This is a genomic window from Bartonella sp. MR168JLCBS (assembly GCF_042194175.1).
In genome coordinates this window covers 1-57,671 of sequence record NZ_JBHIMP010000007.1, presented here as the reverse complement: position 1 = coordinate 57,671, position 57,671 = coordinate 1, and the positions used below count along the sequence as shown (strand labels likewise).

At 36.6% G+C, this 57,671-nt stretch carries 44 protein-coding genes, 3 tRNA genes and 5 pseudogenes (1 of these 52 running past the window's edge); 24 read left to right on the top strand and 28 right to left on the bottom strand.

Annotation, left to right across the window (positions count from 1 at the left end):
* The 3 genes from ACFIK8_RS05945 to gltX (ACFIK8_RS05935) form a co-directional block, all read right to left on the bottom strand.
* Positions 1-175, bottom strand: partial view of a transporter substrate-binding domain-containing protein gene (locus ACFIK8_RS05945; protein WP_012755057.1) — the start only. The gene continues 578 nt to the left of window position 1, outside the view; 175 of the gene's 753 nt are visible here — the first part of the coding sequence; its start codon is at positions 173-175; its stop codon lies off the left edge, out of view.
* A gap of 729 nt (positions 176-904) precedes the next feature.
* The gene (gene gltA, locus ACFIK8_RS05940) at positions 905-2,200 is read right to left on the bottom strand and encodes a citrate synthase (RefSeq protein WP_375636285.1); all 1,296 of its coding nucleotides are present in this window, start codon (positions 2,198-2,200) and stop codon (positions 905-907) included.
* A 263-nt stretch (positions 2,201-2,463) separates the two neighbouring features.
* Entirely contained in the window at positions 2,464-3,894 is a 1,431-nt protein-coding gene (gltX, locus tag ACFIK8_RS05935; RefSeq protein ID WP_375636287.1) for a glutamate--tRNA ligase, read from the bottom strand.
* 112 nt (positions 3,895-4,006) lie between these two features.
* Between gltX (ACFIK8_RS05935) and ACFIK8_RS05930 the strand changes: the two genes are divergently transcribed.
* The 7 genes from ACFIK8_RS05930 to gltX (ACFIK8_RS05900) all read left to right on the top strand — a co-directional run bounded on the left by ACFIK8_RS05930 (position 4,007) and on the right by gltX (ACFIK8_RS05900) (position 14,338).
* Positions 4,007-6,271, top strand: a complete 2,265-nt coding sequence (locus ACFIK8_RS05930; protein WP_375647401.1) for a ComEC/Rec2 family competence protein — start codon at positions 4,007-4,009, stop codon at positions 6,269-6,271.
* Positions 6,272-6,740: 469 nt separating this feature from the next.
* Positions 6,741-7,445, top strand: a complete 705-nt coding sequence (rpiA, locus tag ACFIK8_RS05925; protein ID WP_375636290.1) for a ribose-5-phosphate isomerase RpiA — start codon at positions 6,741-6,743, stop codon at positions 7,443-7,445.
* A gap of 111 nt (positions 7,446-7,556) precedes the next feature.
* Positions 7,557-8,126, top strand: coding sequence for a DUF2059 domain-containing protein (locus tag ACFIK8_RS05920; protein WP_375636292.1), 570 nt, complete (start codon positions 7,557-7,559; stop codon positions 8,124-8,126).
* Positions 8,127-8,330: 204 nt separating this feature from the next.
* The gene (gene gor / locus ACFIK8_RS05915; protein ID WP_375669029.1) at positions 8,331-9,722 is read left to right on the top strand and encodes a glutathione-disulfide reductase; all 1,392 of its coding nucleotides are present in this window, start codon (positions 8,331-8,333) and stop codon (positions 9,720-9,722) included.
* A 68-nt stretch (positions 9,723-9,790) separates the two neighbouring features.
* On the top strand, positions 9,791-11,170 hold the full coding sequence (locus tag ACFIK8_RS05910) for a class II 3-deoxy-7-phosphoheptulonate synthase (RefSeq protein WP_375636296.1): 1,380 nt from the start codon (positions 9,791-9,793) through the stop codon (positions 11,168-11,170).
* A 122-nt stretch (positions 11,171-11,292) separates the two neighbouring features.
* Complete coding sequence (locus tag ACFIK8_RS05905) at positions 11,293-12,954, top strand: NAD+ synthase (protein WP_375636298.1); 1,662 nt, start codon at positions 11,293-11,295, stop codon at positions 12,952-12,954.
* A gap of 10 nt (positions 12,955-12,964) precedes the next feature.
* A complete protein-coding gene (gene gltX / locus ACFIK8_RS05900) occupies positions 12,965-14,338 on the top strand; it encodes a glutamate--tRNA ligase (RefSeq protein WP_375636300.1) in 1,374 nt (457 codons plus the stop codon).
* A gap of 59 nt (positions 14,339-14,397) precedes the next feature.
* On the opposite strand, the gene ACFIK8_RS05895 is transcribed toward gltX (ACFIK8_RS05900), so the two are convergent.
* On the bottom strand, positions 14,398-15,801 hold the full coding sequence (locus tag ACFIK8_RS05895) for a DEAD/DEAH box helicase (protein ID WP_375636301.1): 1,404 nt from the start codon (positions 15,799-15,801) through the stop codon (positions 14,398-14,400).
* Between the two features lie 146 nt (positions 15,802-15,947).
* Positions 15,948-16,721 (bottom strand): NAD kinase, encoded by a 774-nt coding sequence (locus tag ACFIK8_RS05890; protein WP_012755068.1) that lies wholly within the window; start codon positions 16,719-16,721, stop codon positions 15,948-15,950.
* A 262-nt stretch (positions 16,722-16,983) separates the two neighbouring features.
* Between ACFIK8_RS05890 and ACFIK8_RS05885 the strand changes: the two genes are divergently transcribed.
* From ACFIK8_RS05885 to ACFIK8_RS05875, 3 genes are all read left to right on the top strand, one after another.
* Positions 16,984-17,060: transfer RNA gene (locus ACFIK8_RS05885), tRNA-Arg, on the top strand.
* Between the two features lie 483 nt (positions 17,061-17,543).
* A complete protein-coding gene (locus tag ACFIK8_RS05880; RefSeq protein WP_375669028.1) occupies positions 17,544-17,747 on the top strand; it encodes a YbfB/YjiJ family MFS transporter in 204 nt (67 codons plus the stop codon).
* Positions 17,748-19,274: 1,527 nt separating this feature from the next.
* Positions 19,275-19,754, top strand: a complete 480-nt coding sequence (locus ACFIK8_RS05875; protein WP_375636303.1) for a DUF6990 domain-containing protein — start codon at positions 19,275-19,277, stop codon at positions 19,752-19,754.
* A 512-nt stretch (positions 19,755-20,266) separates the two neighbouring features.
* On the opposite strand, the gene ACFIK8_RS05870 is transcribed toward ACFIK8_RS05875, so the two are convergent.
* Positions 20,267-21,835, bottom strand: a complete 1,569-nt coding sequence (locus ACFIK8_RS05870) for a TerC family protein (protein ID WP_034451627.1) — start codon at positions 21,833-21,835, stop codon at positions 20,267-20,269.
* 437 nt (positions 21,836-22,272) lie between these two features.
* Here ACFIK8_RS05870 and ACFIK8_RS05865 point away from each other — a divergent pair.
* Positions 22,273-22,348: transfer RNA gene (locus tag ACFIK8_RS05865), tRNA-Lys, on the top strand.
* A 1,570-nt stretch (positions 22,349-23,918) separates the two neighbouring features.
* Here ACFIK8_RS05865 and ACFIK8_RS05860 read toward each other — a convergent pair.
* The 4 genes from ACFIK8_RS05860 to ACFIK8_RS05845 all read right to left on the bottom strand — a co-directional run bounded on the left by ACFIK8_RS05860 (position 23,919) and on the right by ACFIK8_RS05845 (position 29,722).
* On the bottom strand, positions 23,919-24,872 hold the full coding sequence (locus tag ACFIK8_RS05860) for a YbhN family protein (RefSeq protein ID WP_375636305.1): 954 nt from the start codon (positions 24,870-24,872) through the stop codon (positions 23,919-23,921).
* 15 nt (positions 24,873-24,887) lie between these two features.
* The gene (gene ybaL, locus ACFIK8_RS05855) at positions 24,888-26,639 is read right to left on the bottom strand and encodes a YbaL family putative K(+) efflux transporter (protein WP_375669027.1); all 1,752 of its coding nucleotides are present in this window, start codon (positions 26,637-26,639) and stop codon (positions 24,888-24,890) included.
* A gap of 99 nt (positions 26,640-26,738) precedes the next feature.
* Positions 26,739-29,252, bottom strand: coding sequence for a protein translocase subunit SecD (gene secD, locus ACFIK8_RS05850; RefSeq protein ID WP_375636308.1), 2,514 nt, complete (start codon positions 29,250-29,252; stop codon positions 26,739-26,741).
* A gap of 92 nt (positions 29,253-29,344) precedes the next feature.
* Complete coding sequence (locus tag ACFIK8_RS05845) at positions 29,345-29,722, bottom strand: hypothetical protein (protein WP_375629096.1); 378 nt, start codon at positions 29,720-29,722, stop codon at positions 29,345-29,347.
* Between the two features lie 181 nt (positions 29,723-29,903).
* On the opposite strand from ACFIK8_RS05845, the gene ACFIK8_RS05840 reads away from it, so the two are divergent.
* The 4 genes and pseudogenes from ACFIK8_RS05840 to ACFIK8_RS05825 form a co-directional block, all read left to right on the top strand.
* Positions 29,904-32,279 carry a mechanosensitive ion channel domain-containing protein gene (locus ACFIK8_RS05840; protein ID WP_375636310.1) on the top strand — a complete coding sequence of 792 codons (2,376 nt, stop codon included), beginning with the start codon at positions 29,904-29,906 and terminating at the stop codon, positions 32,277-32,279.
* On the top strand, positions 32,273-32,545 hold the full coding sequence (locus tag ACFIK8_RS05835; protein ID WP_375647414.1) for a hypothetical protein: 273 nt from the start codon (positions 32,273-32,275) through the stop codon (positions 32,543-32,545). The genes ACFIK8_RS05840 and ACFIK8_RS05835 overlap by 7 nt, the downstream gene beginning before the upstream one ends.
* A 563-nt stretch (positions 32,546-33,108) precedes the next feature.
* Complete coding sequence (locus tag ACFIK8_RS05830; RefSeq protein WP_375669026.1) at positions 33,109-34,101, top strand: outer membrane protein; 993 nt, start codon at positions 33,109-33,111, stop codon at positions 34,099-34,101.
* Positions 34,102-34,768: 667 nt separating this feature from the next.
* Positions 34,769-34,858 (top strand): annotated as a pseudogene (locus tag ACFIK8_RS05825) (DUF4102 domain-containing protein); the annotation flags it as partial.
* A gap of 94 nt (positions 34,859-34,952) precedes the next feature.
* Here the strand turns inward: ACFIK8_RS05825 and ACFIK8_RS05820 are convergent.
* Positions 34,953-35,111 (bottom strand): annotated as a pseudogene (locus ACFIK8_RS05820) (glycoside hydrolase family protein); the annotation flags it as partial.
* A 104-nt stretch (positions 35,112-35,215) separates the two neighbouring features.
* Between ACFIK8_RS05820 and ACFIK8_RS05815 the strand changes: the two are divergent.
* Complete coding sequence (locus tag ACFIK8_RS05815) at positions 35,216-35,551, top strand: type II toxin-antitoxin system RelE/ParE family toxin (RefSeq protein WP_372440016.1); 336 nt, start codon at positions 35,216-35,218, stop codon at positions 35,549-35,551.
* The gene (locus ACFIK8_RS05810) at positions 35,532-35,852 is read left to right on the top strand and encodes an addiction module antidote protein (RefSeq protein ID WP_375636315.1); all 321 of its coding nucleotides are present in this window, start codon (positions 35,532-35,534) and stop codon (positions 35,850-35,852) included. The genes ACFIK8_RS05815 and ACFIK8_RS05810 overlap by 20 nt, the downstream gene beginning before the upstream one ends.
* A 169-nt stretch (positions 35,853-36,021) precedes the next feature.
* Here the strand turns inward: ACFIK8_RS05810 and ACFIK8_RS05805 are convergent.
* A pseudogene (locus ACFIK8_RS05805) lies at positions 36,022-36,366 on the bottom strand (phage tail sheath subtilisin-like domain-containing protein); the annotation flags it as partial.
* On the opposite strand from ACFIK8_RS05805, the pseudogene ACFIK8_RS05800 reads away from it, so the two are divergent.
* Together ACFIK8_RS05800 and ACFIK8_RS05795 are read left to right on the top strand one after the other, a co-directional pair.
* Positions 36,366-36,679, top strand: a pseudogene (locus ACFIK8_RS05800) (YqaJ viral recombinase family protein); the annotation flags it as partial. The pseudogenes ACFIK8_RS05805 and ACFIK8_RS05800 sit on opposite strands and share 1 nt — an antisense overlap.
* A gap of 68 nt (positions 36,680-36,747) precedes the next feature.
* Positions 36,748-36,952, top strand: a pseudogene (locus ACFIK8_RS05795) (helix-turn-helix transcriptional regulator).
* Positions 36,953-37,051: 99 nt separating this feature from the next.
* Here ACFIK8_RS05795 and ACFIK8_RS05790 read toward each other — a convergent pair.
* The 8 genes from ACFIK8_RS05790 to rpmH all read right to left on the bottom strand — a co-directional run bounded on the left by ACFIK8_RS05790 (position 37,052) and on the right by rpmH (position 43,897).
* Positions 37,052-37,136 (bottom strand) — tRNA-Leu (locus ACFIK8_RS05790).
* A 112-nt stretch (positions 37,137-37,248) separates the two neighbouring features.
* Positions 37,249-37,869: a 2,3-bisphosphoglycerate-dependent phosphoglycerate mutase gene (locus ACFIK8_RS05785; RefSeq protein ID WP_375636317.1), complete on the bottom strand. Its 621-nt coding sequence runs from the start codon at positions 37,867-37,869 to the stop codon at positions 37,249-37,251.
* A 28-nt stretch (positions 37,870-37,897) separates the two neighbouring features.
* Positions 37,898-38,710: a 4-hydroxy-tetrahydrodipicolinate reductase gene (dapB, locus tag ACFIK8_RS05780; protein ID WP_375636318.1), complete on the bottom strand. Its 813-nt coding sequence runs from the start codon at positions 38,708-38,710 to the stop codon at positions 37,898-37,900.
* Positions 38,711-39,952: 1,242 nt separating this feature from the next.
* Positions 39,953-40,645 (bottom strand): glutathione S-transferase family protein, encoded by a 693-nt coding sequence (locus ACFIK8_RS05775; protein ID WP_375669025.1) that lies wholly within the window; start codon positions 40,643-40,645, stop codon positions 39,953-39,955.
* Between the two features lie 138 nt (positions 40,646-40,783).
* Positions 40,784-41,428 (bottom strand): ribosome biogenesis GTP-binding protein YihA/YsxC, encoded by a 645-nt coding sequence (gene yihA / locus ACFIK8_RS05770; protein WP_375636319.1) that lies wholly within the window; start codon positions 41,426-41,428, stop codon positions 40,784-40,786.
* Positions 41,425-43,263, bottom strand: coding sequence for a membrane protein insertase YidC (yidC, locus tag ACFIK8_RS05765; RefSeq protein ID WP_375636320.1), 1,839 nt, complete (start codon positions 43,261-43,263; stop codon positions 41,425-41,427). Before yidC ends, yihA begins: the two co-directional genes overlap by 4 nt.
* Positions 43,253-43,645 carry a ribonuclease P protein component gene (rnpA, locus tag ACFIK8_RS05760; RefSeq protein WP_015856278.1) on the bottom strand — a complete coding sequence of 131 codons (393 nt, stop codon included), beginning with the start codon at positions 43,643-43,645 and terminating at the stop codon, positions 43,253-43,255. Before rnpA ends, yidC begins: the two co-directional genes overlap by 11 nt.
* Before the next feature lie 117 nt (positions 43,646-43,762).
* Positions 43,763-43,897 carry a 50S ribosomal protein L34 gene (gene rpmH, locus ACFIK8_RS05755; protein WP_005864709.1) on the bottom strand — a complete coding sequence of 45 codons (135 nt, stop codon included), beginning with the start codon at positions 43,895-43,897 and terminating at the stop codon, positions 43,763-43,765.
* Positions 43,898-44,500: 603 nt separating this feature from the next.
* On the opposite strand from rpmH, the gene ACFIK8_RS05750 reads away from it, so the two are divergent.
* On the top strand, positions 44,501-45,562 hold the full coding sequence (locus tag ACFIK8_RS05750) for an Mrp/NBP35 family ATP-binding protein (protein WP_375636322.1): 1,062 nt from the start codon (positions 44,501-44,503) through the stop codon (positions 45,560-45,562).
* 397 nt (positions 45,563-45,959) lie between these two features.
* On the opposite strand, the gene ACFIK8_RS05745 is transcribed toward ACFIK8_RS05750, so the two are convergent.
* From ACFIK8_RS05745 to ACFIK8_RS05715, 7 genes are all read right to left on the bottom strand, one after another.
* Positions 45,960-46,751, bottom strand: coding sequence for a pyrroline-5-carboxylate reductase (locus ACFIK8_RS05745; protein ID WP_375636324.1), 792 nt, complete (start codon positions 46,749-46,751; stop codon positions 45,960-45,962).
* 55 nt (positions 46,752-46,806) lie between these two features.
* Positions 46,807-47,052, bottom strand: a complete 246-nt coding sequence (locus ACFIK8_RS05740) for a hypothetical protein (protein ID WP_015856281.1) — start codon at positions 47,050-47,052, stop codon at positions 46,807-46,809.
* Between the two features lie 103 nt (positions 47,053-47,155).
* Positions 47,156-47,524 (bottom strand): YraN family protein, encoded by a 369-nt coding sequence (locus ACFIK8_RS05735; protein WP_375636343.1) that lies wholly within the window; start codon positions 47,522-47,524, stop codon positions 47,156-47,158.
* Between the two features lie 4 nt (positions 47,525-47,528).
* Positions 47,529-48,416: a 16S rRNA (cytidine(1402)-2'-O)-methyltransferase gene (gene rsmI / locus ACFIK8_RS05730; protein WP_375636326.1), complete on the bottom strand. Its 888-nt coding sequence runs from the start codon at positions 48,414-48,416 to the stop codon at positions 47,529-47,531.
* Positions 48,417-49,021: 605 nt separating this feature from the next.
* Positions 49,022-50,686 (bottom strand): 4Fe-4S dicluster domain-containing protein, encoded by a 1,665-nt coding sequence (locus tag ACFIK8_RS05725; protein WP_375636328.1) that lies wholly within the window; start codon positions 50,684-50,686, stop codon positions 49,022-49,024.
* A gap of 3 nt (positions 50,687-50,689) precedes the next feature.
* On the bottom strand, positions 50,690-51,610 hold the full coding sequence (locus ACFIK8_RS05720; RefSeq protein ID WP_375636330.1) for an electron transfer flavoprotein subunit alpha/FixB family protein: 921 nt from the start codon (positions 51,608-51,610) through the stop codon (positions 50,690-50,692).
* Between the two features lie 51 nt (positions 51,611-51,661).
* Entirely contained in the window at positions 51,662-52,408 is a 747-nt protein-coding gene (locus ACFIK8_RS05715) for an electron transfer flavoprotein subunit beta/FixA family protein (protein ID WP_375636331.1), read from the bottom strand.
* Between the two features lie 517 nt (positions 52,409-52,925).
* On the opposite strand from ACFIK8_RS05715, the gene ACFIK8_RS05710 reads away from it, so the two are divergent.
* From ACFIK8_RS05710 to ACFIK8_RS05700, 3 genes are all read left to right on the top strand, one after another.
* A complete protein-coding gene (locus tag ACFIK8_RS05710) occupies positions 52,926-53,744 on the top strand; it encodes a hypothetical protein (RefSeq protein WP_375636332.1) in 819 nt (272 codons plus the stop codon).
* A 179-nt stretch (positions 53,745-53,923) separates the two neighbouring features.
* Positions 53,924-54,844 carry a sulfite exporter TauE/SafE family protein gene (locus ACFIK8_RS05705; protein ID WP_015856288.1) on the top strand — a complete coding sequence of 307 codons (921 nt, stop codon included), beginning with the start codon at positions 53,924-53,926 and terminating at the stop codon, positions 54,842-54,844.
* Between the two features lie 2 nt (positions 54,845-54,846).
* Positions 54,847-55,656 carry a TIGR02186 family protein gene (locus ACFIK8_RS05700; RefSeq protein WP_375636335.1) on the top strand — a complete coding sequence of 270 codons (810 nt, stop codon included), beginning with the start codon at positions 54,847-54,849 and terminating at the stop codon, positions 55,654-55,656.
* Between the two features lie 22 nt (positions 55,657-55,678).
* On the opposite strand, the gene ACFIK8_RS05695 is transcribed toward ACFIK8_RS05700, so the two are convergent.
* Positions 55,679-55,960, bottom strand: coding sequence for a DUF6460 domain-containing protein (locus tag ACFIK8_RS05695; protein ID WP_375636337.1), 282 nt, complete (start codon positions 55,958-55,960; stop codon positions 55,679-55,681).
* A gap of 1,089 nt (positions 55,961-57,049) precedes the next feature.
* On the opposite strand from ACFIK8_RS05695, the gene ACFIK8_RS05690 reads away from it, so the two are divergent.
* The coding region (locus ACFIK8_RS05690) for an ABC transporter substrate-binding protein (RefSeq protein WP_375636338.1) at positions 57,050-57,671 on the top strand (622 nt) is incomplete at its 3' end.

The following is a 57,671-nucleotide window of genomic DNA, read 5'->3' as shown; positions in this document are numbered from 1 at the left end:
TTTTTTTACAAAGCGCATAAGATATATCAATATCAAACCCTTGAAGTTCGTTATTTGAGTCAATATAACTAAATGGCGGATAAGAGGCATCGCTTGCAATTTTCAGCGTTTGAGAATTGGCCGATAGGGTAAACAGTGTTGCGCTTATTATAAGAGCTCCTGCTAATAATTTCATTATGTTCTCCTATTAGATAAGCTGGCAAATATGAAACCATCATGCATTTTTATAATCTGTAAGCTCTTTTGGAGCAATGTAAAAAATTTATCTGGGTTCATTTTGCTATCATTATGCTGGATATCATTATCAAAAAAAATGATTTATTCTTATTAAGTATGGGGATAAAAAATATAGGAAAGAAGTACACCTCTTGTTGATTATATGATGATTTTTAATAATTTTATTTAAAAATCAATAAGTTATATTTAAAAGGAAAACTATTAACTTAAATACAAAGAAAATTTCAGCTCTGAACAGGATAAAATGTAAAGTATTTTTATTCTAATCTACTTGAAAAGGGATAAGAATTTTTTGGCATTTTAAAGAAGCACTTAATGTAAGCCTTTTGCAATTTTATCTGGAGAAGATAGAAAGTAAAATTCTGACATTGCTAGATTTTAATATGTAATAAGGTTTTTAAACATGAGGGAATGACAGGGAATACACTTCCATTAAAGATAATGGGAATTATAAGGTAAAATTTTCAATTTCTTTTTGCTAAATGTTTGGCTAATTTGCAGAAGAGTATTCTCAATTTAAAACTTAGAATTTTTTAGTAAATTTTTATGATGATGTTACCTCTGTAAAAAGAGTTTTAAAATCACGTTTTATAAAAATTCTTAAAGGATATTTTTGGATTATTCTCAATAAAGCTTCAGTAAACTGAAGCTTTATTGATTTCTTTTTTTAATTTGCACGTTCATCTATAGGAACATAGTCACGCATAGCATGGCCTGTGTAGAGTTGTCGAGGACGACCAATTTTTTGTGCAGGGTCCTCAATCATTTCTTTCCATTGTGCTACCCACCCGACACTGCGCGCCAATGCAAAAAGAACAGTAAACATTTCAGTTGGAAAACCTAGAGCTTTTAATGTAATGCCGGAATAGAAATCAACATTGGGATAAAGCTTTTTCTCAATAAAATATTCATCACTTAAGGCAATTTTTTCAAGTTCTATTGCAATATCAAGAAGCGGGTCATCTTGAATGTTGAGTTCTTTTAAAACTTCATGACAGGTTTTTTGCATGATTTTTGCACGTGGGTCATAATTTTTATAGACACGGTGCCCAAAGCCCATAAGGCGGAAAGGATCATTTTTATCTTTTGCACGTGCAATAAATTCAGGAATTCTTTCAATAGAACCTATTTCTTGTAGCATTTTTAAACATGCTTCATTGGCACCACCATGTGCTGGTCCCCAAAGGCATGCAACACCTGCTGCAATACAGGCAAACGGATTAGCACCCGAGGATCCAGCAAGACGTACCGTAGATGTAGAAGCATTTTGTTCATGATCTGCATGAAGGATAAAGATTTGATCCATCGCCCGAGCAAGCACAGGGTTTGTTTTATATTCTTCACAAGGAACAGCAAAGCACATACGGAGGAAATTTGCAGCATAACTAAGATCATTACGTGGATAAACAAATGCTTGTCCGATACTGTATTTATAGGCCATAGCAGCAAGCGTTGGAACTTTTGAGATAAGACGAACAGAAGCAATCATTCTCTGGTGAGGATCTGTAATATCAATAGAGTCGTGATAGAACGCAGACATAGCGCCAAGGCAGGCAACCATGACGGCCATAGGATGAGAATCACGGCGGAAGCCATGGAAGAAGCGTGCAAACTGTTCGTGTACCATGGTATGCTGCATAATACATCGATCAAATTCATTTTTTTCTTGCTGTGTTGGGAGTTCACCATAAAGTAAAAGATAACAACTTTCGAGAAAGTCTCCTTTTTCAGCTAATTGATCAATAGGATAACCACGATAAAGCAATATGCCTTTATCACCGTCGATATAAGTAATTTTTGATTCACAAGAAGCTGTTGAAGTAAAACCAGGATCATAAGTAAAAATATCGGCTTTTTTGTAGAGAGAAGCAATTTCAATGACTTCAGGTCCACTCGTGCCTTTACGCAAGGGAAGCTCTACTTTTTTATCATTCACAATAATATATGCGTTATTCTCAGACATTCGGTATTCCTTTCAGATCCTTCACTGCTAAAAATTAAGACTCTGCTTCATCAGAGTGGGGGATGTATAACTGAAGCTTTTCTTACTTATATTTAATGGTAGATTGCCTCTAAAAGTGAGTACATGCAATCTAAAAATATTTCCTTATTGATCATTATTACTCAATAAAAAATGTATTTCAATGATATAACATAAAAAACTCTTCTAGGGCGCGTTGAGATATCTGTATAGATCCCTATTTGAGGAAATATACTCAGTACACATTATGAGCATATTGTTGTGATAAGTTGGTCCTTGATGCGATGAAGGGATTCATCGCGTCCTAATAAAATAAGAACATCTAAAACACCTGGTGATGTTGCAGATCCTGTAAGAGCTGCGCGAAGTGGTTGGGCAATAGATCCAAATTTGAGATTCTGTGTTTGTACACAAGAGCGAAGTGTTTCATCTAGGTTTTTTGTATCCCAAGAGGGGCAAGCTTTCAGGGCAAGATAAAGATCATTTAAAATGGTTCGTCCATTTTTATCTAAGAGCATTTGTGCTTTTTCATCAAGTTGTAAAGGTCGTTGCGTAAAAATGAAGGAGGCATTGTCAATCAGTTCGCACAGTGTTTTTGAACGTTCTTTCAAATGTGGGATTGCTTTTAAAAATTGAACACGGCGTTTTTCATCAAGTCTTTCAATAATTTGTGCTCCCCTATCGGTTTCTGGTAGAATATTAAGAGCGGCATCAAAAAGTTCTTGATCATTACTCATGCGCATATAATGTCCGTTGATGGAATCGAGCTTTTTGAGATCAAAACGAGCAGCACCTTTGTTAATATCCTCAATGTCAAACCAAGAAATCATATCTTTAAGCGACATCAGTTCGTCATCACCATGACTCCAACCTAAACGGACAAGGTAATTGCGCAAAGCAGCAGGAAGATATCCCATTGTTCGGTAGGCATCAACACCGAGTGCACCATGCCGCTTTGATAATTTTGCACCGTTTTCACCATGGATAAGAGGAATGTGTGCCATAACAGGAATATCCCATCCCATTGCCTTAAAGATGATCATTTGTCGGGCAGCATTGGTAAGATGATCATCCCCACGTATAATATGTGTGATGCCCATATCATGATCATCAACGACAACAGCATGCATATAAGTAGGCGAACCATCAGAACGCAAAATAATAAAGTCATCGAGATCTTTATTAGGAAAACGAACATCACCTTGAACACGATCATGTACAATCGTTTCTCCTTCTTCAGGGGCTTTGATGCGAATAACAGGCTTAACACCTTTAGGAGCTTCAGAACGATCACGGTCCCGCCAACGTCCATCATAACGTGGTGGGCGCCCTTCTGCACGGGCTTTTTCACGCATTTCAGCTAACTCCTCAGGTGAAGCATAACAATAATATGCTTTGCCGTCTTTGACCAACTGTTCGGCGATTTGTCGGTGACGTTCAGCACGTTCAAATTGCGAAATAGGGGTGCCATCATAACTAAGCCCCATCCAGTGTAAGCCATCTATAATAGCTTTTACAGCTGCTTCTGTTGAGCGCTCTCGGTCTGTATCTTCAATTCGTAAAAGCATTTTTCCACCGGTATGTTTTGCATAAAGCCAATTAAAAAGAGCAGTACGAGCGCCACCAATATGAAGGAAGCCAGTGGGTGAAGGGGCAAAACGAGTAATAACAGACACGAAATATTTTCCTTTAAACTGAGATATTACTTATAGAACTTTATAGAAAAATCATGTTAGCATAGGTGATGGGGTGTGCAATAGCCATATTGCGAGTTAAAGTGGGGGGCGGATGTTTTATCAAAGTAAAGTTAAAGAGGGTTTATCCGAAAAATCTGTTACAGAAAGAAAAAAGCCATGTCAAATAGGGCAGAGTATTTTTTCTAGATATGATGATGCAAAGAACGGCAGTTATAACCAACAAAAACTTTTTTTATTGACACTCTCAAAAGAAGTAATCATTCGTTTTCGCAAATGGCTAGAAGATTGTATCAATAAAGAAGTTTCTTTTGGTATCCTTTTTTCGCTGATTTTAATCTTTTTTGCTCTAGGAATCATTTTTTATTTTCATTTAGAGTGGGAGCCAAGTTGGGGACAATTGGGGGCGTTGGTCAGTATTTTTCTGGGAATATTCTATGTTGCACGTTTTTATCGAAAAATATGGATTCCCGTGGGATTTTTGTTTTGTATTATATTGGGTGTTTTGGCGGCAAAAATAGAAACGTGGCGTATTGCAACACCCATGTTAAGCAGTGACATCGTCACCACATTGACGGGAAGAATTGTTTCTATTGAGTTAGGCACCAAAGGGGGATTTCGTTTAGTTTTGGATGTTTTGAGTACAGAAAAGCCCATATTATGCCATAGTCTTCATCGTATTCGTTTATCGGCAAGATATTTGCCATCTGGCTTAGCAATTGGTGATGGACTATATGGGAAAGTTAAGATTCGTGCATTTTCTGGGCCAGTGCGTCCAGGAGGCTACGACTTTAGTTTTCATAATTATTTTAAAAGAATTGGGGCACAAGGCGTTTATTTAGGAAAACCAAGAAAAATATCGGTTTCGCAGCCTGATGGAATATTCGCTATCATTCTACAGAAAATTGAAAATTTACGCACGAAGATGACACAAAGAATCCGTATAGCCCTTGAAGGAGAAAAGGGGAGTGTTGCTGCTGCTCTTATAACAGGGCAGCGTGCTGGCATTTCAAATGAGACAAATGAAGCATTACGTACGGCTGGATTAGCCCATATTTTATCAATATCCGGTTTACATATGGCGTTGTTAAGCGGCATAGTTCTTTTGAGTATCCGTAGTTTTTTAGCATTTTTTCCAGTTTTTTCTTCCTATTATTCCAGTAAAAAATTTGCTGCTATCGTTGCGTTTATGATAACAGCTTTTTATTTGTTATTGTCGGGCTTAGCAATATCAGCGCAAAGAAGTTTTGTGATGATTGCTGTTATGTTGGTTGCTATATTGTGTAATCGCTCTGCTATAACAATGCGTAATTTTTCTATTGCAGGGTTGATAACTCTGGCGATGACACCCCATGAAATATTAGGTCCTAGCTTTCAAATGTCCTTTTCTGCGACTGCTGCTTTGATCGCTTTTTTTGATTGGTGGAGTGGAAGATCATTTTTTCGTAAAAGAAAAACAACACCCTCTTATGTTGGAGGAGGAGTGATAAATTTTGCTTTCTTATCGATGCTTTCAACATGTGCTTCTTCCCTTGTTGCAGGGAGTGCAAGTGGAATTTATGCTGCGTATCATTTTTCTAATACGGCATCTTTGAGCATTATCAGTAATGCTTTTGCTTTGCCTGTCATTTCAATTTTCGTCATTCCTTTTGGATTAATTGCAGTCCTCGCAATGTTAGGAGGATTCGAATGGCTCCCCCTTCAAATTATGGGGTTTGGTGTTGATCTTGTGATAAAGATTGCGCATGTTATCAAGGCTATTTCTCCTGGTTTGAATCCTGGTTTTATGCCGTTATCTGCGTTGGTTTTATTGAGTATAGGCTTGGTTGGACTGACTTTTTGCAAAACACTCATCCGGCTCTTTTTTAGTTTGTTTATTTTGGCTGGTATTTCTATTTGCGTAATGCATTCACCTGTACAACTGATTATAGCAGATAATATGCGTCTCGTGGGCGTTATCCATGATAAAAAATTATATATTGATCGTTACCATATTTCTAAGTTCACGACATCCATATGGAAAAAGTCATTTCGTGTGAATGAAACGATTAAACCAACAAAATATGGTCCTTCGTTGCACGGACAATTTATTTGTGATTATCATGTATGTACGTCATTATTAGAGAATGGATTAAAAGTGGTTGTTTTACAGAGAGAAATAGATCAATGTGTAGAGGCAGATATTCTCATTCATACATTTGTAATGCGTAATCCAACATGTTATAAGAAGGCAAAAATAATATTTACGCCTCAACAATTGTTATCACGAGGAAGCGTTATGATGACCAAAGGTGGAGATATTATTTGGTCTTCGCTAGGGTTTCATAGACCATGGAATATGCACAGACAGCATTCATAAAAAATATAATCTATCATATTTTGCTTCACATTTGGATAATGACAAAACAAAAAATAATAGAAGACTCTTCTGATAAAATTTTGCGGTATTTAAATTAGTAAGTTTATCAAAGTTATTGAAACGAGATAATAATCTACAGTTTTCTAGAAATAGATGATTTTTATATCTGATCATTTTAAATTTTTCAAAAAATTGATATGTGCATCCTATTGATAGCACAAGATAAATCAAAAATTCTTATTGAATGAGAAAAATGCTAATAAATTTTCTCAAAGAAATAAAAAAGATAATTGTTGATTATTCTATTTTATTCTTATCATATATTTCTATAACGAGTAACATCTCTTCAAGCAAAAGATGATGGTAAATTTAAATAGATTGCGTCAAGAGGTTATCTTTTATTATCATTATTATCGGTGGTAATAGGGGTGATAAATGCTGCTTATACGGATAAAAGGCAAAGTCATTCATGGATGTTCAGCAGTTAAAAAAAATGGCAGCTATTAAAGCGCTTGAATTTATTGAAGATGATATGCGGCTTGGTATTGGATCTGGTTCGACAGTCAATGAATTTATTCGTCTTCTTGGTGGGCGTGTTGCGGATGGTTTGCGAGTGACTGGTGTTGCTACTTCACGATATTCTGAACAACTCTGTCGTAAGTTTGGAGTGCCTGTTAGCACTTTAGAACAAATACCTGAACTGGATCTTGATATTGACGGAGCAGATGAAATTGGTCCTGAGATGATGCTCATTAAAGGTGGAGGGGGAGCATTGTTGTATGAAAAAATTGTAGCATCGGCATCTCGTGCAATGCTTGTCATTGCTGATGAAACAAAGGTGGTAAAACGACTTGGTGCTTTTGCACTACCAATTGAAGTTAATCCATTTGGTATCCATACAACATGCAGAGCCATCGAAAAAGTCGCTGAGGATTTAGGGCTTTCTGGAGAAATTGCATTGCGAATGAATGGAAAAAATCCTTTTGAAACAGATGGTGGCCATTTTATTCTTGATGCATTTTGGGGCTGCATTTTGCAACCAAAACCATTATCGGATGCACTTCTTGCCATTCCTGGTGTTGTTGAGCATGGACTTTTTTTGGGATTGGCTTCACGTGCAATTGTAGCTATGGCTGATGGTCAAACAAAAATTTTAGAATCTTTTGATTTTTAGAGAAGACAGTTTCATGACGATATGTTAGCACAATACAATAAATCAAAGAGTATTGAAATTTTGAATAAATAACGCATTTGAATTATAATTAATTATCGGGGTAATCATTAAATGAAAACAATATTTTCTTTTCAGCGTTTTGTCGTATATTTAGGTGTAGTTGCCGTTTTCGTTGTGAATATTGGAATGGCTTATGCACAAGGTGTGAGCGATCAGCATTTAGCTTCAGCTAGAAAGGCTATAAGTGCCATTCACGCAACGGATCAGTTTGATAGTTTTTTACCAAATGCGGTAGATGATCTTAAAACTGCACTGATGAGGGCTGATCCAAATTTGGCAGAGACTATTTCTGATATTGTTGATAAGCAGGCGCTTGCTTTAATTAAAAGGCGCTCTGATCTAGAAAAAGAGATTGCTCATGTATATGCAAAATATTTTACTCAAAAAGAGCTTGATGCAATAACGGCATTCTACAATTCTGATACCGGTAAAAAGTTTTTGACAGAGGTCCCCAATATCGCACGTGATTCTTATTCAGCATTTGATGCATGGCGTTCTGCGCTTATGCGGGATCTTGTAGAAAATGTGAAAAAAGAAATGTCTGAAACAGTTAATTTGAATAATTCTACTATGCCTACAAATATGCCTATAAAATCAGAATCTTCAGAAAATAAAAAATAGCTTGATTGATATCATGACAACCAATGGGCAATTTCTGATTTTTTAAATAGCGGCGGTTTTCCCGCCGTTTTTAATATTTTAATGAGAGTAGGTCTTTTTAGAATACGGCTTTATAAAAAATGCTTCTTCAAAAGAAAAAAAGACTTTCATTTGATAATAAATGATCTTAGCCTATTTTTGCAGATACATAAGAAGGAATAATTCGTGGGCTCTTTTGACTTTGATTTATTTGTTATTGGAAGTGGTTCTGGTGGAGTGCGTGCAGCACGGCTTGCTGGAGGACTTGGTAAGCGTGTTGCTATAGCAGAGGAATATCGGATAGGGGGCACTTGTGTTATTCGTGGCTGTGTTCCGAAAAAACTTTATGTTTATGCATCACAATATGTAAAAGAATTTAAGAAAAGTATTGGTTTTGGGTGGAAATATGCGGATCCAATTTTTAGTTGGGAAAAGTTGGTTGCAGCTAAAAATAAAGAAATATCAAGGTTAGAAGGGCTGTATCGTAAGGGATTAGAGAATAACAATGTGCATATTTATGAAAGTCGTGCTACTTTTGTAGATGATCACACATTAGAGCTTTCTGCCACGGGTGAGCGGGTAAGTGCAGGAAAAATTTTGATTGCAACAGGGGCAAAAGTTGCACCAAATACTTCCATAGAAGGCGGTGGATTTTGCCTCACTTCTAATGAGATTTTTGACCTTGATCAACTCCCAAAATCAATAGTCATTGTTGGTGGAGGGTATATTGGTGTTGAATTTGCTAATATTTTTCATGAATTAGGTGTAAAAACAACGCTGCTCCATCGTGGTGATTTAATCCTTCGTGGTTTTGATCATGATTTGCGGCAATTGCTCAGCGATGAAATGACTGAAAAAGGGATTTCTATTCTCTATGGCGCAACAATTTCTAAAGTGCAGGCTGCAGAAAATTGTTATGAAGTTATTTTATCAAATGGGCAAACGATTAGTGCCGATCAGATTATGTTGGCTACGGGGCGTGTACCAAATACAACGGGTTTAAGACTTGAGCGGGCAGGTGTTCAAGTGGATGAATTTGGTGCAGTTGTTGTTGATGAAAGAATGACAACGAATATACCCCATATTTGGGCTGTTGGTGATGTAACAGGTCATATTCAATTAACACCTATTGCGATTCATGATGCAATGTGTTTCGTGAAGACTGCGTTTGAGAATATTCCCACGACACCTGATTATGATTTAATTACGACGGCAGTTTTTTCTCAGCCAGAGATTGGAACAGTTGGTCTTTCAGAAGAAGATGCGGTACGTCGTTATAAGCGTCTTGAAATTTATCGTACAGTTTTTCGTCCTATGCGTAATGTTTTTTCTGATAGTTCAGAGAAAATGCTTATGAAACTCATTGTTGATGGTGAAAGCCGTATTGTTGTGGGCGCTCATATTTTAGGGGAAAACGCTGGTGAGATGGCACAGCTTATTGGGATAGCTCTCAAAGGAAAGCTGACGAAGGATATCTTTGATGAAACGATGGCAGTGCATCCAACGATGGCAGAAGAATTGGTAACGATGTATAAACCAAGTTATATATATGAAAATGGGAAGAAAATAGAAAGTTAAACAGCATATATTGCGGTAAAAAGCTTTTGATATGCCAATCTGTAAGATTAATCTTTAGAGAGAGTGTAATGATAAAAGAATGGGCACCTGACTCTTGGAGAACAAGGCCAATTAAACAAGTTCCGACTTATCCGGATAAGTCTATGTTAGAAGATGTTGAACGAAAACTGAGAAGTTATCCTCCTTTAGTTTTTGCCGGTGAAGCACGTGATTTAAAAAATGAATTAGCAGCTGTTGCAAAAGGACAAGCTTTTTTATTGCAAGGTGGTGATTGTGCCGAAAGCTTTGCAGAACATGAAGCTGATAATATCCGTGATTTTTTTCGTGTATTTTTGCAAATGGCAATTGTTTTAACCTTTGGTAGTTCTAAACCGGTTGTTAAAATTGGTCGTATTGCTGGTCAATTTGCAAAGCCCCGCTCTTCTGATATCGAAAGCAAAGAGGGAGTTGAATTTCCTGCTTATCGGGGGGATATTATTAATGGCATTGAGTTTGAAGCCGATTCTCGTATTCCAGATCCGCAACGGATGTCTATGGCTTACCGCCAATCTGCGGCAACACTTAATCTATTGCGTGCTTTTTCACAAGGTGGCTATGCTAATTTAGAAAATGTACACACATGGATGTTGAGTTTTGTTTCTAACAGTCCGCAGGGGGAACGTTATGAATTATTGGCAGAGCGTATTTCTGAAGCAATTGATTTTATGCGTTCTATAGGGATTACATCCAAAACACATTCTTCATTGCGTGAAACATCTTTTTATACCAGTCATGAAGCACTTTTGCTTGGTTATGAAGAGGCTTTGACTCGGATTGATTCAACTTCAGGAAATTGGTATGCAACATCCGGTCATATGTTATGGATTGGTGACCGTACACGTCAGATTGACCATGCTCACGTTGAATATTGTCGCGGCGTTAAAAATCCTATAGGATTAAAATGTGGTCCTTCCATTGAGTCTGATGAGCTTTTAAAATTAATTGATATTTTAAATCCAGAAAACGAGCTGGGGCGGCTTACTCTCATTACGCGTTTTGGGTATGATAAAGTTGAAAGTTATCTGCCTAAACTCATCCGTGCCGTTGAACGTGAGAAGCGTGCGGTTATATGGTCATGTGATCCAATGCATGGCAATACGATTACTGCCAATGGTTATAAGACGCGTCCCTTTGATTATGTTTTAAAAGAAGTAGAGAATTTTTTTGCAGTACATCGTGGAGAGGGAACTTATCCAGGAGGTATCCATATTGAGATGACAGGTCGTGATGTTACTGAATGTACAGGAGGGGCGCATGCTATTTCTGTAGACGATTTATCTGATCGTTATCATACGCAATGTGATCCACGGTTAAATGCAGATCAAGCGTTAGAATTGGCTTTTCTTGTTGCTGAACTCCTTAAAAAAAATCGTGTGACTGATTCGTTAGGAGTTGCTGCTGGTGGGTAGGAAAATTTTTCCTAATATACTTTTAGGTCATTATGGCAGAAGAGAATTTTTAAAAAGTGATATTTCCTGATGATGAAGAGTAAAGTTGTGGTTGCTAAACTGATGAAATGATACAAAGGCTTATGAAAAATGATTTTCGGGTATCAATTGCCCAATTAAATCCTATTGTTGGTGATATTGAGGGGAATTTTTCTTTAGCTGTCATGGCACATCAAAAGGCCAAAGAAGAGGGGGCTGATCTTGTTTTATTCACGGAACTTTTTATAAGCGCTTATCCGCCGGAAGATCTTGTTCTAAAACCTGCTTTTACAAAAACATGTGAAGAGACTGTTAAGAAATTAGCAAAGATAACCGTAGGCGGACCAGGAATTGTCATTGGTCTTCCATTAAGACGCAATGGCAATATTTACAACGGTGTCATGCTTCTTGATGAAGGGCGAGTCATTGCCGAAAGTTTGAAGTTTGATTTACCTAATTATGCTGAATTTGATGAAAAGCGTTTATTTTCTTCAGGCCCACGACCTGAGCCTCTTATCTATCGTGGGGTAGGACTAGGAATAGTGATTTGTGAAGATATTTGGAATGATTCTTCACTTTGTGCGGAGCTTGGTAATAAAGGAGCGGAAATTATTCTTGTCCTTAACGGATCTCCCTACTATCGTAATAAAACCTTAAAACGTATAGATGTTGTTCATACGCAAGCTCTACGATCTAGGGTACCAATTATTTATGCTAATCAAGTTGGAGGTCAAGATGAGCTCGTTTTTGATGGTGGGTCTTTTGCCTTGAATGGAGAAGGAAAAAAGATATTTCAAATGAAGCACTTTGATAGCCATATTGCTTTAAGCCATTGGCAAAAAATAACGACGGGATGGCACTGTATTTCAGGTCCTAATGAAAGTCTTCTCAATGGATTAGCGGCCGATTATCAAGCTTGTGTTTTAGGTTTGAGAGATTACGTTAATAAAAATCGCTTTAAGGATGTTATTCTTGGTCTTTCAGGAGGAATTGATTCAGCCCTGTGTGCGGCAATGGCGGTGGATGCTCTTGGCTCTGAGAGAGTTCGCACCATTATGATGCCTTATCACTATACTTCACAAGAATCGTTAAAAGATGCTAAAGAATGTGCACAACTTCTAGGATGTCATTATGAAATAATACCGATTGAGCAACCTGTTGAAGCTTTTTTAAAGACAATGGCGCCAGTTTTTCTAGGGTTACCCCCTGATATAACAGAAGAAAATCTTCAAAGTCGTATACGCGGTACACTTTTAATGGCTCTTTCAAATAAATTCGGTTCATTGGTGGTAACGACAGGCAATAAGTCGGAAATGGCTGTGGGATATGCGACACTGTATGGTGATATGAATGGCGGGTTTAATCCTCTTAAAGATATTTATAAAATGCAGGTTTATGCATTAGCTGAGTGGCGCAATAAAAATCACTTGCACAATTTGAGAGGACCAGAAGGGATTGTCATTCCATCCAATATTATAGAAAAAGCGCCTTCTGCAGAGCTGCGGGAAAATCAAAAAGATGAAGATTCTCTACCGCCTTATCCTATTCTAGATGATATCTTGCAATCTCTTGTAGAAAATGACATGAGTATTTGTGATATTATTAAACGTGGGTATTCACGGGAAACTGTTGAGAAAGTTGAACAGCTTCTTTATGGTGCCGAATATAAAAGACGACAATCTGCACTCGGTGTAAAAATCAGTTACAAGAGTTTCGGACGCGATCGTCGCTATCCCATAGTTAATCATTTTCGCGATAAAAATTGAGTATTATTTTATGGTTAAAGTTCGTTTTGCTCCCTCTCCAACAGGTTATATTCATATTGGCAATATCCGTATTGCGCTTTTCAATTGGCTTTATGCGCAAGCGCATAATGGAGCATTTATCTTGCGCTATGATGATACAGATGTTGAACGTTCTAAACAAGAATATATCGATGCTATTGCTGTTGACCTTGAATGGCTTGGTATTCAACCAGATGCAATTTATTACCAATCTAAGCGATTTAATCGATATGATGAAGTTGCGGAAATTCTCAAACAACGCGGGCTTCTTTATCCCTGTTATGAGACTGCAGAAGAATTAGAACGGCGTCGTAAAATCCAGCTTTCACGCAAATTGCCTCCTATTTATGACCGTGCAGCATTAAAATTGACAGCAGAAGAGAAAAAAAACTTTGAATCACAAGGTCGTAAACCCCATTGGCGTTTTCTTCTCCCTAATTTTGAAAATGATCCTCTACAAACAAAGCGAACAGCAGTTTGTTGGAATGATGCAGTAAAGGGAAAGCAGACGATTGATTTGGCTTCTCTTTCAGATCCTGTTCTCATTCGTGAAGATGGAAGCTATCTTTATACATTGCCGTCTGTTGTTGATGATGTAGATATGGCTATTACGCATATTATTCGTGGGGATGATCATATTACAAATACAGGCGCTCAAATTGCTCTTTTTAAAGCTCTTAATGCAGAATTACCGGTTTTTGGTCATATCAATTTATTGGCGACAGTTTTAGGAAAAGGACTTTCAAAACGTAACAATGATCTTTCTATTCGTTCTCTACGGGAAGAAGGATTTGAATCTATAGCTGTTCAATGCCTTGCCGTTTTGATTGGGACATCGCAAAATGTGCATCCCTATCCCAATCAAGCAGCGCTTTTAGAGCATTTTAATCTCCAAGATACGTCAAGATCCGTTGCAAAATTTGATATTGCTGATCTTCTTGCTTTGAATAGTCATCTTGTCCATGAGTTAAACTATGAGGAAGTAAAAATGCGCCTTAAAAAACTTTCTATTGAGGGAGATAAGGCGGAATATTTCTGGAACGCGATAAGAAGTAATATTAATAAAGTCAATGATGCTGTTTTGTGGTGGAAAATCATTCATGATGAACAGAATTTTGATACAGTGGCACTAGAGGATCGTGCTTTTGTGCGCCAATCACTCGATTTCTTACCTGAAGGTGCTTTGAATGAGGAAAGTTGGAAAATTTGGACAACAGAATTAAAAGAAAAAACAGGACGTAGTGGGAAAGCTTTGTTTATGCCATTACGTCAGGCACTTACTGGGATGGATCATGGACCTGAAATGGGAAAAATTTTGCCGCTCTTGGGACGTGAAAAGGTAGCAGAAAGACTCTCTAGGAAATAAGAGCGGCTTTTTTAAAAGCATTTCGTTCATTTTACTCTTAAAGAGAGTAAAGAACGGGTTTATTTACACGTTTTTATAAGCATGAAAGCAGGAATATCATCACCAAATCCAAGGGGCGTGTAATTCTTATTTTTTCGTGGGCGTTGTTGCTCAGATGGCTTCTCTTTATTATTTGCATTTTTGATATATTCTGTTTTATTCTCTTCTACAGATTTTTTAGTGTGAGCAACAGGCTCTTTTTGAGCAGTTTTCTTTGATGATTTTGAAGATTTTTTCTTTACAACAATATCTTCTGTTTGATCATCGGCTATTAAAGTTGAGAGATCTCCATTGAGCCATTCAATTTTTTCATTACTCATTTCCTCAATGGCATTGATATATTTTTGATCAGCTTTTGTGACAATTGTAAAAGCTTTTCCGCTACGATTTGCACGCCCTGTACGACCAATTCGATGGATATAGTCTTCAGCATGTGTAGGAACATCATAGTTAAATACATGACTTACAGCTGGGATATCAAGTCCACGGGCGGCAACATCAGATGCAACAAGAAGTGTGAGTTTATTGTCTTTAAAATCGGCCAATGTGCTCATGCGCGAGTATTGGTCCATATCTCCATGAAGTGCACCTACACTAAAATTATGCCTGACGAGAGATCTAAAAAGTTCAGAGATATCTCTTTTTCGATTACAGAAAATAATAGCGTTTTGAAGCTCAGCACCTTCATTATGAATAAGTTCTCGCAAAACAGCTCTTTTATCCCATGACTTACTTCCAGATTTGACGAGCCGTTGTGTAATTGTGGTTGCGGTTGAGGATGCTTTTGTAACTTCAACAGATACAGGAGAATGTAAAAATTGTTTCGTTAGTTTTGTAATTTCTGGCGCCATTGTTGCAGAAAAGAACAAAGTTTGACGCGTAAAAGGAGTTAGCTTACAGATGCGTTCAATATCAGGAATAAAGCCCATATCCAACATGCGATCCGCTTCATCAATAACAAGGATTTCAACGCCCATCAGGAGCAGTTTACCGCGCTCGCAATGATCAAGAAGGCGCCCTGGTGTTGCGATAAGAACATCAGCTCCCCGTTCAAGTTTGCGATCTTGGAGTTCAAAAGAAACTCCACCAATCAAAAGAGCAACATTTAAACGATGATTTATTCCGTATTTATCGAAATTTTCTTCAACTTGAGCTGCAATTTCCCGTGTTGGTTCTAAGATGAGCGTACGGGGCATTCGTGCTCTTGCACGACCTTTTTCAAGGAGAGTGAGCATAGGCAATACGAAAGAAGCGGTTTTACCTGTTCCCGTTTGGGCGATTCCTAAAACGTCTTTTCTTTGAAGGACATGCGGAATTGTTTCACTTTGAATAGGTGTTGGAGTTGTATATCCCGCTGATTTCACCGCATTAATAACCTTTGCGGAAAGACCTAAATCATCAAAACTGTTTAAAGATGGTATCATTTTTTTATCAATTGCTCTGTGATTTTAACTGCGCTATCTAAATGATGATTATAACCAATATTCTACACTCTTAAAAAGTGTTAAGATGTTTTCACAAAAAAACTAACTATAACAATCATATACATATAAAACGCATAATACAATCATTAATAGCGAAATTGTTCTGATAAAATGCGCTCATCCCATGAATGATTTGAGTCAAAAAGGATTGAAGCTGTTACTTCTGTTGCCATTGAAATAGTAACTGAATGAACAGATTTAACTTCAATATTATCTGCAGCAGCGTTGACAGGGCGTTTGTCAGGTTCAAGCATATCAAAGCGCACTATTACTGTATTGGGAAGCAAAGCTCCATGCCAACGCCGAGGGCGAAAAGGACTAACGGGAGTGAGTGCCATAAGGGGGGCCATAAGAGGTAAGATAGGTCCTTGTGCTGATAAATTATAGGCGGTCGATCCAGCTGGTGTAGCGACGAGAACACCATCACAACTTAATTGTTCCATGCGTACGTTGTTATCAATGGTGATGCGAATTTTTGCGGCTTGATAAGATTGCCGAAAGAGGGATACTTCATTAATTGCAAGCGCCTCGATAGAATCTTGACATTCAGATTTTGCAATCATGCGCAGGGGATGAATTTCTTTTTTATGTGCGACAGCAATACGATTGGGCAATTTTTTTTCATGAAATTCATTCATAAGAAATCCTACAGAACCTTGATTCATACCATAAATAGGTTTGCCTGTGTTCATGACGTCTCGTACGGTTTGTAACATTGTCCCATCACCACCGATTGCAACAACAATATCAGTTTCTTCCAGAGAAGAATGACCATAAACGGAAATTAATTTATGGGTAGCTTTGATAGCGTCCTCAGTTTCTGCGGAAATAAAATGAAAGCGACTTGGTAATGTAGTCATTAAAAAATTATCCTGATATTTATAATGTATGTTGTAACTTATTTTTGAGAGTTTTGAAGTTGTAACAAAAGCTCTTTTTATAATAAAAAGAGCATTGAATAAAGAGAAGTTATTTCAAGGTAAAGTATCATTGAAAAGTAAGAGGAGTGCGTTGTTAGATAAGTTACAAACAAGTAATTTTTTATTAAAATGATAATTTAGCATTGAAGCTAAGAGTATGATTGGTTAAAAGACCATAACTGATTTTAATAATCAGTTTGAAGCACCCGTAGCTCAGCTGGATAGAGCGCTGCCCTCCGAAGGCAGAGGTCACAGATTCGAATTCTGTCGGGTGCACCAAATTCTTCAACTTCATATCATCCTAAATAACAATATTACCTAAAAAGAAGCCAATTTCCTCTTTTATGAAAATGGTCATTTGATTTGTTTATTAAGTTTTATAGCGAATAAGCAAATGATTTTAAGAGAAGTAAAATTTACGGCTGCGTATATAATTTTTCGATTAGTCATTTTGAATATCGAGATAAAAAAGCAAGATTATCTAAATATGCTTTCAATTTAACTATAAACATATATAACATAAAAATACATTTAATTCAATATGTTATTGTATAATTGATCTGGCGATATTGATAGTAGATAGCTAAATATATTGTTTTGAGCATTAAAATAGATAGCTAAATTTGCTTTTATTCTATTTGGGAGCTAAAGGCTGTTATGGTGAAATGGAACGCGGATGAGGAATATCACCAGTTAAAGGAATAATAATAGGGATAAAAATAATCGTCAAGATTTGAATTATTTCAAAACGCTGTATTCGGTATGGTTATTATGGTTTTGAGAATGGGTATCGGGAAATTTCTCTATACACCAATATTGCCAGTTATATTGGATAAGGGATTGTTTACCTTTAATCAACTTTCTTATATAGCTAGCGCTAATTATGGTGGGGGAGTATGTTCTTTACGTTTGGCAAAATTGGGAATATATCTCTTGCTCCTCACATGCTATCTTGTGCAGCTATAGTAATGATTGCACTATTCATAGCAATGCCGAAGTTTATGATCATGCTGTTGTTAGTATGCCAAGGTTTATGGCAATGCCAAGATCTCTGGTTATTTCGTGATTAGAGGTAATGTATATGGCAATGCAAGAATAAAAAGACATAGCGATTTATATTCGGTTCCCATAAATTGTGAGGTTTATGAAAGCGATAACGTTATCAAGATTGATAAAAAGAATAAATGACATGCGTGGAGAGCGCCTTTTTGATGGTTATAAACGCATCATAAAAGAGAGAATTTAAAAAGGAAAGCCGTGCCAAGTGATATGACGCGGCTTTTAAATAGAGGTGCTACAGATCATACAAAAGAAATCAATAATGGATGCATATATACAAAACGTATCATATTGCAAGCGCTCTATTTTATTGATTAAAACTTATCAAAAGGAACATAAATGACAGGTATGATTTTTAATCACTCATTTGAATTACAGAACCTATAAACACTTTGTTTATGGTTATAAAACGTATTAAGAATAACGCCTTCATTTTTGAGGGGGCATTTGAAACAAAGCACATTATCAAAATGCCTCTTTTAAAACGTTTTTTGCTTGTTTGCTTGCGTTATATCATTAAAAGACTTTTGATTTCATAAGACATAACATTATCAATTTTATTATCTGTTGTGATGATACTATCTATATAATGCCAGCTTGTCATTTACTAACTTTTTTAGTAAGCCCCGCTTTAAAATCGACTTGTCTTTAAATCCTTTTATGTGTTCTTAATGAATTAAAATCTATCTTATGATAGCTTCAAATGATTATTTCTTTTAAGGTTTCGCTCAAAAAAAAGTAAAACCCATACTATTCTTTAAGCGTATGCAATTTATGTTATCGATAATTCCAAACGATTACGTTTTTAACAATGCGATTTGTGTGTGATAAAAACGTATCATAAAATTTATGAACTGTTATGAATGATAGCTGCTTTTTACTTCATTTGAATGTTTACATGCCTTATAACACTTGCATCATAATTTGCTTTTTATAGTCTATTCATACATGGCAATTGTTTATAAAAAATGGTCAATTGAATCACGTATAAAGTGTGAATTCTAAATGGAATTCATATAAAATAATTTCACACAAACTATTGACTTAGTTGTTTGTTTTTTATGATAAGATTCCATCTCGTTTAGACGTTGCAAAAGAAATCACCAAAGACCTTATTGATAAGATTCTTCTCTTATACGGCGTTATCAATTTTATTTGCAGAAAGCTGATTCGCTTTTGACTTTTGATATGGATACAACCTCTTTTGAGGTAGAGTAAAGAATTTTTTAACCATAGAGAGTGCAACAGCGCTCTTCAAAAATCTTGATTGGTCTGTTGAGGAAATTAAAGAGGTATATAATTACTCAGCACGTTATCAACTACCAGATCGTGAAGTACAAGTTCTTTATAATGACGCAATTATCAAAAGTTATCCGCAATTTGATGTTGGATTTTCGATTAGTACTGGTATTTTAGCTGCTGCCTGCATGGTAATTGATTCCTATCAATTCTCAGCACTTACAAGATCTAAAACTTGATTTTGATAAAAAGTGGTTGAGAGTTTGTGAAGAAGAAATATGTGCGGATTGGTTGGAATTAGAGCTTGATTATGTCTTGAAATGGGCGATGGAAAAAATTGATCTTCATAAATGCTTTTATTCCAGATATGGAGCACTACCTTGGCAAAAGAGTGAAGTTGAGGCACATAAGGTTATCAAGATAGATGATGCAGGTTATAGCTTACTTCATATTGGTGCACTGGCTTTATTGGGTGATGTTGCAACCTTACAATCTTATTATCAAAGTTTTAGTGCAGGGAATCATTTAGGCTTTGATGAAAATACCCAAAAGACTCATCTTGAACGTGCATTGGCTTTAGCCAAAGAAGTAGTGAAATCTAAGCAACTCAGCTACACTTTAATTGCAAAAGTAGCAAAAAATATGAGCCATCTGGAAGAAAAACAAAGTTCTTAATAAGAGCTTTCCAGAGAGGTGGAGCTTTATTCTTGGAAGGAAAAAATAGCTAATTTTATCGAAACAAAAGATAAGAAATATCAAAAAGATCTCAAAAGATTATAGGAGGCAGAGTCTAGTTTAACGCTGCCATCATCAATTGAGTGAACCCAACAATGGCGGAATTCTATCTATTGGCGGAAATCTGATGTTTGAAAGAGGGGTTCTTGATGTGAAGGTAATATTGTAATAAATAATTATTATAAATCAATATGTTGTATATATTCATTATTTTTGAGATTAATGACCATTGACAAATAATTTTGCATCATTTTCTCTCTTACAGCTTTTCGTAAATCATCAATGGAAATTTTTATAATGGAAAGTTTATTGATAACATAACCTTTGTATGTTCATTACTTTACGCTTAAAAAATATAGAAATAGTGAAATGCAATTAAGTCATCAACTTCTTATTCTTTTCAATTTTTAATCATAAAAAAATCTTTTTATTCATCTTGCTTATAAAAAGAATTAGCTTTTTTCTGGTAAGACAATTGGAGAAATAAGGATTTTAGATATGTTTCGGCGTTCCATTTCAATCACTTTAAAGTGTAAACCATCAGTTTCAAAACTTTCTCCCTCATTTGGTAAATGACCAAACTGCCAAAGCATAAAGCCTGCCAGAGTCGTATAACGATCTGCTTCATCCACAAGGTTACGTCCAAGATAACCACTTAAACGGCGGATATCAGCATATCCCTCAACAAGAAGACTGCCATTTTCAAGTCGTTCTGCGATCATGAGAGCTTCATCGTCATCAGGAAAGTCTCCTGCAATAGCTTCAAGAATATCAGTTGGTGTTGCAATTCCTTCAAAAGATCCATGCTCATCAACAATAATTGCAAGCTGAATCGAAGAATGACGTAATTGCTCCATCAATCGTAAAACACTTGTATTTTCATGAACAACGAGGGGTTCTCGCATAGCTTTTTTCCAATTAATCTTTTTCCCCTCAGCCAAATTCAAAAGAAGATCTTTTGTCAATGCAACGCCAACAAATTCATCTACTTTTTCACGCGCAAGAATTAAGCGGCTATGTTTAACCTTTTGTAATTCTTCACGCATTTCATTTTCATCAGCATTTAAATCTAACCACTCAATCTCATTACGCGGCGACATGATAGAGCGAACAGGGCGATCAGCTAAATCGAGAACACCACGAATCATCTCCTTTTCTTCTGGTCTAAACAACTCAGAAGCTGCGGCCTGTTCCGCAATAACATCTACAGTCTCAGCAAGGTGACTATCTTTACTTCCTCCTCCTAAGAGCCTCAAAACAGCATCAGCTGTTCTACTGCGTAGATCATTCGTTTTAATCATTTTTTCACGGTTACGACGTCCAATTTGATTAAAAGCTTCGATGAGAACAGAAAAACCAATAGCAGCATACAAATACCCTTTTGGAATATGAAAACCAAATCCTTCAACAATGAGAGTAAAACCAATCATCATCAAAAAACCAAGACAGAGGATTACAATAGTGGGATGACGATTAATAAAACGCATAAGAACACCAGATCCGCACATCATTACTCCCATAGCAGCTATGACTGCGATATACATAACTGTTGCCTGCTCTTTTGCAATCATACCTGTTGCGGTAATAATACTGTCTAGTGAAAAAACGGCATCCAGCACCACGATTTGAACAATTACTTGCCAAAAAACAGCATAAGCAACGCCTGTTTTTCTTTCATGTGATACCCCTTCTAACCTTTCATGTAATTCTAACGTTCCCTTTGCTAGCAAAAAGGCTCCACCACCGATTAAAATAAAGCTATGCCAACTAAATACAAAAGATGAAAGTGAAAGAATTACCCTATCGAGTCTCATAACCCATCCAATAACTGTAAGAAGGAAAAGCCGCATAATTAATGCTAAAGTAAGACCTAGAAAGCGTGCACGGTCACGCAAATGCAGTGGCAATTTTTCAGCTAAAATTGCAATAAAGATAAGGTTATCTATTCCTAAAACAATTTCGAGAAAAACCAGCGTGATCAAACCAAACCACGCATGGGGATCAGTGATCCATTCCATCATTCCTTACCTTTTAGAAGCTTAAAAGCGCGCGATTGACAAAAAAAATTCATAGGCTTTTATTCGTATATTGGATCATGAACATTGAATGTAAAAAAACTTATATTCAACGAAAAAAACAGCAAAATATTGCTTGAATGCATGTGATTATTGATAAAACAAAATGATGCCCCATCCCGCTTACAACCACAAGAAGGTTCCTCTAAATTTTGCTCGGGCATTATACTCGATAATCCTCCAACTATAGGTTCTGTATAACAATCAGAACATTTATTTAGAAAGTTCCTTATAATGGGTTTATTTTTATATAAGATCAAGTGGTGAATATCATATTTTTAATCTTACAGACAATGAGTCTATATAACAAACAACAAAATATCTGGACATCCATCCTTAGGAGCGTTATAGAAACGCTCATTCTCATCTTTTGAGAAGCTTATGGGTGATTAGCTCAGTCGGTAGAGCAGCTGACTCTTAATCAGCGGGTCGTGGGTTCGATCCCCTCATCACCCACCATTCGATTTTATACCGTAAACAACTTATTGATTGCGTAAATTTTTTTAAGGTACGAGTTGCTAAATAAAATTGGGGAGTAGGATTTCCCTATATGCATTTGTTTAAAAGTGAAGATTGTCGATATAGCTTAGTCATCGGGTGTTGTACTTTTAGGGGCTTAAAGAATTTCAAAGGACATTTAAAGATCTTTTAATGCGTATTGTTTTTTTAAATCGCAATTGGTAAGGAGAAGTTTCTTACCGACAATTGTGCTATTTAAAGGGGTATAAAAATCAACAGTTTTCACTTCTTTTAATATAAATTGACTAAATTTTTTTGGATTTTTAGCATATTGTTTAAAGATAGAAGAAACTTTACACTTTAGTTGTGTCAGCAGCGTGGATATTTTTTGATAACTCTCCCACTTAAACAAAAGATCTCTGTAATAATCATCAGTATTCCAAGAGGGTGAATCAAGATAAAACAAAGTAGTTAGCTGGACATAACAGGAATAAAATTAGATCAGTTTAATGGTTTAAAACTAATACCTGCTAAACGACAGAAAATAAGCTTTAATAGGGCTTTAAGTTTTAGAATATTAAACCGTGCGGTTACGTTATACTGTCTTTCCGTTAGCTTAACCGTTAAAAATATAAACATTAAGAAAGCTGCTCAGAATCATTATAATATATTGATTTATAATAATTAATTATTCTTTGTTTGAGAAAACTTTACTGCCATAAACTTCTTTTGTTTTAATCTCTCTTATAATGAATTAATTAAACTCATTTATTTGTGCATTATAAATGGGATTAACGTGTGGATAAAGACTATTAAAGAAAAGCATAAAAATGATTCTTATTAAAGTTCTTAAGCGTTAAAAGTTATCACAACATTGGAAAAATAGTATAATGGTGCAGGCTTGCTCTTTTATTAAGTATAAAGATGATGGTGCAACAATGGCTTTACTATTATCCATTTACGGGTGTTATTGTGTAATGGGGAAGAGCACTGAGAGAGGTTTCTTAAAAAAGGTATGTAAATTGGCAACACGATGGTGTTTTTTCTTTGAGAGGCTTGATTCTATTAAAGAACGTGACAAACAAAAGCGTGACACAATATGTATACACATTATTCCTATATTTTTGAGAGATGAAAATTTTGTAAAGTTTTTCCTTGTATTTTTATATGATCGTTTAGGAAAAATTCTTTTATTAAAAGGGTTCTTTAAGTATTCTTGATTTATATAATTTTTCTTTTTTAAATAATAAAATGAAGTTATTTTCAGATAGAGGTTTTTAAATTTGAGTATTTGTTTTTTGCAATGATGTGCTTTATCCAACATAAAAATCGATTACATAATAAAATAGTACTTTTAATATTCAAGTTTATGGGAGTTTTTTTGAAGGAAAATAGATAAATATTTCTATATTTTTCGTAAAGTAAGATTCTTATAAAAGGGGACCTTCAAGTTTCAATGTAAAAAAGATAAATAAAAATAATGATTGTATTAATTTACATATACAATCGATTAGCATGGATGATAATCCTTTATAGGCACACAAAAAAGAAGTAGTTGATAGCCTTTTATTTATTCAGGAGGTGTTTTGGGGGCTCTTTTCCAGTATTGATGCGCTTCAAAAATGGCGACCACAAATAATGAAATGATAAGCGGTATAATCAAATAAAACATTCTAAAGACAATAAGTGCTGCAATAACATCGGTTGGATTTATATTGGGCATGCCTGTTATGAAGAGAGCTTCAAGAACTCCTACTCCTCCTGCTGGAGCATTGGAGAGAAGAGTTATCGTAAAAGATGCTAGGAAAACACCAAGAACAGAGATAAAATGAATATCTGCGTTGTGTGGGAGAACAGCATATATAATTCCTGCTGCTCCTAAAAGCTCTAAAGGGCTAATGAGAAGCTGTTGAATAACAATTTTTAGCCGTGGATAGGAAAGTTGAATTTTCTTACCCAAGCGTAAGGGTTTTAACTGAAGCCAGCTGCCAAACGTATAAAGTGCTATACAGCTGAGTAAAATTGCTCCAACCGTTGTTCCTAGCCATTCAGGAAGTTCTTTATGAATGAGGGTGATAATTTCGGGTTGTAGCACCAAAACGATTCCCAAAAGTAAGACTGTGCCGATTACAAAAGTAAAAGAGCAGAAACCTACTAATATTGCGATTTCTGTTCCGTTTAATCCTTTCATTTTATAGGCACGATAGCGCACAACGGCACCAGAAAAAACTGAAGCACCGATATTGTGTGAAAGAGCGTAGGTTGTAAATGAACATATAGCGATAAAAACCCAAGAAATTTTATGGCCTAGATGTTGCAAGGCAATTCGATCATATCCAGCAAGAGCAGCATAAGCTAGGAGAGAACATAAGCAGGCTAATAACCAGTGCTGTGCATTTAAATCGCTCAAGCGCTCCAATACATCCCCAAATGAAATGGCAGAGAGTTTCATATAAAGAATCCGAATAGATATCAGCATTGCTAAGATACCAATCAATGGCCATATAAACTGCTTTATTTTCACGATTCTTTATCCATTTTATGTTTTCTGTAAATTTTCATGATTGAGCATATTCTGTACAGATCTTCGTTCCATTATATACTCTATGATGCCATTGGCAATTTCTTCATTATCCGTTACTACAACATCAGCACCTAAATCAATGAGATATGTTGTTTCTATGTCGGATAATGCATGTGTGATTATCTGGATATCTTTCTTCATATTCCTTATATTAACGATACATTCTCCTACTTCAATGGTGCTTAGCATTGTAATAACAACTTTATCTGCATTACTTATATTTGCTGCGTTCATTATTTCTTGTTGAATGATATTGCCGCAAATAGCCTCAAAGCCATCTGCAATCGCTTTATCAGAGAGGCGTTTTGATTCTTCTACGATCACTATAGGTTTACCTCTATTTATTAAAGATAATGCAACACACTTACCAATACGACCATAGCCAATAATTACGATATGGTTATTTTTTAAGGTCATCGGCAAAAAATCTTGGTCAGGATCTTGTGGATCAATATCAATAATTGTTTGGGTATTTTGTGAAGATGCAGAATTTTTTTCTAGACGTTTTTTAATTTTATTACAGGCAATGAAAACAAGAGGATTGAGCAAAATAGAAAAAATTGCTCCTCCAAGAATTAAATCATGAGCGTCATTGTTTAAAAGTCCTAAGCTTAAACTTAAACCAGCAAGGATAAAGGAAAATTCTCCGATTTGGGCAAGGCTTGCAGAAATAGTCAAAGCTGTTGCATTAGAATAGCGAAAAGCCTTAACGATGAAAAAGGCAACAGCAGATTTTCCGATTACGATAATGAATAAGGTTGCTAAGAGAGGAAAAAAATGAGTTAAGAGTTTCTCTGGGTCAAATAACATGCCTACAGAAACAAAAAAGAGAACAGAAAAAGCATCGCGCAGTGGTAAAGATTCTTCCGCGGCACGGTGGCTTAATTCTGATTCGCTCATGACCATACCAGCAAAAAAAGCACCAAGAGAAAGAGAAACACCAAATAAATGAGCGGCTCCGAAAGCCACTCCTAATGCAATAGCAAAGACGCTAAGACGAAATAATTCACGTGATCCCGATTGTGCGCTCATTTTTAAAAGCCATGGGATAACGCGTCGCCCAATGACGAGCATAAGTGCAATAAATACAATCACTTTCAGGATGGTGAGACCAAAAATACCCCAAATACTTAAATCCAACCATTGAACAAGAGGATCCAACGTTTCTTTTTTGGTGTTGCTGAGGGCACTTGCCAAGGAAGGGATGAGGACAAGTATAAGGACCATTGCTAAATCCTCAATAATCAACCATCCAACGGCAATGCGTCCTTTTTCTGTTTCAATAAGATGACGCTCTTGCAAAGCACGTAGAAGGATAACAGTACTTGCTATGGATAAAGCAAGGCCGAAGATCAAACTACCACCGAAGCCCCAGCCCATAATCAAACCAAGGCACAAACCTAGAAAAGTAGAAAATGCCATTTGTGCAATAGCAGCGGGGACAGCAATAGCTTTGACAGATAAAAGATCTTTTAATGAAAAGTGGAGCCCAACACCAAACATCAGCAAAATAATACCAATTTCAGCAAGTTGATTAATGATGACGGAATCTATTTTAAATCCGCCTGTATTGGGTCCCACAATAACACCGGCTAACAAATAGCCTACAAGTGGTGAAATACGCAAACGGCTAGCAATCATTCCCAAGAGAAATGCTAAACATAAACCTGCAACAATAGTTGTGATAAGTGGTGTGTCGTGGAGCATGGATTATTTACTATTCTTGATCAAAAAGCGAATGAATGAAAATGACTATATTTCTATGAGAAGAGAAGCGAAATGTATCATACGTATTAAAGGGCATTTTTATTTCACTTTGGTATTTGCACGATTATTTCGCTCACGCCACCAATTTCCTAGCAGGAGTAAAATAGGAGCAGCAATAAAGATAGAGGATGATGTTGCAATAATAATCCCAAAGACCATGGGCAATGCAAAATTATGAACAGCACTTCCACCCCATATCGCCATGGGGAGCATAGCAAGAATTGTTGTGGCTGATGTAAAAAAACAACGTACAAGAACCTGATTAATTGACAGATCAATCAGCTCGCGCAACGGCATTTTTTTATAAAGACGCATATTTTCGCGCATCCTATCATAGACGACAACTTTATCATTTATAGAATATCCAACAATTGTTAAGAGTGCAGCGATAGCCGTTAAATTAAAATCAAATTGAAATAAAGCAAAAAAGCCAATCATTTTTGTGGTGTCTAGAATGAGAGTGATAATTGCTCCAATAGCAAAGAACCATTCGAAGCGTAACCATATATAGAGAGACATGGCAATAGCCGCAAGGATAACAGCAGTAAAAGCAGCTGTGGCAAGCTCGCCTGAAATTTTGGGACCAACAACTTCTATTTGATCGAATGTGGTATCGGGATAGATATTTTGTACAGCTGTTTTGACCTTATCAATGGCGATGGTTTGTTGTGCTTCGCTACCGCTTTGTTTCTGCATGCGAATTAATACGGTGTTTTCGTTATCAATATTTTGCAAGGTAACTTCACCAATATTAAGAGTAGAAAGCTTGGAACGCAGAGTTGCTAGATCTGCTGGTGCTTTCGTGGTAATACTCATTTGGCTTCCGCCAATGAAATCAATTCCGAAGTTCAATCCAGGCTTAAAAAAGAGAAAGACTGAAGCCATTGATAAAACAATTGAGACGCCAATACCAATGAAACGTGCTTTCATAAAGTGGAAAGTTGTGTTTTCTGGCATGATGTTGAAAGCAGAGTGAATATGCAATTTTTTAATTTTCCATTTACGAACGATCCAAATCATGATGATGCGTACAATGGTGATATTTGTAAACATGGAGATGATAATACCAAGCAACATTGTTACGGCAAAACCACGAACGGGACCGGTACCAAACCAAAATAGTAAGACAGTCGCTATAATTGCCGTAACATTTGCATCAACAATGGTTGCAAAAGCGTGTTTAAATCCACGATCTAGGGCTGCAAAAGCACTCACACCTTTTCGACTTTCTTCACGGATACGTTCATTGATGAGAATATTAGCATCAACGGCAATACCGATGCCTAAAATAATACCAGCAATACCAGGTAGCGTAAGCGTAGCTCCCAAAAGACTCAGTGCAGCAAATGTTAAAATCGTGTGCAGAGCTAGTGCTATATTGGCAATTAATCCCCAAATGCGGTAGAGAAGAAAAATAAAAATTGCAACAAGAATAAAGCCAATTATGCCGGTGTAAAGTCCCATTTGGATGGCATCAGCACCAAGATTTGGACCTACGGTTCTCTCTTCAATGACCGTGAGTGGTGCGGGGAGGGAACCAGCACGAAGCAGAGCAGCCAGAGTTGAGGCTTCTTTGGGGTCAAAGTTTCCTGTAATTTGACCTTGTCCATTGGGAATGACACTATTGATGGTAGGAGCGGTTAAAACCTTATTATCCAGAACAATGGCAAAAGGACGGTTAATATTTTGTCGTGTTATATCGGCAAATATTTTTGCACCAGCGGAATCTAGAGTAAATGAAATAATGGAACGCCCTGGTATTTGGGGGTCAAAACCTGCACGGGCATCTTTCAGGACATTTCCATCTAAAGCGATTTGATCATAAATTGCATAGTGTTGTGTTGCATCAGTATATCCAGGAAGAATAGAAACACCTATAGGGGGATTATTGGGGTCCACATTAGAAGGAACAAGATGAAAACTCATCTTAGCGGTTGTTCCTAAAAGATCACGTAGTTGTTTTGGATCTTGTAGTCCGGGCAATTGGACCATAATACGATCATTTCCGACCTTTTGGATGGCTGGTTCTGAAACACCAACTTGATCTATACGGCGACGGATGATTTCTAAGCTTTGTTCAATAGCATTGCTTACACGGTCTTTTATACCAGCTTCCGTTAATGTGACGCGGAGAGTTTCATTTTGAGCACTGATCTTGATGTTATGTTCTGTTGTACCAAAGCTACTGTGTATGGGGGTTATTAATGTTTTCAAAGCAGAGAGTGCTTTTTCAGTTTGCGATGGATCAGAAATAAGGGCAATAATGCTATCTTCAACGATACGCACACTTGAGGTGCGGATTTGTTTTTCACGCAATACATTGCGTACACTGCCTAAAACTATGTGTAACTGATCGCGTTTTAACGTTTTGCTATCAACCTCGAGCAGGAGAGAAGAGCCTCCTTGAAGGTCAAGACCAAGTGCTACACGGGTGTCGGGTAAGAATTTCGAGTTTTTAACTTGTTCGTATGAAAATAAATTGGGCAAGGCAACATAAATGCTGCTTAAAAGAATAAAACAATAAAGGGTAGTTAACCAACCAGGTGTACGCATGATATATTCCGCTAATAGGCAATCTAACAGTTATTCAAAGTTAAAAGCACAAGTAAAATAAGATGATCGTTTTATAATTCAAGGAAGAGAATTTAAGTGTGTTCATTAGGAGGAGCGCGTTTATTTGAGAAATATTGCGTTTTAACGCTACGAAATCGTGTATCAATAGCTGGAATCTTTATTAAAAAGAAATCCAATGTTAGGATTTTTTGAAAGGTTCTCGTAAAAATAGATTCTGTATGGAGTGTTACAAGTTTTTTGTTTTCAGTTGTGGTAACATTCAACTGATTACATTTATTGTGTAAATCAAATCTATTCGTTTTAATGATATTATTGGTGTGTGATTGTTTGATTAAATAAGCACGCGTTCCTAGGTTGCTCGTCAAGAATACACCTAAACTGGATAGAAAAATCCAAGTTGTCAAAGGAAGAAAATCTTCTTTTTTGCAATAGAGGTGCAAAAAACACATGCTAGAGTGCCTTCTTTAATCTTATTGAGTTCAGCTTATTTATTATCCTTTTCTCTTATTATCAGTATTATAGGATAAGGGAAAGCTTTTATAAGATTATTCTACAAAAGTTGAAAATATCTGCTTTATACCATATTAAGGAGGGGGGGGATAAAATCCTTTTTGTGCGCATAAGGTCGATATGTATTCATTTTGTAGAGAAAACATCCACATACTTTTCCTTCTTTTGGGGATTATCTTTGTATTTAATTCTGGTGCATGGGGGAATAGGGGGGCACAAAATACAATTGTCGAACAAACAATAGATTCTTATTCAGTTGATGAAATTATTCAACAACAACAGTTGATTATTGAGACTCTTGAAGAAAATAGTGAAACTTTAAAAAGAGATTTTGACAGAAAGTCAGAAGATGAGCGTTCTTTAGAAGAATTGCGGTTACGTGCACAAGATATCAGTGAACGTGCTATTGAGGCAGCATTTGTTTTGCGTCTTCCTCTTAATGAGATTAATACACTTCTTGATCAATTAACGGAGATCCATCGTGACGTAAAAAAACTGAAAAGCTCAGTGAAAGAGTATTCTTACTTGATAGAGCAAAAAGCTAAAATTAACAGTATCATGCTTCGTTTTGAAGAAATTTTCTTAGCGGCAAATAGAATAGCTGAACTTTCTATTTCTCAATCTCGGGAGCTTTTTAAACGCACGCTTACGTATAGGCTTGAGTTTTCGATTCCGATGGTTAAACAGCTCGCCCAAAAAACAAAAGAGGCTTCATCAGATTTTCTTTTGTTGTTAAATTATTGGTGGAATTTTGTATTTTATTTCAAGTTGTTACAACTATTTCTTTCCTTTTTAATTCCACTTTTTATCACTTTGGGTCTTTCGTATTTTTCTCGAAAAGTTCTTGTTCATGTGTATTGCCACTTTAGGAAGTCTAATGAGGAAATATCTTATTTACAACGCTTATTGATCGCCTTTATTTCAGTTCTCTTACCTTCGCTTATATGTACTCTTTGCGTTTATCTTGTGTTGTTTTTGTTTCGTAGTTTTAACTTAGATCTAGGTAAGCTTACAACAGTTTTTGATATGATAGGTTGTCAGATTATTTTAGTATTTTTAATCAATCGCTTAGCAATTGTTCTTTTATCTTCGAATATGCCCCATGCGCGTCTTCTCAGTATTGCACCATCGTCTGCTTATCAATTAGTGATTTTACTCACTTCTTTAGCGGGTGTGTTGGCATTTGATGCTGTTCTTGATAGTATTTATCAAATCATTTCAGCGCCTCTATCTTTGACAATTGCTAAAAGTTTTATTGCTGTTTTTCTTGTAGCGATATTGCTGTTTATAATATCATTTGTACCTTTGCGATTTAGACGTAAGCGTTTTCAAGGAGAAAAAAAAGAACCATACTTTTGGCCATTTTATATACGCATTCCTCTTATTGGCTTGGGGTTACTGCTCTTTGTGTTGAATCTTTTAGGTTATGTTGGTCTTGCACGTTTTATTATGCAGCAAATTATGATTGGTGGAGCATTTTTAGTTCTCATGTATTTAGGAATACAAAGCGCTCAAGCACTTGGAACTAAAGGCCAATTTATGAAAACAACGGTTGGTCATCTTTTGATGCAGAGGTTTCATTTAGAAGAAAAAACGATGAATCAATTGGGAGTTTTTGTGAGCGTTTTTCTCAATTTATTTGTTGTTGTATTTTGTGCAATGCCAATTGCTGTACAGTTTGGATTTTCCTATTCTGATTTGAAAGCAGTATTGTGGCAATTGGTTACTGGTTTTCAGATTGGAAATATTACTCTTTCTTTGATTTCTATTATAACAGGAATTATTTCTTTTTGTGTTTGCTGGTTTCTTATTCGCCGATTTATTGGTTGGTTAGATAGTGTGGTGTTGGTTCATGGAGAATTCGATTCTGGTATACGTAATTCTATCAAAACAGTGATAAGTTATGGAGGCGTTGTTGTGTCTGCTTTGACGGGATTGTCAATGGCAGGTTTGGATCTTAGAAATTTCGCTCTTATTGCTGGAGGACTTTCACTTGGTATAGGTTTTGGTTTACAGAATATTGTCCAAAACTTTGTCTCTGGACTTATTATTTTAGTTGGAAGACCATTTAAAATAGGAGACTATATAGAATCTGGATCAGTAGGTGGTGTTGTTAAGCGTATTAGTGTGCGTGCAACGGAACTTGAGACCATTCAGCGTAAGACGATTATCATTCCCAATTCAAGCCTTATTAATAACAACGTTAGTAATTGGACTAGACGTAATAAAGTAGGACGAATTGATATACCAGTTACTGTATCATCTAAAGTTGCTCCAGAGCATGTTGCTGAAATTTTGTTGGAGATTGCTTTTGCGACAGAAGGCGTTTTAAAAAATCCTACCCCGCAGGTGAGTTTTACAGCATTTGATCATAAGAGTTTTTCCTTTAATTTAGCTATTTATGTGCCTAATATTACCTCACCTTCTCATGTAACCAATGCTCTTCGATTTGTCTTATATAAGCGTTTTGCTGAGGAAGGAATCTTAGAATGCTGAAATATATTTATGCTTTGATTACAGTTATTCTGTTGAATATTTTTACCATAACAGCTTTTGCCGCAACAGTGAAGAATACAGATTTAAAGGTACAATCTCTCGTTGTTATCGAGGGAAGTATACCTTCAAAAGTTTCTTTAAATACTCATCAAACAATTACAATTTGTATGAAGGGATGTTTTATAACTTTTCCTAATAAAGACCGTTTTGCAATAAAGGCAGATGATAATATAGAAATCAGTCGGGGAAGAGCAGTTTTTAAATAAAATGATTGAGAATTTTTATTTGGAGACAAGATTTAGAAGGATAATGATATTGTCGTATTAATAATCTCATCCTTTAGAAAATGGTAGAAAAAAGGTATGATTTTAGTATAAAATGGGTGTATTTTTTAATACTATGTAGAATCTACAGTATGCGTTTTGGATATAAGAATATTGAGGTATTTATAATATTTTTAATGAATATCGATTTTTTAAAAAATAGTTACATCACTTTTAGAATTTTTCTCACGAAAAAAGGTGTAAAATATACTATTTTGTGATTTTTTTGCGTTTGTTTTGATACACAATGTTTTATATTTCATCATTTAAAAAATATAATAAGTATTTTTATTAAATATTTATTATTTGGAGTATTCATTATTCTAATATTTTAAAATTTATTTGATAATATTAAATTTTGATGTAAAGATATATTAATCTAGTGATAGATTTAAATGTAACTATAAAGGAGTACATGCGATTTTGCAGCATAAGAATTTATAAAACTTTGTTTTTCTAAATGTGATTTTTGATTATATTTAAATTTAGCAATGGGGTATAATTTTATGAATACAAAATTTATAACAGCATCTGTTTTTTCTTTAATTTCACCTTCTATAGTACAGGCTGCAGATGTGGTGGCTCATGAAGAGCCAGTACATGTTGCCTCAGAAGTTGTTGCTTCTTCACCTTTTTCTTGGGCAGGTATTTATTTCGGGGGGCAAGTGGGTGGCTTTTCAAGTAAGACTTCTGCGATAACGCGTGATGTTAATATTCCTCTCTATCCTGATGAAGAGAGTAAAAGTAAACCATGGATACCCGTCGAGAAACAGTATATGCCTGAGCTTTCTGGATTTATGGGTGGTTTTTATGCGGGTGTTAATTTTGATCTCGGTAATAATTTTATTGTGGGGATTGATACGGATATTCTTTTAACGGAAAAAAAGGATACAAAAACAAGATTTCAGGCTGATGAATCGAGTGTTGGTGGCCCTGGCACTGGTGGATCGGGTACTGAAGGATCGGGTACTGAAGGATCGGGTACTGAAGGAGCGGGTACTGAAGGAGCGGGTACTGAAGGATCGGGTACTGAAGGAGCGGGTACTGAAGGAGCGGGTACTGAAGGAAAAAGTCGAAAAAGGGCAAAACTTGTCAGTAGACAGGGTAGAGGATTGTCTCGCTCTGTTGCAGAGGATAAAGACAGTTTAACTTTTAATCATACGTTAAAACAAAAATGGACAGGTGCTACACGGGTGCGTGTTGGGTTTTCTGCGGGGCGTGTGATGCCTTATATTGCTGGTGGTATTGCTTATGGACAGTTTCAAGATATTTTGTCGACAGTAATTACGGGAGGTGAGCCCTTTAATAGGACATCGGATGCAACAAAAACGATGATTGGTTATACTCTCGGTGGTGGTGTTGATTTTGCAATGACAGATCATCTTGTTGTGCGTGCGGAATATCGTTACTCAGATTTTGGTAAAAAGAAATTTAAAGACGAGATTGAAGTTAAGTATAAGACGAATGATTTTCGCGCAGGAATAGCTTACAAATTCTAGTTGTGTAGGATAAAGGAGCTTAAATTTAAGAGGTCCTATCTCTTTGATAGGGCCTTTATTTTTTAATGTTATGCATTGTAAATGCTATTTTATGGTGAAGAAAGGGTCTTTGATTTTGAGTGATGATGAGGAGATAAGAAAGAATTATTTAAATTCTTAATTGTTAAGAATGAAAATTCTTTGGTTCACAAGGTATAGTTGAAATATTTATTTGCAAAGAAGGAATGATTCGTTTTTTGCATTATTACGTTATCGCATGATAATATCATTATAGCGTTAAAAAAGTAAACTTAAAGATCATTTTTCTATCTAAACAATTAGAAGATAAAGAAAATTCACATAGAGTGATGCGGATGGTGTGCACATTTATGCACCAATTTTTTCCCTTAGAATTCTCTACAATATCACCTGATAGTGCGGTTTATCTTTTTTCTATTTAATAACTAATTGTTTTTATTTTATTTATTAAATTTTCTTTTTATATAATCTTGGTATCAGATGAAAGTGCTCCAAGCGCGATTCAAAAGGTGGCTTTTAAAAGGTGGTTCGAAAAATAAGAACATGTGATAGACTATTAGTCTTATCTGTAAAAAATCTATCTAAAGGCAAATATGCTGACAGAGCTGGTTTATGGCTTATAAAAATTGCATCAGATCAAGGATGATGGATTTTTAGGTTTGACCTCAATAAAAGACGACGAGAAACGGGGTTAGGCTTTTGTAGCAATGTATCTTTAAAAGAAGCACGGTTCAAGGCTTCAGCTTGTTATGACTTTTGGGATCAAGGAATTGACCCAATTCACCAAAAACAAAAGAAAATTTGCGTCGGGCAAGGGGGGTATTTCTTTACGAGAAATTGCCTCCGGCACTGTTTGTATGTCTATAACCTATTGTCCACACCCCAATGGCATCTTTATAGGCGTTCAAACGCAAATCTTCCCATTGTTTAATGAGTGCAAGTCCTTCTGATGATATTTTCGCATATGCTTCTTCATAAAAAAAGCTTCGCAAAAAGCAGAGCTGGGTTAAAAAATTGACATCTTTCTCATTCGAAAGGATGGCTTGTTAAAACCTATGTAGCTTTTTCACTGGAACAAAATAATGTATTTGACAGTATTTATTCTGTATCTGATAAGACACAACTATTTACAGTGTACAAAACAAAATACTTTATGAAATTGCTAGATTATTTAAAAGATGAGATTGCGCAAGCACATGTTGTTACATGGATTGCAAGAATAGAAACAGGATTTCTTGGTAACGCAAAATTCTTTCGTGGAATTGGAGAATTAAAAATAAATCGCGGACTAGGCTATCGTGTTTATTTTTTCAAACAAGGAAAAGAGATTATTTTGTTACTTAATGGCGGCGATAAATCTACTCAGCAAAAAGATATTGAAAAAGCTCTTCAATTAGTAAAGGAAATAAAAAATGGAAATCACCAAGTTTGATACAAGGGAATATTTCAAAACGCCTGAGACTCAGAAAATTCTTTTACAAGATGCTCTTGAAAGCAAGGATAGCAAGTATCTTGCGCATGCTCTTGGCATAATAGTGAAAAATCAAGGAATGAGTAAAATCGCTCAAAATACAGGGTTATCAAGAGAGTTTCTTTATCGTTCTTTAAGCGACAAGGGTGACCCACGACTTTCTACTTTTCGCAGTGTTTTGAGTGCTTTAAATTTGCAGATTAGCTTAACGTCTATCCAAAATAATTGTAAGGAACAAGCGGCTTTAGAAGAAGCAGCTTGATCTGCTTCCCACTTTTAAAGATGGGGGAAGGGAGGTACTTAAGCAACCTTTTTAATGAGGGGCTCTACATCTGGTTTATAACCTATCATGTATCCTCTTTATCCATATGGATGACGCTTTCACTCACGTCACTCATGTAGTTTTTTTTGATATTGCGGTCGACAGCCTATAGATGCTCACGCAAAATGGCGTCATTGATCATATCGTCGGTTCTCACCACCGATAAGAAAGCAAATTTTGTATCACTTGAAAGAGTGCAATTGCCCCAAAGACGATAACCGTTTTCGCGGATAATTGTTGTGATGGTTTGTTCATTGAGAAGGTTGGCGCGGCTTGATCTATCATCAATGGAAAAATCAATTGGACGCGCAGTTCCAACAATGCCATTGATTACTTTGTTTTAAGGAGAATGCCAAAAGCCATGTGTAAAATCAGTTTTAGCAATGATATTTGTAACAGCTGCGCTTGCTGGCTATTCTACGATTTCTCCATCACGATTCACCTTTACAAAAGGGGCTTATTGGAGAAGACGGTTTAATTGAAGTCAAATGTCCACAATCAACGACCCATCTTCGTTTTTTGTGTATGACGAAATCAAGCCTGAATATCACGCGCAGATGCAATTCCAAATGGCATGCATAGGATGCAAATGGTGTGATTTCATTAGCTATAATCCAAACTTTGTAAGTAAATCTACTGGTTTGAGAATGAAAATCAAACGCATTCTCCGTGATGAGAAACACATTGAAGAGATTAATAAAACTGTTGAAACCTTCTTAGCGGAAATAGAACAAGAGATGCAAAAGATTTTGACAAAAGCTGCTTAAACCTATGGGGGGTCTTCCCCCAACACCCTCGCCCATTTGTATAACATAAAAAAGAGAAAGGTAATGAGATGATATTTGATGATGGAGATAGATATGTAACAACCCGTGAATGTGCAAAGCTTTTTAGTGTATCCACAACCACGATTTGTAATTGGGTATTTCAAAGGGGTATTTCCAGAACTATATAAGCTAGGTAGAGCAGTGAGGTGGAGAAAGAAAGAGATCTTAACCGTCACTCCAAAGAAAAATAAGGAGAAAATAGGAGTAAATTAGGTAAAGTTGTATAAACCGTAGAAGGCGGTTCAAAAGGTGGTCTTAAAATGGTTATTTAAAGAAAAAAATCTATGTATTTCAATACATTAAAGATTAAAATGGTGCCCAAAAGAGGACTCGAACCTCCACGCCTTGCGGCACAGGTACCTGAAACCTGCGCGTCTACCAATTCCGCCATCTGGGCTCATAAAATTGATCTAAGCGTATGAAGCAATTCTGTCAATGAAATTATAGAATTTATTTTTTTGCTTAAAACGATTGAATTAAATTTTTTGGGAGATCATGATTTTAGAAGTTTAAGGTGTGAGGACTGTCTTTGATAAAATTGTTGAATCCGGATTAAATGTATAAATAATAGGAATGCCGGTCGCTAATTCTTGAGATATAATTTCCTCACCGGAGAGACCTTCAAGCGCCATAATAAGAGCACGAAGAGAGTTTCCATGCGCTGCGATCAAAACAGTTTGGGAGCGCAAAATATGAGGCTGGATATGGTAAAGATAATAAGGCCAGATGCGCGCACCGGTGTCGCGTAGGCTTTCTCCATTCGGAGGCGCAATCGTATAAGAGCGGCGCCACATTTGCACTTGCTCTTGCCCCCATTGTTGGCGTACTTCATCTTTATTTAAACCAGAAAGATCACCATAATTACGTTCATTTAATGCGGGATTTTTTATCACTTCTAAATCTGATTGTCCCATTTGCTCTAAAATGTACTGAGCCGTTTTTTGAGCACGCTGTAAGGCAGATGTATAAGCGATATCAAACTTCAAACCATATTCTTTCAGTTTTTTTCCTGCTGCTATCGCTTCTGCATGACCTTTTTCTGTTAAATCGGGATCTTTCCAACCGGTAAAAAGGTTTTTGAGATTCCATTCACTTTGTCCATGACGAATTAGTACAAGTATGCGTTCCATTATGAATTGCCTCTATTCTATTGATTGTTTAAAATTCATCGTTCAATCCCAAAACATCGAGCATGGAATAAAGACCGTTTTCATGATTTTTTGCCCACAAAGCTGCTTTTAATGCGCCATTGGCAAAGATAGAGCGTTCTTGCGCTGTATGTGAAAGAATAATGCGCTCATGGGAACCGGCAAAAATGACACTGTGTTCTCCAACAACTGTTCCACCACGTGAACAAGAAAAGCCAATGGAGCCTTTTTCGCGTTTACCTATATGACCATTGCGTTCGTTGACACGCACATTTTTAAGCATAACATTGCGCCCTTCAGCTGCTGCTTGGCCAAGAAGAAGGGCTGTTCCAGAAGGGGCGTCAACTTTGTTCGCGTGATGCATTTCATAAACTTCGATATCAAAATCATCGGCGCCTAATGCTTTAGCGGCTTTCTTTACAAGGTTGGCCAAAAGATTTATTCCAAGGCTCATATTTCCGGATTTGACAATTGTTGTATATTTCGCAAAATCTGCAATTTTTTCTTCTTCTGTTTTGCTAAATCCTGTGGTGCCAATAATATGGACAAGACTTTTTTGAGCAGCGTAGTTAGCATAAAGAATACTGGCTTCTGGTTGAGAAAAATCTAAAATACCTTCTGTGTTAGAAAAGGCATTTTCAGGATCGTCAGTAATGCCAATTCCAAGAAAATCTGAACCAATTAAGGCACTGGCATCTTTTCCTACAAACGGTGAGCCTTTGCGTACAAGAACAGCACAAAGCTCTACATCTCTCCTTTGTTGGATTGCTGTAATGAGTTCACGTCCCATTCTTCCATTTGCACCAACAACTGTAAGGCGCATTCTTATCTCCTTATGACATTTCACTGTGCAGTATAGGCAAATTCTTGCCTTCTTTCCAATAGTTCTTTTTCTTTATAGGAAAAAATTTTTCCTGTTTTAATTTATCTTCTTGTGCTGTAAAACACTGTTGTTTAGAGAAAGTAATATAAGATCTACAAATTTAAATAGAGATGTTTTTCGTTAGAGTGTGTGATGAATATTCCTAAATAAGGTTTGCTTATGAAACCTAATGAAGATTGTGTATTACTTCACGTTTTTGTTTCTTTCGTTCTTTAAGGGGAGGGGCGTTCTTCATGCAAAACAAGATCTCCCAAACAAATACACTTATGTTGTCAATTCATGCGCTTGTCTTAAAGAAATATTTCTCAATACTTCTAAACTTATTTTATGATAGTGCTCGTGAGTGGTATCACGAGAGAGTATCCATGAATAATATAAAATCTATTCTGCGCCACTATCTTTATGCTTCATAAAAGAGAAAATTAGCACTACCGTACGTTTTGTTAGCCTTTAATGTTTTAACAATCCTTGGCACTTAGGCATTTCCATTCTTTTCTTTAATATTTTTTCACGAACCAATTCCATGTGTGACGCATAAGCAAGCGATTTTGATTGTTTCAAATTTGATGAAGGTAATGAGAAAAAGGTATTTGGAATTGATGATTCAAGTTAAAAAAAAGATTATTTAATCATTTTATATCAATATGTTATCTGCTAATAAAATCACGTAAAAGAGGTGTAGAAATAAGGGGACAACAAGAAGTTGGATTGTTTATACACGAGAGTTGGTCGGATTCTTTATCTTTTAGGAAAGTCAGTTGAAAAAATTGTTATGTTGTAAAAACGCATGATGAGGCTTTGTTTATTATAGAGCAAAGAGTATATGTTATGCAATGCGTTTTTTCATATATTGGGGAGAATGGAGGATAACATGCGTTAAGTATTGTTATTTCATTTTCCTAGCTTCCAGTGATGCTACAGCTCTTATATTTAAAGAGAGTCTTTAAAATCCTTTCTTATTATTCCTATGCTAATCTTTTTTGTGACACGTCAAGAAAGTGATTTTTTCATGCATTATAAGGGGGGATAAAATAAGAAAATATTATGGGGGGCTTATTCTCTGTTTAATATGATTCTAAATCAATGTATTATCGTATTGTTTATACGCATGCATAAAAATTCATAAGCCTATAAATATCCTTTAGATAAAATATCGTTTTTACTTTTGTTTGTGGGAGAAGGCTAGAAATCAAGATCTGCATAGTGAGCACTTGCAACAATTCCGCGGACGCGATCTGTTAAAAGAGAACGAAAAGAAGGGCGTGATTTAATTCTCATATACCAGTCTTTGGCAGCAGGAGATTGTTCCCAGTCAATTTCCCCTAGAAAGTCAAGTACAGAAATAGAGGCTGCTGCTGCTAGGTCTGCATAGGACAAGGCAGAACCGACTAAGCTATCGCGAGAGGCACAGAGCCAGTTGAGATAGTTCATATGTGGTAAAATATTGGCACGTGCATTGCGTAAAATTTGTGAATTAGGAGCACCACCACCAATGGCAAGTGGCATTTCACGTTTATGGATTCGTTCTCGTACGATATGGCGCGTTGCTTCATTTTCGAATTTATTTAAGAACCAGTCATTGAGACGGCGTACTTCCGCACGATCTAAAGGATTTTCCGGAAAGAGCTTATTGTCTTGTCGTAAACTTCCATGTGTTTCGTCTAAATATTCGCAGATAACAACAGGACCTGATAATGGAACCTCGTGTTCATCGAGAAAAACAGGAACATGACCAGCGGGATTGAGGGCTAGAAATTCGTGTCTTCTTGCCCATTCATATTCTTCAATCAGTTGAGTGGTTACACCATATTCCCCAAGAATGAGGCGTATGAAGCGCGAGGCAGCGGATAGGGGAGAGTGAAAAAGTGTCAGCATAATTTACACTATCAAATAGAGTTGATGAGAATTCTTTCAAGTAATCATTTTTATAAAGATGCTTGACTAGAAGTACAAGATCATTAGCAGCTGCTAGCAATTATAATTAATAAATTGTTAATAATGGCAATTGTTCTTTTATGCGATGGTTTGCAAAATGGCAGCACGTAATTCTTCTAAACCGAGAGCTTTTTCTGAAGAGGTTACAAGAAGCTCAGGATAAGCTGCCGGACGTTTGAGAAGCTTTGTTTGTGTGCTCATAATTAATTTTTCCAAGGCATTTGATTTGATTTTATCGCTTTTTGTCAAAATAATTTGATAAGAAACGGCTGCTTTATCAAGGAGAGCAAGAACATCTTCATCATTATTTTTGATTCCGTGCCGTGAATCAATTAAAATATATACACGTTTTAATGTTGTGCGCCCCCGTAAATAGCTAAAAATCAAATTTGTCCACGCATCAACCAGATTTTTAGGAGCAGCAGCGAAACCATAACCAGGCATATCTACTAATGCTAGAGGGGGAAGATCCCCTAGCTGCCCACTGAAGCCATCGGGGACAAAATAATTAAGCTCTTGAGTCCGTCCTGGTGTATTTGAGGTGCGTGCTAAGCTTTTTTGTTGGACGAGTGCGTTTATTAAAGATGATTTTCCAACATTGGAACGTCCTGCAAATGCAATTTCTGGTGGTCCTTCAGGGGGAAGAAAGCGTATCGCTGGTACACCACGAATAAAAATCCAATTGCGAGAAAAAATTCCAGAAAGGGAAGAATTTCTTGTCATTCATGCACTTCTTTTTTGGGTGATCTTCTCCACATGGCTTTCAGATTATCAAAAAGCTCAATTTTCACTCCTTGGCGCTTCATCATGATACCTTGCTGAATGATTGATAATATATTGTTCCATGCCCAATAGATGACGAGACCAACAGGGAAAGAGGCGAGCATAAAAGTAAAGACAACAGGCATCCATGTGAATATCATCGCTTGGGTTTGGTCTTGAGGAGCGGGATTCATACGCATTTGTAAAAACATCGTTATTCCCATAATCAAAGGCCATGCACCAATCATAAGAAATGTTGGCGTTGTATACGGTAAGAGACCAAACAAGTTAAAAAGAGAAGTTGGATCAGGTGCCGCTAAATCTTTAATCCAGCCAAAGAAAGGGGCATGGCGCATTTCAATGGTTATATAGAGAACTTTATAAAGAGCAAAGAATATTGGGAATTGAACCAACATTGGCCAACAACCTGCAAGGGGATTAATTTTTTCGGTTTTATATAGTTCTATTATTGCTTGTTGTTGCTTGGTTCGATCATCGGGATATTTTTCTTTTATTTCTAGCAACCGCGGTTGTAGAAGCTTCATGCGTGCCATAGATTTGTAAGATTTATTGGCTAGAGGAAAAAGAAGAGTTTTTAAGAGCACTGTGACAAGAAGGATGGCTATACCAAAATTTCCTGTTTGTTTATAAAGAATATCAATGAGAGAAAACATTGGTTTGGTAATGAAATCAAACCAGCCCCAATCAATTAAAAGAGCAAATTTTTTGATTTTTAGGTCATTTTGATAGTTATTAATAATTTCAACTTGTTTTGCACCAGCAAAAAGACGATTTGTAATAGTTTTTGTTTCATTTGGGGCAATCGTTAAAAGCGATCCTAGCAAGTCAGACTGATAATGCGTTTGCAAACGATCAAAATAAATAAAACGGCTTGTATATTCTTTATTTTGCGGGGGAATAACTGCTACAGCCCAATATTTATCGGTAATACCAATCCAACCTCCTGTTACTTTTGAGAAAGTCATGCTCTTTTGCCCATTATCAGGATTCGGGTCAAGCTCTGCTAAGGTTTTATATTTTTCAGTTTTGAGCGAATCTCCTGCAATACCTATCATACCTTCATGAAGTAAATAGGTTGCATTTGTATGTTCTGGTGGTGCTGCACGTGCAACGCGGGCATAGGACGAGAGATATATTGGTTGATCACTTTCATTGCTGATAGAATCTTCAATGGTAAACATGAAATGATCATCAACAGAAAGAATACGCCGGAAGATCTGTCCTTGTCCATTATTATAAATTAAAGTGATGGGTGTTGAAGGAGTCAGGATTGTATTGTTTCCCTCTATTTGCCATTGTGTATCCGATTGTGGCAAAGCTTTTGCTGGTAAAGATGCACTTGCAAAACCAAATTCAGCAAGGTAGGTCGTTTTGAAACCCTTAGGATTCAGCAAATCGATTTCCGGTGATTTTTTATCGACTGTTAAACGATATTTTTTGAGGTGAAGATCATCAAATTGTGCACCAACAAGATTAATAGAGCCTTCCAGTTCATTGGTTTTGATCGCAATACGCTTTGTTTTGGCCAATACAGCTTTCCGGATTTCAGGTGTCATTGGCTGTTCGATGATAGATGTTGCTTGATGCGTTGAGGTATCGTCAGAAAAATTCGTCGTGGTAGTAGAAAGGGTTGATTGTTGTTTTGACAATTGCTGTGTGATGACTTGTTGTTTTTGTAACTTTGCTTGTTTGGGAGCAACATGAAGAAATTGCCATGCGATGAGCACTACGAAAGATAAGCCAATAGCGATAAAGAAATTGCGGTTATATTCCATCCGTACACCCTTGTTGTTGTTGCTGATGTTTTATTTTTGGTTTTATTCGCCGATTTAATTCACTAATTAAGGATGTAAAAGGCGCATGTAACGCATCACGATATGCTACAATGACATAGTCTGTTCCTGCTTCCATGTGGTTTGTTACACCAACTCTTACGGCTTCACGCAAGCGCCTTTTGATACGATTACGCTTCACAGCATTACCGTTTTTACGAGTAACAGTGAAGCCTACACGTGCAACAAGAGAATCTTTTCTTTCTGTTGTTTGTTCACGAGATTTAACTTCGAGCAAAAATAAAGGACCACGCCGCTTTTCTCCTGTACGGACAGCCAAAAAGTCTGCTCTTTTGCGAATACGGCAGGGATGTTTTTTCTTCATAAAAGAACATTTCGCAATTTCACTAAATGCCTGCAAGCAGGCATTAGAGGTTCATAACAAAAGTTTCACAACGAAGAAACGGTGAGCAATCCTCAACGGTTGTGAAAATTTAAATGGTTAAGCAGAGAGCCGCTTACGTCCACGAGCACGTCTTGCAGCAATAACTTTACGTCCTCCAGCTGTAGCCATGCGTGCACGAAACCCATGGCGGCGTTTACGGACAAGTTTAGAGGGTTGGTAAGTACGTTTCATTTATTTAAATACCGCGGAGTGCGGCCCTTCTTAATCTTCGTTTTATGAGCAGTTATGCGCGAGATGAACGATTTTATCCTATCATACGGCTGTTAACCCATAAGGAAAAATATAAAAAAAGTCAATCTTAGATTGTTTTTCTCTTAGATTGTTTTTCTCGCTCTTGAAAGAATACAAAACACCTTATAATTGTCTGTGATACTTTTTTTACGATACTGTAAGAGTGTCAGAAATAACGATTGAGTCTATAGAAAATAAATGACTAGGGCGTTAAAGAATTAAAGAAAGTGTGACTGATTATTGTATACTCAATTTAAAGTATCCTTTAATATTAAAATTTTTTTCAGTTTTTGTTTTTACAAAATTTTTATCAGAACATTCATTAAAGTGGTTGTAGACAAACACGATTGATAGGATTTTATAGCAGATTTTATGTTTGAGATTCTTTATTTAAGGATGGTTTCATATTTTTAAAGAGAAAAGATATAAGTAATTTATACTTTATAATTTTGAGTAAAGTAGAAAATTATCAGGTGATGAACCTGTAAGTATTTTTCGTTCTTATGCTTATATTTGCTGGTATTTTTATAGAGAGGAAAGAACGTGGATTCTATTACAAGTGAGGCTGTCCGCAACGTATTACGTAAAATCAAAGGACCAGATCTTGAAAGTGATATTGTGTCGTTGGGGCTTCTTTCAGAAATATTGATTGCTGATGGTAAGGTTTTTTTTTCCATTACAGTTCCTGATGGAGGTGTGCAAGAATGGGAATCATTGCGTCGTTCTGCTGAAAAGATGGTATGTGCTTTGGAGGGAGTGGAATCTGTTGTTATCACACTTACAGCAGAAAAAACAACAAAGGCAGCACCTAGACGGAGAGCAAATCTCTTACCTATCAAAATGCCCATAGAAGGTGTGCGGCATGTGATTGCTGTTGCTTCTGGAAAAGGAGGGGTCGGAAAATCTACGATGGCAATAAATATCGCCTTAGCTTTACAAGATTCTGGTTTCAAGACGGGGGTGATGGATGCTGATATTTATGGTCCATCTTTGCCGCGTTTGACAGGACTTGTTAATCAAAAACCACAGCTCATTGGAGAAAAAAAGATTCAACCTCTTGAAAAATTCGGACTTAAATTGATGTCGCTGGGATTTTTGGTTGAGGAAGAAAAGCCGGTAGTATGGCGTGGTCCTATGGTTATGGCAGCGGTAACGCAATTGTTACGAGACGTTTTATGGGGACCTCTGGACGTTTTAGTCGTTGATATGCCGCCCGGTACAGGGGATGCACAACTAACGCTTGCACAACAGGTACAATTAACAGGTGCGTTAGTTGTCTCTACGCCCCAAGATCTTGCTTTAGTGGATGCGCGTAAAGCAATAGAAATGTTCATGAAAGTCAATGTTCCTATTTTAGGAATTATTGAGAATATGAGTTATTTTATCGCTCCTGATACGGGAAAACGCTATGATATTTTTGGCTATGGTGGTGCACGGGCAGAAGCGGAACGTCGAGAAGTCCCTTTCTTAGCGGAAATACCGCTTGATGCAGCTTTACGATTTTCTTCAGATGAGGGGATCCCTATTTTTGTTGCTAAGCCTAGTAAAGAGCATACTAAACTGTATCGTAAAATTGTTGATCAAATAAAAAATCAACTCTTTTAAATGGATATTTGTTTGAGAAAGTTTATTAAAACACAATCATGGAAGACGTAAAAATAGTTGCTTCTTTGTAAGGGGAGGTTTTAATGTGTGAGTGGAGTATATAGGTTAAATAAACAAAAAATTATTCATGCGTTTGGATAACCTGAAGGGGACCCAAATTAGAAGAGATAGAGCCATGAGGTAGAAAAAAATATTGGTATTGAGGATAAAAGAAGAAGACAGAAAATAAAAATAATTTAGAAAAATTGTAAAAGGTTGTAAAAAATATTTTAAAAATCAATTCTTTTCATAAGATGGTATCTTTTTCAGGTGTAAAAAGCATTTTTCGATATGAGTTTTCTTGATATAAATCTTCAACATTTAGCTCTTTCTTATTGAGATGATAAAAAAATGTTGGTCAAGTCTTTTTAGAAGCATTCATTTTTTGCAAAGTAGCCTCAAGAGCCGTTGTTAAAGCATTCCTTCCCCCTTGATGAGAAAAGTAATTTGACAAAAATTCATTTGTTCCACCCTTTGTTGAAAACTCTTTTTCAAGCAGTGCAAAATCGAGAAATGCAGAACGATTCGTTGCTATAATTTTACGCATTTCATCCGTAAGATTTCCAAACATCATGGTAAGGAATTCTGCTGATTGCTGTTTTTTTAACCCCTGTGTTATAAACCACTGATGGGCTGTTTCTATAAAATTAAAATATACTCCCATCAGAGAACCAGCTGTCATAAAAAGATTAAATTGCTCTTCCTTATCCAGCACCAATGTGCCCCCCAATGCATCAAATAAAGTGCGTAAAAAGGGATGATCGGGATAGACTGGTGTCAAATTTTTGCATTCTGCAACAAAAGGTAATGGAACAGCACGATAAACTTTATGATTAATCCACTCTTCTATTTCTGCTGCTTTTGCCATAGCAAGTACGGAAATAACCAGCTGTTCTGGACGAAAATGAAGAGAGCGCAAAACGCCTTCTGCAATTTGGTTGGGCAAGCAAAGAAAAACACAATCACTAATATCGAGCAACGCTTGGTTATTTTCAGCAATTATAACTTTATCATAAGTGTTTGAAAGGCGCTCTGCTGTTTGTGCATTGCGAGGTGAAACAATAATGGAAGAAACATCAAAGGTGCTTGTCATGAGTCCATTCACCATTGAAGCACTGATTGTACCCGTTCCCAAAAAGCCAAGTTTCATTTCTATTTCTCAGTTTTATATTTTAAAAGGAATCTCAATCAACATTTCAGGTGTTTTAACTAACATAAGCGCTAATTGAAGAGGCAACACATATCATAGCAAGAATAATCAAGCCCAAATAGATTTTTGGTTTGTCAAAGAGAACGGCAAAAGCAGAAAACCAACCAACAACAGCTGCGGCTAATGCAAATAAAAAACCTGGTTTATTCATAAGTACAATATGCATTGCCATTAAACCACCAATAATCAGCGCTCCAAAAACAATGAGTAAACCTGTTGCAAACTTTTCATAATCATCCATATTTCACTCCTTATAGCGCTCAAACGGTTACACACTTTTTAACGCATATGCACATAAAAACGAAATGTTTTTTATTGAGTATGGTTAAAATGGGGGCTGCCTCTTATTGATTAGATGTAAAAAATGCAGGGATATGCTGTGGCCAACGCCAAGGTAAAATTGCAATCAAATCAAAGCGTACAGATAAAAGGGCATAATCTTTTTGCCGTGCGAGCCAAATATCGGCTGCTGCCTCAATTCGCTTTTCATTCATTCGGGAAACCGCTTCCATTGCTTCAGCCAACGTTGAACGTGCTTTAACTTCAACAATTAACACAAGATTTCCACGTCGTGCAATTAAATCAATTTCCCCACATTTTGTTTTAAAACGCATTTCGGCAATGTGAAACCCTTTACAACGTAGCCACCAAGCTGCCAATTTTTCTGCACGGATCCCTCGATAAAAAGACTTTTGTCTGCGTTTTTTTTGTATCATCTTACGCATTTTTTAAAAAAACTAACCGCTGAAAAAGTTCCTGCTTTTTAAAACCGGTCTCTTTTGCAACCAAAGCTGCTGCTTGAGCAGCAGAATGTGTCTGCGCGCGTTCTAATAGCATTTCATCAATTTCTTGATCACTTATCACATTTAAAGAAGAGGATGATTCTCCAACAAGCACAACAATTTCCCCACGAATATGTGCTTGTTTTCTGTAATTTTCCAACAAATTCCCTAAATTGGAAACATCTACTGTTTCAAACTTCTTTGTTAATTCACGACAAATGGCAGCAGGTCGATCAGCCGAAAAAAGAGTGACCATATCCTGTAAAGTTTCAACAAGACGATGCGGTGATTCATAAAAAATTAAAGTTGCTGGAATCTCTTTTAATTGTTCCAACCGTTTTCTGCGCTGTAGCTTGCGTGCACTCAAAAAACCTGCAAAAAAAAAGCTATCAGTAGGAAGCCCTGTCGGTATAAGAGCGGCTAAAAGAGCGGATGCTCCAGGAATAGGAATAATTTTATGACCAGCTTTACGGGCTTCTTCCACCAATCGAAATCCGGGATCAGAAATAAGTGGTGTTCCCGCATCTGAAACAAGCGCTACTGTTTTGTTTTCTGCTAAAGCCGCTAAGAGCTTCGGACCCGCTTTTTGCGCATTATATTCATGATAGAGAAAAGTTTTTTTTTGAATACCGTAACGTTCCAACAAAATACGTGTTACCCGTGTATCCTCACACGCTAAAATATCAATTCTTGCAAGCACTTGCAAAGCACGAAGCGTAATATCTGCAAGATTTCCGATAGGCGTTGCCACAAGATAAAGCCCTGATTCTATAACGGGTGCAGAATAAGCATGCGCACCTATAAAATATGCTTTTTCACACATGCTCTTTTCTTTTCATCAAATTTCCCTCACCACAAGAGTTTTATCCATACCCATAAGCCATTTGGGCTCATTTTTATCAGCGCATTTTTTTATCATTATAAAGGCTTACCTTACTCGAATAATCGATTACACTACAATAAGATAATCTCATATTTAACGTCTTAATCTAACATTATTATCTATTTTGATCCGCGTTATCTTTTTTAGTAAAACAAATTCCAGATGTAACCAATATTCTATCAGCTCCACGATTTTCTATAAAGTTTTTCCTTCGAGAACCAAAAAACAATTTTACCTATGCCACCATCTCACGCTTGGCTGTGCTCTTTTAAAAGCTAAGCTTTTTAGACTATTTCCATAACGCCTATCTTTCAAATATTCTATTGATATCCAAACTGTTTTTCTGAGCAAATGTAAACAGCCTGTTTTGAAACATAAACAGCTAATTGTATTGTTATTGATCAAATATAAGCCCTTATCAGAAAAATATTTCATTTTTTCATATTCTCTACAGCTTTAACAGTATAATAAGTACCTTAGAAACGTTTAAGGCTAATTGTATATTTCAATTTTAGGAGAATGAACAATGATTATACATTGGGGCATTACATATTGGGATAGAAGGGGCCCTCATTGCCTTGCGGACAGGTCCAAGTGATATTTTGGTTCGGATCTTTGATATCGCATGTTTTACAATGTATGCAATTTGAAGCGTTGATAATATAAGTCAGATGATCATTATACTCTAGCCACTCGTAGACAGCGGCGGGGCAATAGTGTGTGGAAGGTGCCCCATAGATTGCATATTCGGAGTCTTTTTGTTTTCTTAATGAGGCTATTTTTAAATGGCAAGGTTGATTTTCTTCATGGTGCGTATTGGAAAGGGCAACACTTGAAAGGCGATCAAAGGTTACAACACCATCTGGTTTTGGGTAAGCAATAGGTTGAAATTTTTTTGCTGGTTCAAGATATTCATAATCTTCCTTTTTGTGGGGGAGTGTTTTAAATAAGGAAAATCCGAACAGCTGTTGCCACCACATATCAAAACCGGCAAGTTTAATTCCATATTTTGTCCCATATTGTGCCCAGAGCGGTTTGGCATTTCGCACTTTATAAAGATCTTTGCCAATGGGACCTTTTCGCCACTGTTCTTCGATTTCTTTGACCTCATCATGGGCACGTCCTTGCGCGAGAGCGGTAGCGATTTTATCGGCAGCTAATATGCCAGATAAGATGGCATTGTGTGAGCCTTTGATACGAGGAACATTGACAAAGCCAGCAGAGCAGCCAATAAGTGCTCCACCAGGAAAGGTGAGTTTTGGTACAGATTGCCAACCTCCTTCGCTGATAACACGTGCACCATAGGAAAGACGTTTTGCACCTTTGAAGATTTCATAGAGTTTTGGATGTGTTTTAAAACGTTGAAATTCTTCAAAAGGAGAAAGATAAGGATTTTTGTAATCTAAGTGCACAACAAAACCGACAGAAATGACATTGTTTTCTTGGTGATAAAGAAAGCCACCACCACCGGTATTATTGTCTAAGGGCCAACCAGTGAAATGTTGCACTAAACCGCGTTGGTGTTTATGGGGATCAATTTCCCAGAGCTCTTTGAGTCCAAGACCAAATTTTTGTGGTTCACGATTTTTGCTAAGGTTGAAATGTTTTATCAGTTGTTTTGCAATTGAGCCGCGTGCTCCTTCCGCAATCAGAGTATATTTTGCCAATAATGCCATACCAGGCATATAATTTTTTCCAGGGGTTCCATCTTTGTTAAGCCCCATATCACCGGTGAGAACACCAATGATAGCTCCGTTATCTTTTTGGATAATGGGCTCTGTTGCTGCAAAACCAGGATAGATTTCAACACCCAACGCTTCAGCTTTTTTGCTTAGCCAGCGGCAGACGCTCCCAAGCGAAACGATATAACATCCGTTATTTGATAAGATTCTGGGATGCAAAATATTGGGCAATAGTGTCGCTTTTTGAGGCTTTAGAAAAAAAAATTGGTCCTGGGTGACAGGGGTTGTGAAGGGATGGTCGTTGTCATTTCTCCATTCTGGTAAGAGTGTATCGATACCAATGGGGTCAACAACTGCGCCCGAGAGAATATGTGCACCAACTTCGGTCCCTTTTTCAACAATTGTAACAGAAAGCTCAGGATTAATTTGTTTAAAGCGAATTGCGGCAGAAAGCCCTGCAGGTCCTGCTCCGACAATGACTATGTCAAACTCCATACTTTCACGTTGGTCATGCGGAAATGCATTCATAACTTATAAAGCTTTCTCTAATTCTGGAATAATTTGGTGGAGATCACCTACAAGGGTGTAATCGGCAATTTGCATGATGGGAGCTTCTTCATCTTTATTAATGGCAACAATAATTTGTGCATCCATTATACCGGCTAAATGCTGGATTGCACCGGAAATGCCAACGGCGATATAGAGTTCAGGGGCAACGACTTTTCCTGTTTGTCCAATTTGCCAGTCATTGGGAGCGTAGCCTGCATCAACTGCTGCGCGGCTGGCACCTAAAGCGGCATCTAATTTGTTTGCAAGGGGAAGAAGAAGTGCCATAAATTGTTCTTGAGAACCAAGACCACGCCCGCCTGATATAATAACACGTGCAGAGGTAAGATCAGGACGATCAATTTTGTTGGTTTCTTCTTTTACGAAAGAAGAAAGATTTGGATTGGGAGCTGGTGTTATTATTTTAATGGGAGCAGAATTATTTTGGGAAGGCGTTGGTGTGAAAGAAGCTGTGCGAACTGTTATAATTTTTTTATGATCATTGGTACGGACAGTTTCAAGTACATTGCCTGCATAAATGGGTCGTTTGAAGGTATCGGGTGAAAGAATGGCGGTAATATCTGAAATTTGCATAAGATCAAGAAGGGCTGCTACGCGTGGCATCACATTTTTTCCAGTGCTGCTGGATGCAGCCATGATCACATCATAATCATTTGCTAACGTGAGAATTGTATCTGCCATAGGCTCGGCAAGTTGATGGGCTAAATAGTCTGCTTTTGCAATAAGAACCTGCCGCACACTATTAAGTTTAGCACTATTTTCCGCTATCGTTTGAATTTTTTCTCCGCAAACCAGAATATCGATATCATTACTGAGTGCGCGTGCAGCGGTGAGCGCTTTTGCTGTTTCTTCTGTATTATGATCAGCCAATAAAAGAATTGCCATAAGTTTTTGCCCTTTTATGTGAGTGTTGCTTTTACTCTAGTGGTGAGAATATTAAATGCAGTTCTTTTGTTTTAGCGCACTGACAAGCTCTACTACATTCGCCACTTTAATACCGGATTGACGGGGTTTTGGCTCTTCAACGCTTAAAATTGTTAAGCGTGCTTCCGTATCGATGCCAAGATCAGCAAGAGATTTTTGCTCAATGATTTTCTTTTTTGCTTTCATGATATTGGGGAGAGAGGTGTAACGCGGTTCATTGAGCCGTAGATCGGCAGTCATAACCATGGGAAGGGGAAGACAAAGAGTTTGTGTTCCATTATCAACTTCACGAGTAACTGTAGCATGCCCATTTTCTATGTTAAGATGTGAAGCGAAAGTTGCCTGTCCCCAACCAAGAAGAGCTGCGAGCATTTGTCCTGTTTGGTTGCTATCATCATCAATTGCTTGTTTTCCTAAAAAGACCATATCGGGTTTTTCTTCATCAACAATAGCTTTGAGAACCTTAGCAATTGCTAAGGGTTCAAGTGTTTTATCCGTTGTGACAAGAAGTGCGCGATCAGCGCCCATTGCAAGTCCTGTTCGTAGAGTTTCTTGGGCTGCTTCTGGGCCAATTGAAACAAGAAGAACTTCTGAAATTTTACCGGATTCTTTCTGGCGAATAGCCTCCTCCACGGCTATCTCATCAAAAGGATTCATAGACATTTTTACGTGAGACAGATCAACACCTGTACTATCGGGTTTGACGCGTATCTTGATGTTATAATCAACAACACGTTTGACAGCGACAATTATCTTCATAATGATCCTCTTTGTTTGTATGACCACAAGTTTATAGCAATACTCATAAGAAACCAAATTGTTTAGAATGAAGTCTCATTTATAGCCTGTGTTATCTTTCATATAAGCTTTTTTACGTTTACTTGTACTTTCTCGTCGTTATTTTCAATCTTCATATTTTTGCATTGCTATAATTGCCTTATTTGCTTGAATAAAAAGTAAAAAAATCAATCTGTCTTGTGAGAATATTCTTTTTTAGTTTCTTATGCTTTGTTTATGATGGTGCAGTAGGTCCTTTATACAATGAAAAATTAAGTGAAAAAGATAAAAATGGGGGAATGATTTTGCTCTTCAAATCTTGAAGACAGAAAAATTAAAGATCTGTCTTTCAAACAAATATTTTGGATAAAGATTGGGGAAAATATTTCTAACAAAAAAGTTTTTAGGAGTTCTTAAAGCTCTATTTACTAAAATAGAGCACACTATCTCATCATTTGTTGCGATTCTTTTCAAAAAGATTAATGAGGGGTAGGCGTTTGTGAATACGAAGGGTCATACGATCGATCAGGCGACCAATCAGGTTAGGAATGGTAAATTCTTTTCTTTTGTTGAACAGAAAGAAAGAATGGATACTTCTGTAGAAGTAACGATGTCGGATATTGCTCAAAAATTACGCACCGTTTATACGCAAATGCAAATGAAGCATCCGCCCCGTTCTTTGATGCAGCAGAGTTCTGTAGAAGAGCATTTTAAATCTTACTTAGATGATATTAGTCGAGCTATTTTGGCTGAGCATTATATACGTTGTCAAAGAGAAAAAAAGCTTTTTGAGTCTTTAGAGCAGATTAAAACAATTGTTAAAAGTTTGCAGAGTGAAAAAAAAAGCTTAGAAGAAGAAGCGGTAACACGACGGGTATCTCGTTCAAAATCACCTGATTCTGTTGTACAAAAACTTGCTCATATGGAATGTCAGGAAAATCAAGAACGTTTATTCTTTCAAAAGATGCAAAATTTTTCGAAACAAAACGGTATAATTCCACTCCAAACAAATGTTGAAAATACGTTGCAGCAAGAAAATAGAAGTTCTTTGCCCAGTGATGCTCTGAAACCTTCTTTTAAAAAGGATAAGGGAGTAGTGAAGCGTGCTGTGATAGAAGAAAAGGGTATGATGGGTGTTCAGGTATCTAATCATTGCAGTGAGAATGGTTTTTCTTCTTTAAAGGCGCAGTCTCGGGAACATGTCTCGTTTTCATCTTATTTGGTAAAAAAAAGTGTTCTTTGTTTTTTAACCGTTGTATTTGTGGTAGCGGTAACGTTATGTCTTTATAGCTTTTTAAAAGGAGCTCGTTTTTTTTAATTTGTATGATGTTGATGTTAATAGATGTGAAATGTATTGCGCATTCGTGTTTGTACGAAAGCTATAGCAACTAGAATTATTCTTTTAAACACGCAACAAAGATTATTGGAAAAGAGGATAATTGGAGAAGGATTCTCTAATTGTTAAAAAAACCTCAGATTATCTTGAAGGTTCTGTAAGTGAGTATTTATTTACCAATTGCTGAAATGTCACTCAATATGCTGATCTTGATTGGTATGGGAGTCGTTGCTGGTTTTTTTTCAGGCCTTTTTGGAATCGGTGGTGGGTTTCTCATCACACCATTATTGATTTTTTATAATATTCCTCCTGCTATTGCTGTTGGAACAGGTGCTAACCAGATGATTGCGTCATCTGTAACAGGAGCAATTACACATTTTAGAAGACGTACGCTCGATATTAAACTTGGTATTCTTTTGGCGATTGGAGGAGGGGGTGGTTCTTTAATCGGGATTCAGGTTTTCTCTGTTTTGAAAAAGTTAGGTCAATTAGACTTAATGATTTCGCTTCTTTATGTGATTCTTCTTGGAAGTGTAGGAAGCTTGATGATCGTTGAAAGTTGGTATGATATGATGCGCAAGCGTAAGGCAGGAAAAGCCAATATTCGTCTTGCTGGTCGACATAACTGGATTCATCGCTTACCCTTAAAAATGCGTTTTCGGACATCTATGATATATGTTAGCATTATTCCAGTTTTAGGGATTGGTCTCATTGTGGGGTTGTTGTCTTCTATTATGGGAATTGGTGGGGGGTTCTTTATGATACCAGCATTGATTTACCTTCTGCGTGTTCCAACCAGTGTGGTGATTGGGACTTCACTTTTTCAGATTACATTTGTGTCTTCTTTCACGACAGTTTTGCAAAGTATGACTAATCAGTCCGTTGATATTGTCTTGGCTTTTTTGTTAATGCTTGGAGGAAGTATTGGTGCGCAATATGGAACAAGGGCTGGACGGAAGTTAAAGGCTGAACAACTGCGTATGGCGCTTGCATGTTTAGTGTTGATTGTGTGTATGCGTCTTGCTTTTCAATTATTTATACGCCCTGATAATCTTTTCTCTCTGGATATTCTTATGAGATAAAAATGGGTAGATTATTTTTTTTATACATCATTGCAGGTTTCTTTTATTTTATTTCTTTTTCTACATGGTCACATGTTGGGACGCCAGCTACATCCATTGATCAACTTGACCACGAAACTGTCCAAATTATCGTAACAACGAATACGATTACTGTGGATGCAAATTTTGCTGGTCGTGATCTTTATATTGCTGGTGTTTTGGAAAATATTGATCCGTTATATTCTCGACAGAACCGTTATGATGTTGTTGTAAGCTTGGAGGGACAAGATCGGACAATGGTGATGCGAGAAAAAAAACGCAATGCCGGTGTATGGGTTAATACAGATTCTCTTATTTTTAAAAAGGTTCCTCTTTTTTACTCTATGGTCACAACACGTGAAATTGACGATATTACGAGTATTGAAGATTATAAACGCTTAGGGTTAGGATTACTCTATTTGCCATTACAGACGGATGAACAAGATCAGAAAAAAATACAAAGCTTTCGCGATGAACTTATAAAATTGCAAAAAGCTAAAAGCCTTTATTACGAGGAAGTAGGTGGTGTTCGTTTTGGTTCTGACACACTTTTCACAGCACATTTTCGTTTGCCAGCAAATATTCCTGTTGGACATTATAAAGTTCGTGCTTATCTTTTTCGTGATGGACAGTTTATTGATAGTGCAACAACGACTCTTGAAATTGTTAAAGCACATATCGCTTATACAATTTTTTATGCAGCGCACAAGTATCGTTTTTTATATGGTATTGTTGCAGTGATTATTGCTATTACTACAGGATTTTTATGTCGTTTGATTTTTCGAAAAGATTAGCACAAGGAAAATGTTAAGGCTTTTATTTTTTATGAAAAATTCGTAAGATAAGAAAAATAGGTACAACAATAATAGCTCCCGTCATAGTTATATGAAAGAAATTTGTAAGCGTTATAAATCCTGCTTCCCATAGTGATTGAAAAAAATCTACTATTCTTTGTATGAGGTTTCGAGGTGTCCATCCCAAAAAATTCATTACGATGCCAATGAAGAATGAAAGGATAAGCAATTTTAGACTAACACGGTTTAATGTTCCTCCAAGAAACGCATGAGAAGAATTTAACAATTTTTTCTTTCGGTTCATTTTAATATACTTTCGAAGATCGTGTTTTTTATTGTATTAACATAGTACAGCGATGTTATTATCATAAAAGAAAAATATTTTTTATTTTTTCTTACTTTTTTAAGTTCACTACCTTAGTACTGGTGTAATAACAGTGCTGTTTTTTGAAATATACGCGTATTTTATTGCATTTTCGCGATATTTTCAGGGCGCTTCATTTAATGAAATGAAGGGGTATCCTTTTGTTTCTGAGAATTTGTAGAGAAATTTTATAACGTTTCGATATTCCGCGTCAGGGTGAGAGTTTTTGTTCGTTGAAGATTTTGTAACCGACTTATTGTTGTTGTGTATAGAAATAATATTTCAAGACAGTTTACTTAAAAAAAGACTATCTATTCTGATAAGGGTATGCTTATATAGGTATTATATTTAGGTATTTCAACCTTAGTCATTGAAAAGATTTTTTTCTGGAAAAAATCAAGCAATGAATTGAGTGTTGTTAAAGGAGCAAAGGTATTTAAAATACAGTATTGAAAAAAGTTTTGTTATGTACGAACGCGTGAGGGAATGTCAGAGGTTTGTGGTGCCCGTGCTCCTTTTATTTGGAAATAAGATATAATGAGAAGCTGTTATTTAGTGGGGAATTATGGAAAAATCCAAAATTCCTTTTGCAGAAGGGGTAGAGGTGGTTGATGTTGGGCGATGGGCAAATTTTTCTGTTTTGTTGAAATATCAAATTATTATGAAGGCTCTTTGTTATTAAGGTTTTTGAGCTAACAGGGGATTGTCCTTTGATGGCATAAAAACGCTAGAGTAAAGAAGAGCTAAACTTGTCCGACAAGAGAGAAGAAATCTTTGTCTTATACCCTTCAATGGTAGACGTTGTAATATCATCAATAATTGGTGATGGGTTATGTCATTCATCATATATTAGATTGTTTTTCGGTGCATATTGGGGGGGACTATGGGCAGGAGGAGTGGTTGATAAGTGATGTTATTTGAAAGTTCTAAAACGTTATCTCTCAGAGCCTATGGTTTGTCTAATTTTATTATTTTGCACATTCTTGTTGCGTGGGGAATTTATACAATAAACTTTAAAAGGAAAAGTCTATGAACTTAAAAAGAAAAATATTGAAAAGTAGCGGATCTCTTGTTGCTGCTCTTATTGCACTGGGAGTAGTTGTACAACAGGTTTCAGCAAAAACACCGGCTGATACCCTTGTGATGGCTTGGAATCTTGATGCAATCAGTACGTTTGATCCTGCGCAGCTCACGGATGTTTATGGAAGTGAAATTGTTCGCAATGTTTGTGATAACTTAGTCAGTACTGCGACAGATGATCCTGCTAAAATGGTTCCCGCTTTAGCAACTCATTGGGATGTTTCAGGTGATGATCACAGTACGGTGATTACCTTTCATTTGCGTGATGGTTTGAAGTTTAATAATGGCAAGCCAGCCAATGCCAATGATCTTGTTTGGGGTATGAGGCGGGTTGTCAAATTGAAGATGGGTAATGCGGCAATTTTTAATGAATATGGAATTACAGAACAAAATGTTGATGATGCGTTGCAAGCTGTTGATGAGAAAACAGTGGTGATGAAATTTGATAAGCCTTATCCAGCAGAGCTCATTCTTAATAATATTGTTGCAAGTCCTGCAACAGCTTTGCTTGATCGTAAGACGATCATGAAACACGAAAAAAATGGTGATTTGGGAAATCAGTATTTGAAAA

Coding starts and splice junctions, on each gene's coding strand:
- ACFIK8_RS05810 (WP_375636315.1), top strand. CDS start 35,532: ATGGAAATCACCAAGTTTGATACAAGGGAATATTTCAAAACGCCTGAG.
- ACFIK8_RS05700 (WP_375636335.1), top strand. CDS start 54,847: ATGGGTAGATTATTTTTTTTATACATCATTGCAGGTTTCTTTTATTTT.
- gltX (WP_375636300.1), top strand. CDS start 12,965: ATGGTTAAAGTTCGTTTTGCTCCCTCTCCAACAGGTTATATTCATATT.
- secD (WP_375636308.1), bottom strand. CDS start 29,252: ATGCGTACACCTGGTTGGTTAACTACCCTTTATTGTTTTATTCTTTTA.
- ACFIK8_RS05775 (WP_375669025.1), bottom strand. CDS start 40,645: ATGCTGACACTTTTTCACTCTCCCCTATCCGCTGCCTCGCGCTTCATA.
- rsmI (WP_375636326.1), bottom strand. CDS start 48,416: ATGTGTGAAAAAGCATATTTTATAGGTGCGCATGCTTATTCTGCACCC.
- ACFIK8_RS05870 (WP_034451627.1), bottom strand. CDS start 21,835: ATGATGGAATGGATCACTGATCCCCATGCGTGGTTTGGTTTGATCACG.
- rpmH (WP_005864709.1), bottom strand. CDS start 43,897: ATGAAACGTACTTACCAACCCTCTAAACTTGTCCGTAAACGCCGCCAT.
- ACFIK8_RS05845 (WP_375629096.1), bottom strand. CDS start 29,722: ATGTGTTTTTTGCACCTCTATTGCAAAAAAGAAGATTTTCTTCCTTTG.
- ACFIK8_RS05835 (WP_375647414.1), top strand. CDS start 32,273: ATGCTGAAATATATTTATGCTTTGATTACAGTTATTCTGTTGAATATT.
- ACFIK8_RS05880 (WP_375669028.1), top strand. CDS start 17,544: ATGGTTATTATGGTTTTGAGAATGGGTATCGGGAAATTTCTCTATACA.
- ACFIK8_RS05725 (WP_375636328.1), bottom strand. CDS start 50,686: ATGAATGCATTTCCGCATGACCAACGTGAAAGTATGGAGTTTGACATA.
- gltA (WP_375636285.1), bottom strand. CDS start 2,200: ATGTCTGAGAATAACGCATATATTATTGTGAATGATAAAAAAGTAGAG.
- ACFIK8_RS05930 (WP_375647401.1), top strand. CDS start 4,007: ATGTTTTATCAAAGTAAAGTTAAAGAGGGTTTATCCGAAAAATCTGTT.
- dapB (WP_375636318.1), bottom strand. CDS start 38,710: ATGCGCCTTACAGTTGTTGGTGCAAATGGAAGAATGGGACGTGAACTC.
- ACFIK8_RS05890 (WP_012755068.1), bottom strand. CDS start 16,721: ATGACTACATTACCAAGTCGCTTTCATTTTATTTCCGCAGAAACTGAG.
- ybaL (WP_375669027.1), bottom strand. CDS start 26,639: ATGCTCCACGACACACCACTTATCACAACTATTGTTGCAGGTTTATGT.
- ACFIK8_RS05895 (WP_375636301.1), bottom strand. CDS start 15,801: ATGATACCATCTTTAAACAGTTTTGATGATTTAGGTCTTTCCGCAAAG.
- ACFIK8_RS05905 (WP_375636298.1), top strand. CDS start 11,293: ATGAAAAATGATTTTCGGGTATCAATTGCCCAATTAAATCCTATTGTT.
- ACFIK8_RS05920 (WP_375636292.1), top strand. CDS start 7,557: ATGAAAACAATATTTTCTTTTCAGCGTTTTGTCGTATATTTAGGTGTA.
- ACFIK8_RS05695 (WP_375636337.1), bottom strand. CDS start 55,960: ATGAACCGAAAGAAAAAATTGTTAAATTCTTCTCATGCGTTTCTTGGA.
- yihA (WP_375636319.1), bottom strand. CDS start 41,428: ATGACAAGAAATTCTTCCCTTTCTGGAATTTTTTCTCGCAATTGGATT.
- ACFIK8_RS05715 (WP_375636331.1), bottom strand. CDS start 52,408: ATGAAGATAATTGTCGCTGTCAAACGTGTTGTTGATTATAACATCAAG.
- ACFIK8_RS05840 (WP_375636310.1), top strand. CDS start 29,904: ATGTATTCATTTTGTAGAGAAAACATCCACATACTTTTCCTTCTTTTG.
- ACFIK8_RS05785 (WP_375636317.1), bottom strand. CDS start 37,869: ATGGAACGCATACTTGTACTAATTCGTCATGGACAAAGTGAATGGAAT.
- ACFIK8_RS05745 (WP_375636324.1), bottom strand. CDS start 46,751: ATGAAACTTGGCTTTTTGGGAACGGGTACAATCAGTGCTTCAATGGTG.
- ACFIK8_RS05740 (WP_015856281.1), bottom strand. CDS start 47,052: ATGGATGATTATGAAAAGTTTGCAACAGGTTTACTCATTGTTTTTGGA.
- yidC (WP_375636320.1), bottom strand. CDS start 43,263: ATGGAATATAACCGCAATTTCTTTATCGCTATTGGCTTATCTTTCGTA.
- ACFIK8_RS05720 (WP_375636330.1), bottom strand. CDS start 51,610: ATGGCAATTCTTTTATTGGCTGATCATAATACAGAAGAAACAGCAAAA.
- rpiA (WP_375636290.1), top strand. CDS start 6,741: ATGGATGTTCAGCAGTTAAAAAAAATGGCAGCTATTAAAGCGCTTGAA.
- rnpA (WP_015856278.1), bottom strand. CDS start 43,645: ATGAAGAAAAAACATCCCTGCCGTATTCGCAAAAGAGCAGACTTTTTG.
- ACFIK8_RS05910 (WP_375636296.1), top strand. CDS start 9,791: ATGATAAAAGAATGGGCACCTGACTCTTGGAGAACAAGGCCAATTAAA.
- ACFIK8_RS05830 (WP_375669026.1), top strand. CDS start 33,109: ATGAATACAAAATTTATAACAGCATCTGTTTTTTCTTTAATTTCACCT.